The sequence below is a fragment of the Mesorhizobium sp. L2C066B000 genome, assembly GCF_000502335.1.
In the GTDB taxonomy this organism is placed as follows: domain Bacteria; phylum Pseudomonadota; class Alphaproteobacteria; order Rhizobiales; family Rhizobiaceae; genus Mesorhizobium.
Genome location: NZ_AYWZ01000012.1, coordinates 1 through 57,671 on the forward strand (window position 1 = coordinate 1; position 57,671 = coordinate 57,671).

At 63.7% G+C, this 57,671-nt stretch carries 48 protein-coding genes, 2 pseudogenes and 1 riboswitch (1 of these 51 running past the window's edge); of the genes and pseudogenes, 31 read left to right on the top strand and 19 right to left on the bottom strand.

Annotated features, from left to right (window positions below):
• The coding region (locus tag X733_RS144125; protein ID WP_023819463.1) for a S8 family serine peptidase at window positions 1-1,092 on the top strand (1,092 nt) is incomplete at its 5' end.
• Window positions 1,093-1,117: 25 nt separating this feature from the next.
• On the opposite strand, the gene X733_RS144120 is transcribed toward X733_RS144125, so the two are convergent.
• Complete coding sequence (locus tag X733_RS144120) at window positions 1,118-2,464, bottom strand: FAD-binding oxidoreductase (RefSeq protein ID WP_023806207.1); 1,347 nt, start codon at window positions 2,462-2,464, stop codon at window positions 1,118-1,120.
• 165 nt (window positions 2,465-2,629) lie between these two features.
• On the bottom strand, window positions 2,630-3,652 hold the full coding sequence (locus X733_RS144115; protein ID WP_023752445.1) for a substrate-binding domain-containing protein: 1,023 nt from the start codon (window positions 3,650-3,652) through the stop codon (window positions 2,630-2,632).
• A gap of 364 nt (window positions 3,653-4,016) precedes the next feature.
• Between X733_RS144115 and X733_RS144110 the strand changes: the two genes are divergently transcribed.
• The 5 genes from X733_RS144110 to ugpC all read left to right on the top strand — a co-directional run bounded on the left by X733_RS144110 (window position 4,017) and on the right by ugpC (window position 10,626).
• Window positions 4,017-5,372 carry an ABC transporter substrate-binding protein gene (locus X733_RS144110; protein ID WP_023752444.1) on the top strand — a complete coding sequence of 452 codons (1,356 nt, stop codon included), beginning with the start codon at window positions 4,017-4,019 and terminating at the stop codon, window positions 5,370-5,372.
• 235 nt (window positions 5,373-5,607) lie between these two features.
• Window positions 5,608-6,621 (top strand): sugar ABC transporter permease, encoded by a 1,014-nt coding sequence (locus X733_RS144105; RefSeq protein WP_023668891.1) that lies wholly within the window; start codon window positions 5,608-5,610, stop codon window positions 6,619-6,621.
• A 1-nt stretch (window position 6,622) separates the two neighbouring features.
• Window positions 6,623-7,777 (top strand): carbohydrate ABC transporter permease, encoded by a 1,155-nt coding sequence (locus X733_RS144100; RefSeq protein ID WP_023715517.1) that lies wholly within the window; start codon window positions 6,623-6,625, stop codon window positions 7,775-7,777.
• 5 nt (window positions 7,778-7,782) lie between these two features.
• Window positions 7,783-9,447 carry an alpha-glucosidase family protein gene (locus X733_RS144095; RefSeq protein WP_031193734.1) on the top strand — a complete coding sequence of 555 codons (1,665 nt, stop codon included), beginning with the start codon at window positions 7,783-7,785 and terminating at the stop codon, window positions 9,445-9,447.
• A 66-nt stretch (window positions 9,448-9,513) separates the two neighbouring features.
• Window positions 9,514-10,626: a sn-glycerol-3-phosphate ABC transporter ATP-binding protein UgpC gene (gene ugpC / locus X733_RS144090; protein ID WP_023819465.1), complete on the top strand. Its 1,113-nt coding sequence runs from the start codon at window positions 9,514-9,516 to the stop codon at window positions 10,624-10,626.
• A gap of 71 nt (window positions 10,627-10,697) precedes the next feature.
• On the opposite strand, the gene X733_RS144085 is transcribed toward ugpC, so the two are convergent.
• From X733_RS144085 to X733_RS144075, 3 genes are all read right to left on the bottom strand, one after another.
• Window positions 10,698-10,931 (bottom strand): DUF680 domain-containing protein, encoded by a 234-nt coding sequence (locus X733_RS144085; protein ID WP_023819466.1) that lies wholly within the window; start codon window positions 10,929-10,931, stop codon window positions 10,698-10,700.
• A gap of 71 nt (window positions 10,932-11,002) precedes the next feature.
• The gene (locus tag X733_RS144080; RefSeq protein WP_023668886.1) at window positions 11,003-11,206 is read right to left on the bottom strand and encodes a DUF680 domain-containing protein; all 204 of its coding nucleotides are present in this window, start codon (window positions 11,204-11,206) and stop codon (window positions 11,003-11,005) included.
• Window positions 11,207-11,273: 67 nt separating this feature from the next.
• Window positions 11,274-11,480, bottom strand: a complete 207-nt coding sequence (locus X733_RS144075; RefSeq protein WP_023819467.1) for a DUF680 domain-containing protein — start codon at window positions 11,478-11,480, stop codon at window positions 11,274-11,276.
• Between the two features lie 499 nt (window positions 11,481-11,979).
• Window positions 11,980-12,182, top strand: a riboswitch (cobalamin riboswitch).
• Window positions 12,183-12,298: 116 nt separating this feature from the next.
• On the opposite strand from X733_RS144075, the gene X733_RS144070 reads away from it, so the two are divergent.
• The 8 genes from X733_RS144070 (at window position 12,299) to X733_RS144035 (ending at window position 20,138) form a co-directional block, all read left to right on the top strand.
• Entirely contained in the window at window positions 12,299-13,546 is a 1,248-nt protein-coding gene (locus X733_RS144070) for an aromatic ring-hydroxylating dioxygenase subunit alpha (RefSeq protein WP_023819468.1), read from the top strand.
• A gap of 37 nt (window positions 13,547-13,583) precedes the next feature.
• The gene (locus X733_RS144065; RefSeq protein ID WP_023819469.1) at window positions 13,584-14,684 is read left to right on the top strand and encodes a hybrid-cluster NAD(P)-dependent oxidoreductase; all 1,101 of its coding nucleotides are present in this window, start codon (window positions 13,584-13,586) and stop codon (window positions 14,682-14,684) included.
• Between the two features lie 160 nt (window positions 14,685-14,844).
• Window positions 14,845-15,267: a PqqD family protein gene (locus X733_RS144060; protein ID WP_023696905.1), complete on the top strand. Its 423-nt coding sequence runs from the start codon at window positions 14,845-14,847 to the stop codon at window positions 15,265-15,267.
• Window positions 15,268-15,419: 152 nt separating this feature from the next.
• Window positions 15,420-16,469 (top strand): hypothetical protein, encoded by a 1,050-nt coding sequence (locus X733_RS144055; protein WP_023819470.1) that lies wholly within the window; start codon window positions 15,420-15,422, stop codon window positions 16,467-16,469.
• On the top strand, window positions 16,466-17,209 hold the full coding sequence (locus X733_RS144050) for a glycosyltransferase family A protein (protein WP_023668880.1): 744 nt from the start codon (window positions 16,466-16,468) through the stop codon (window positions 17,207-17,209). Before X733_RS144055 ends, X733_RS144050 begins: the two co-directional genes overlap by 4 nt.
• Before the next feature lie 33 nt (window positions 17,210-17,242).
• Window positions 17,243-17,995: a glycosyltransferase gene (locus tag X733_RS144045; protein WP_023668879.1), complete on the top strand. Its 753-nt coding sequence runs from the start codon at window positions 17,243-17,245 to the stop codon at window positions 17,993-17,995.
• Window positions 17,980-18,672, top strand: coding sequence for a glycosyltransferase family A protein (locus X733_RS144040; protein WP_245260271.1), 693 nt, complete (start codon window positions 17,980-17,982; stop codon window positions 18,670-18,672). Before X733_RS144045 ends, X733_RS144040 begins: the two co-directional genes overlap by 16 nt.
• Window positions 18,672-20,138 carry a nucleotidyltransferase family protein gene (locus X733_RS144035; RefSeq protein ID WP_023819471.1) on the top strand — a complete coding sequence of 489 codons (1,467 nt, stop codon included), beginning with the start codon at window positions 18,672-18,674 and terminating at the stop codon, window positions 20,136-20,138. The genes X733_RS144040 and X733_RS144035 overlap by 1 nt, the downstream gene beginning before the upstream one ends.
• Window positions 20,139-20,183: 45 nt before the next feature.
• Here X733_RS144035 and X733_RS144030 read toward each other — a convergent pair whose 3' ends face one another.
• From X733_RS144030 to X733_RS144005, 6 genes and pseudogenes are all read right to left on the bottom strand, one after another.
• Window positions 20,184-20,924 (bottom strand): FAD-binding oxidoreductase, encoded by a 741-nt coding sequence (locus X733_RS144030; protein ID WP_023696909.1) that lies wholly within the window; start codon window positions 20,922-20,924, stop codon window positions 20,184-20,186.
• Complete coding sequence (locus X733_RS144025) at window positions 20,921-21,532, bottom strand: sulfite oxidase-like oxidoreductase (RefSeq protein ID WP_023696910.1); 612 nt, start codon at window positions 21,530-21,532, stop codon at window positions 20,921-20,923. The genes X733_RS144030 and X733_RS144025 overlap by 4 nt, the downstream gene beginning before the upstream one ends.
• A gap of 134 nt (window positions 21,533-21,666) precedes the next feature.
• A pseudogene (locus X733_RS144020) lies at window positions 21,667-21,897 on the bottom strand (PDZ domain-containing protein); the annotation flags it as partial.
• A gap of 15 nt (window positions 21,898-21,912) precedes the next feature.
• Window positions 21,913-22,677 carry an MBL fold metallo-hydrolase gene (locus tag X733_RS144015; RefSeq protein WP_050588696.1) on the bottom strand — a complete coding sequence of 255 codons (765 nt, stop codon included), beginning with the start codon at window positions 22,675-22,677 and terminating at the stop codon, window positions 21,913-21,915.
• Window positions 22,677-23,843: a diphosphate--fructose-6-phosphate 1-phosphotransferase gene (locus X733_RS144010; RefSeq protein WP_023819473.1), complete on the bottom strand. Its 1,167-nt coding sequence runs from the start codon at window positions 23,841-23,843 to the stop codon at window positions 22,677-22,679. Before X733_RS144010 ends, X733_RS144015 begins: the two co-directional genes overlap by 1 nt.
• Before the next feature lie 99 nt (window positions 23,844-23,942).
• The gene (locus X733_RS144005; RefSeq protein ID WP_023668871.1) at window positions 23,943-24,710 is read right to left on the bottom strand and encodes a L,D-transpeptidase; all 768 of its coding nucleotides are present in this window, start codon (window positions 24,708-24,710) and stop codon (window positions 23,943-23,945) included.
• Between the two features lie 229 nt (window positions 24,711-24,939).
• On the opposite strand from X733_RS144005, the gene X733_RS144000 reads away from it, so the two are divergent.
• The 3 genes from X733_RS144000 to xylB all read left to right on the top strand — a co-directional run bounded on the left by X733_RS144000 (window position 24,940) and on the right by xylB (window position 28,449).
• On the top strand, window positions 24,940-25,563 hold the full coding sequence (locus X733_RS144000) for a LysE family translocator (protein ID WP_023715525.1): 624 nt from the start codon (window positions 24,940-24,942) through the stop codon (window positions 25,561-25,563).
• A gap of 24 nt (window positions 25,564-25,587) precedes the next feature.
• Window positions 25,588-26,913 (top strand): tetratricopeptide repeat protein, encoded by a 1,326-nt coding sequence (locus tag X733_RS143995; RefSeq protein ID WP_023752434.1) that lies wholly within the window; start codon window positions 25,588-25,590, stop codon window positions 26,911-26,913.
• Between the two features lie 81 nt (window positions 26,914-26,994).
• Window positions 26,995-28,449 carry a xylulokinase gene (gene xylB, locus X733_RS143990; RefSeq protein WP_023819474.1) on the top strand — a complete coding sequence of 485 codons (1,455 nt, stop codon included), beginning with the start codon at window positions 26,995-26,997 and terminating at the stop codon, window positions 28,447-28,449.
• Window positions 28,450-28,640: 191 nt separating this feature from the next.
• Here xylB and X733_RS143985 read toward each other — a convergent pair whose 3' ends face one another.
• Window positions 28,641-29,003, bottom strand: a complete 363-nt coding sequence (locus tag X733_RS143985) for a nuclear transport factor 2 family protein (RefSeq protein ID WP_023819475.1) — start codon at window positions 29,001-29,003, stop codon at window positions 28,641-28,643.
• A 112-nt stretch (window positions 29,004-29,115) separates the two neighbouring features.
• On the opposite strand from X733_RS143985, the gene xylA reads away from it, so the two are divergent.
• Window positions 29,116-30,441, top strand: a complete 1,326-nt coding sequence (gene xylA, locus X733_RS143980) for a xylose isomerase (RefSeq protein WP_023684279.1) — start codon at window positions 29,116-29,118, stop codon at window positions 30,439-30,441.
• A 206-nt stretch (window positions 30,442-30,647) separates the two neighbouring features.
• Entirely contained in the window at window positions 30,648-30,851 is a 204-nt protein-coding gene (locus X733_RS143975) for a hypothetical protein (protein ID WP_023668865.1), read from the top strand.
• 61 nt (window positions 30,852-30,912) lie between these two features.
• Here X733_RS143975 and X733_RS143970 read toward each other — a convergent pair whose 3' ends face one another.
• Window positions 30,913-31,893: a GlxA family transcriptional regulator gene (locus X733_RS143970; protein WP_023668864.1), complete on the bottom strand. Its 981-nt coding sequence runs from the start codon at window positions 31,891-31,893 to the stop codon at window positions 30,913-30,915.
• A 78-nt stretch (window positions 31,894-31,971) separates the two neighbouring features.
• On the opposite strand from X733_RS143970, the gene X733_RS143965 reads away from it, so the two are divergent.
• From X733_RS143965 to X733_RS143935, 7 genes are all read left to right on the top strand, one after another.
• Window positions 31,972-32,895, top strand: coding sequence for a 3-keto-5-aminohexanoate cleavage protein (locus X733_RS143965; protein ID WP_023668863.1), 924 nt, complete (start codon window positions 31,972-31,974; stop codon window positions 32,893-32,895).
• A gap of 14 nt (window positions 32,896-32,909) precedes the next feature.
• Window positions 32,910-33,533: an HD domain-containing protein gene (locus X733_RS143960; protein ID WP_023702512.1), complete on the top strand. Its 624-nt coding sequence runs from the start codon at window positions 32,910-32,912 to the stop codon at window positions 33,531-33,533.
• A 2-nt stretch (window positions 33,534-33,535) separates the two neighbouring features.
• Window positions 33,536-34,630: a 3-hydroxyacyl-CoA dehydrogenase NAD-binding domain-containing protein gene (locus X733_RS143955; protein ID WP_023702511.1), complete on the top strand. Its 1,095-nt coding sequence runs from the start codon at window positions 33,536-33,538 to the stop codon at window positions 34,628-34,630.
• Window positions 34,631-34,635: 5 nt separating this feature from the next.
• Complete coding sequence (locus X733_RS143950; protein ID WP_023694246.1) at window positions 34,636-35,799, top strand: acyl-CoA dehydrogenase; 1,164 nt, start codon at window positions 34,636-34,638, stop codon at window positions 35,797-35,799.
• Between the two features lie 3 nt (window positions 35,800-35,802).
• A complete protein-coding gene (locus X733_RS143945) occupies window positions 35,803-37,881 on the top strand; it encodes an acetate--CoA ligase family protein (RefSeq protein ID WP_023819476.1) in 2,079 nt (692 codons plus the stop codon).
• Window positions 37,874-38,656: a carnitinyl-CoA dehydratase gene (locus X733_RS143940; RefSeq protein ID WP_023819477.1), complete on the top strand. Its 783-nt coding sequence runs from the start codon at window positions 37,874-37,876 to the stop codon at window positions 38,654-38,656. The genes X733_RS143945 and X733_RS143940 overlap by 8 nt, the downstream gene beginning before the upstream one ends.
• A gap of 214 nt (window positions 38,657-38,870) precedes the next feature.
• Window positions 38,871-39,812, top strand: a complete 942-nt coding sequence (locus tag X733_RS143935) for an alpha/beta hydrolase (protein WP_023696924.1) — start codon at window positions 38,871-38,873, stop codon at window positions 39,810-39,812.
• Between the two features lie 6 nt (window positions 39,813-39,818).
• Here X733_RS143935 and X733_RS143930 read toward each other — a convergent pair whose 3' ends face one another.
• Together X733_RS143930 and X733_RS143925 are read right to left on the bottom strand one after the other, a co-directional pair.
• Window positions 39,819-40,682: a hypothetical protein gene (locus X733_RS143930; protein ID WP_023819478.1), complete on the bottom strand. Its 864-nt coding sequence runs from the start codon at window positions 40,680-40,682 to the stop codon at window positions 39,819-39,821.
• Window positions 40,683-40,688: 6 nt separating this feature from the next.
• Window positions 40,689-42,281, bottom strand: coding sequence for an ABC transporter substrate-binding protein (locus X733_RS143925; protein ID WP_023819479.1), 1,593 nt, complete (start codon window positions 42,279-42,281; stop codon window positions 40,689-40,691).
• A 202-nt stretch (window positions 42,282-42,483) separates the two neighbouring features.
• Between X733_RS143925 and X733_RS143920 the strand changes: the two genes are divergently transcribed.
• The 5 genes from X733_RS143920 (at window position 42,484) to X733_RS0135320 (ending at window position 52,655) form a co-directional block, all read left to right on the top strand.
• Entirely contained in the window at window positions 42,484-44,739 is a 2,256-nt protein-coding gene (locus X733_RS143920) for a hypothetical protein (protein ID WP_031193739.1), read from the top strand.
• A 10-nt stretch (window positions 44,740-44,749) separates the two neighbouring features.
• Window positions 44,750-48,607, top strand: a complete 3,858-nt coding sequence (locus tag X733_RS143915; RefSeq protein WP_023819480.1) for a hypothetical protein — start codon at window positions 44,750-44,752, stop codon at window positions 48,605-48,607.
• 374 nt (window positions 48,608-48,981) lie between these two features.
• Window positions 48,982-49,659 carry a ribulose-phosphate 3-epimerase gene (gene rpe / locus X733_RS143910; RefSeq protein WP_023684266.1) on the top strand — a complete coding sequence of 226 codons (678 nt, stop codon included), beginning with the start codon at window positions 48,982-48,984 and terminating at the stop codon, window positions 49,657-49,659.
• 494 nt (window positions 49,660-50,153) lie between these two features.
• A complete protein-coding gene (locus X733_RS143905; protein WP_023819481.1) occupies window positions 50,154-50,891 on the top strand; it encodes a GntR family transcriptional regulator in 738 nt (245 codons plus the stop codon).
• 252 nt (window positions 50,892-51,143) lie between these two features.
• The gene (locus tag X733_RS0135320; RefSeq protein ID WP_031193740.1) at window positions 51,144-52,655 is read left to right on the top strand and encodes a malonyl-CoA synthase; all 1,512 of its coding nucleotides are present in this window, start codon (window positions 51,144-51,146) and stop codon (window positions 52,653-52,655) included.
• A 72-nt stretch (window positions 52,656-52,727) separates the two neighbouring features.
• On the opposite strand, the pseudogene X733_RS01000000166480 reads toward X733_RS0135320, so the two are convergent.
• The 4 genes and pseudogenes from X733_RS01000000166480 to X733_RS143890 form a co-directional block, all read right to left on the bottom strand.
• Window positions 52,728-54,775, bottom strand: a pseudogene (locus tag X733_RS01000000166480) (ATP-binding cassette domain-containing protein).
• Between the two features lie 72 nt (window positions 54,776-54,847).
• Window positions 54,848-55,960: an NAD(P)/FAD-dependent oxidoreductase gene (locus X733_RS143900; RefSeq protein WP_023819482.1), complete on the bottom strand. Its 1,113-nt coding sequence runs from the start codon at window positions 55,958-55,960 to the stop codon at window positions 54,848-54,850.
• A 9-nt stretch (window positions 55,961-55,969) separates the two neighbouring features.
• On the bottom strand, window positions 55,970-57,145 hold the full coding sequence (gene nagA, locus X733_RS143895) for an N-acetylglucosamine-6-phosphate deacetylase (RefSeq protein WP_023819483.1): 1,176 nt from the start codon (window positions 57,143-57,145) through the stop codon (window positions 55,970-55,972).
• Window positions 57,142-57,671, bottom strand: partial view of an SIS domain-containing protein gene (locus X733_RS143890; RefSeq protein ID WP_023694234.1) — the 3' portion only. It continues 502 nt past the right edge of the window; 530 of the gene's 1,032 nt are visible here — the last part of the coding sequence; the start codon falls outside the window, past its right edge; its stop codon occupies window positions 57,142-57,144. The genes nagA and X733_RS143890 overlap by 4 nt, the downstream gene beginning before the upstream one ends.

A 57,671-nucleotide genomic window follows, 5' to 3' on the forward strand; every position in this document is an offset into this window, starting at 1 on the left:
GTTTCGCCGACCGATCTTGTCGCGACCGCGCCGCGGCGTGCCATCGCCGGCGAGTTCGTGCCCGACGAGGTGCTGGTGACCGTCGACGGCGATGCCGGCGCCGTCCAGCAGATCGCCGCCTCCTTCGGCCTTGAAGTGCGCTCGCAGCGCCAGTCGCGGCTGCTCGGCACCACACTGGTGCGCTTCGGCATTCCCGACGGCCGCCCGGTCGGCGCCGTGCTAGCGCAGCTGGCCGCCGATGGCCGCACCCTGCGGCGCGAGCCAAACCATATCTATTCGCTGCAGCAGGCGGCCGGCATCGTCAACTATGCCTTCGAGCGCATTCAGCTCGACAACAAGCAAGCCAGTGGCGAAAACGTGCGCATCGCCGTCATCGACACCGGCATAGACGACACCAATCCGGCGCTGTCCGGCGTCATTGCCGACCAGTTCGACGCCATGCCCAACGTGCCGGTCGAAAAGCGTGACCACGGTACCTCGGTCGACGGGCTGATCGCCGGCGTCGGCGCGCTCGAAGGCATGGCGCCCGGCGCCAGGATCTATCACGCCCGCGCCTTCGAGGACGGCAGGTCGACCATGGATGTCATCCTGTCGGCGCTCGACTGGGCGGCGGACCAGAATGTCAGCATCATCAATATGAGTTTCGTCGGCCCCAAGAACGATCTGCTCGCCACCGCCTGCCGCAATGCGCGCGGGCTCGGCATCATCCTGGTCGCTGCTGCCGGCAACAACGGGCCGAAAGCGCCCTATGGCTACCCCGCCGCCTATGACGGCGTCATCGCGGTCACCGCCACCGACGCCAAGGACGGGCTGATGCAGCAGGCCAATCGCGGCGCTTATGTCTTCATCTCGGCGCCCGGCGTCGAGATGGTGGCGCCGAGCGGCGCCGGCTCTGACGTCGTCACCGGCACCTCGTTTGCCGCCGCGATCGTGTCCGGCGCTATCGCCAATTTGATCCACGCTTCACCCGAGCGCTCCGCCGACGACATCGAAAAGGCGCTGGCGGCCACCGCCAGGGACCTTGGCCCGAAGGGACGGGACAATGATTTCGGTTATGGGCTGCTGGATACGAAGGCGGCGGCGAACAAGTAAACCGGGCGAATTTCGCGCCACCAATTCAGAGCGCCGGACCGAGCCGGACAGGGCTGCCATCACAGAAGCGCGACAGCCGGAAGCGGCTGAGGTCGTGCCCGGTCAGGTTTCCTTGGATCATGTCGGCAACGACGCGGCCTATACCAGGCCCGATGCCGAAGCCGTGACCGCTCATTCCCGTCGCGACGAAAAGGCCGCCGACTGCCTCAACCCGATCCACGACAGGGACGACGTCCGGCATGGCGTCGATCATGCCGCCCCAGCCTGCCTTCAGGCGAACTGCTTCGAACTGTGGAAAAAGACACCCGAAGTTACGTTCTATCGAACGCAGACCGGCTCGTTCAGGGGGCGGGTTCAGCACTCGCATTTTTTCGAAAGGACTGACGGAATCCGGCGCCCAATCGCGCGGCGTCGACCAGGCGTCAGGGTAGCCTGACGGGGCGAACGGAAAGTAGCGCGTCCCGAACGGATTGTCCCTGAGGGCGGGAAGGTATTTGGTGGCGTGCCGGAATGCGTCGGGCCCCAAATAAAGCAAATGGCTGCCGCCCGCGGCGAGCGTATATCCGCCATCCTGCCTGCGCCGGAACGCGATGTGTTCGTCGGCTGCCGCACCTGCATAGACCTCAGGCATGGGCTCCGTTGCGGCCACGGTTACCCTGACGCTGAGCTGGGGGATGGAGACGCCGTGTCTTCTCAGGAACAGGGATGACCAGGCGCCGCCCGCGACCAGCACGCTGGAGGCCTCGACATACCCCGCCTCGGTCCACACGCCCTTGACCTTGCCGGCCGAGATTTCGAGGGCTCGCGCCGCACAATTCTCGACAATTTTGACGCCTTTTCGCACGGCAAGCCGGGCAAGCGCCGGCACGGCCAACCAAGGCTCCGCCCGCATGTCGGAGGGCGTCGTCATCGCGCCCTTGAATTTGCGTGACATGCCTTTGATGAGCTTCGCGGTTTCATCTGCGTCCAGCAGGCGCGTGTCGAGCGCATGGATCGCTGCGATCTTCATGAACGCTTCGAAGCCGGCCATGTCCTTGTCCGAGTTCGCCAGGTAGGTCACGCCCGTCTGGGTCAGCCCGATGTCTTCGCCGCACTCCTCGGCCAACTGCCGCCACAGGCGAATAGCCTCGATGACGACAGGCAGTTCATCCGCGTCTCGCCCCTGCTTTCGGATCCAGCCCCAATTGCGCGACGACTGTTCGGCCGCAACGCGTCCTTTTTCCAGCAGCGTCACCGCAATGTTCCGCTGCGCCAGGAAAAGCGCCGTCGTCACGCCGATGATGCCGCCACCAATTATGACCACCTCCGACGTTTTCGGCGGTGGGCCAGGATGCCGGATTGGATCCGTTTCGGAGAACGGGAATATGGGCAAGTGGCGCACCCTGAGGACTGGTTGATGGCTCTGGCTTACTGGTTGCCACCCACTCGAAGCCAAATCAAGGACAGGTCCAGGCAGACCGTTGTCCCAACAAAGTCAATCTATCTGCGGGCAACATCCACAAGGGTGAACTTGCCCAGCGGAGCGATGGATTAATCCCTAGACGGGGGCGCCTGCGACCGAACCCCTCACCACCAGATCGACTGGCCAGACCTCGCCTCGCGCCCCTTCTTCCAAGCCGGAAATGCGCGCTGCCAGGCGTTCGGCGATGCGGGCGCCGGCGAGGCGGATCGACGAGCGCGTCGTCGACAGCGGCACGGAAAAATTCTCCGGCTTCAGCCATGGAAAGACGTCGTCATGGGCAATCAACGACAGGTCGCCGGGAATGGTCAGGCCAAGGTCGCGCACCGCGCGCACGACGCCGAGCGACATGATCAGGCTGGAGCAGGCGATCGCCGTCGGCCGCTCGCTCTGTTCGAGCAGGCGCCTGGCGGCGCGGTAGCCGTTCTCCTCGGTCATGGTGAGTGAACAGACATGGCGCTCGCCGAGCGTCAGGCCGCTCGCGGCCAGCGCCCTGCGCATGCCGCGCTCGCGGTGGATGGCGAAGGTCTCGCGGTCGTCGCCATTGATCAGCGCCAGCCGCCGGTGGCCGAGCTGAACCAGCAGCCGGGCGGCGTCGTGGAAGCCGCCCTCATTGTCGATGTCGGTGAAGGGGTAGTCGAAATCGAAGCCTTCGCTGCGGCCATGGACGATGAAGGGAATGCCGAGCGTGTTGACCAGCGCCACCCGCCGGTCGGCCGGGCGCGGCGAGGAGATGTAGACGGCGTCGACCTGGCGGTTGGCGACGATGCGGCGATAGGTGGTTTCCTGGTCGTCGGCATCGGCCGGCGACAGCACCAGGTCGAGCTCGTGCGAGCGGGCATAGTCGCCGAGACCCGACAGGAACTCGACGAAATGTGGGTCGATGTCGACGGAGGCGCCCGTCGGCAGCACATACCCGATCATGCCCGTCTTGCCGGTCGCCAGCCGGCGCGCGCTCGGGTTGGGCCGGTAGCCGTGGCGCTTGGCGGCTTCCACCACACGCCGGCGGGTTTCCTCGTTGACCTCGGGATAGCCGTTGAGCGCACGGCTTACCGTTGTCTGCGACAGGGCCAGCATATGAGAGAGCTGCTTCAGGTTCACTGGGAGGCCTCCAAGCCTCAAAGCGCTTTTAATTTTGAAGCCACGCGGCGCCACAATGGGCGCGGCCGAGCTGGTCGACCATACGCACTGGTCCGGCCAGTTTGAAGCTTAATACGGTGCTGCACCGCCGTAAAATTGTGCTGCAGTGCACTTTACCAAGTCTTGCGGCCCGCAATTAAATCGATTAGCCCACCGCCCTCTTGACTTCCATCCGATTCAATGGCGAGATCAAAAAGACCAAAGCGCTTTGGAAGACTCTTCGAAAGGTTGCGGTTCCTTTCTGAACGAGTCACAGTCCTGCAGCGTCGGCGGGCGGAATGGAGGTTCCGTCCGGGTGTATGTGTCCACACTGGGAGGAATACCGATGAAGAAGATGCTTCTGCTTGGCGCAGCGTTTGCCACACTCGCCTTGTCCCTGCCGGCGCAAGCCGAACTGAAGTTCAAGCCCGGGGAAGACAAGCGCTTCAAGTGGGCCAATTACGAAGAGCTGAAGAAGGTCGATCTCAAGGGCGAGACGCTGACCATCTTCGGGCCCTGGCGCGGCGAGGACGAAGGCCTCATCCGCACTGTTCTCGAATATTTTCAGGAAGCCACCGGCGCCGAGATCAAATACTCCTCGTCGGAAAATTACGAACAGCAGATCGTCATCGATACCCAGGCCGGCAGCCCGCCCAATATCGCCGTACTGCCGCAGCCGGGCCTGATCCAGGATCTGGCGTCCAAGGGCCTTTTGACGCCGCTGGGCGACGACACCGCCAAATGGATCAAGGACAATTACGGCGCCGGCCAGTCATGGGTCGATCTCGGCACCTTCAAGGACAAGGACGGCAAGCCGGGCTTCTTCGCCTTCCCCTACAAGGCCGACGTGAAATCGCTGGTCTGGTATTCGCCCGACAATTTCGAGGAAGCCGGCTACAAGGTTCCCAAGACCCAGGAAGAGCTCGCCGACCTCGAGAAGAAGATCATCGCCGACGGCGGCACGCCGTGGTGCATCGGCCTCGGCTCAGGCGGCGCTACCGGCTGGCCGGCGACCGACTGGGTCGAAGACATCATGCTGCGCACCCAGGCGCCCGACGTGTATGACAAGTGGGTAAAGAACGAGATCCCGTTCAACGATCCGGCGGTGGTCAACGCCATCGACATTTTCGGCAAGATCGCGACCGACGACAAGATGGTCGACGGTGGGGCCAAGGCGGTTGCCGCGACCGACTTCCGCGACAGCCCGAAGGGCCTCTTCTCGGTGCCGCCGAAATGCTACCTGCACCATCAGGCATCGTTCATCCCGACCTTCTTCCCGGAAGGCACAAAGGTTGGACAGGACGCCGACTTCTTCTACTTCCCGCCCTATGCATCCAAGCCCGAGCTGGGCACGCCTGTGCTCGGCGCCGGCACGCTGGCCATGATCACCAAGGATTCGAAGGGTGCACGCGCGTTCATCGAATTCCTGAAAATGCCGCTGGCACATGAAATCTGGATGGCCCAGGGCGGCTTCGTCACGCCGCTCAAGTCGGTCAACAAGGATGCCTATGCCAGCGACGCGCTGAAGAAGCAGGGCGATATCCTCGCCAATGCCTCGACCTTCCGCTTCGACGGTTCGGACCTGATGCCGGGCAAGATCGGCGCCGGCGCCTTCTGGACCGGCATGATCGATCTGGTCGGCGGCAAGTCGGCGCAGGATGTCGCCACCGACATCCAGAAGAGCTGGGACGCTATCAAGTAGTCAGCTGGCAAGCAGTCAGCTGGCAAGTAACCACTGCCAAGTAATCAGCCGCTTTGGCGGCAAATTCAGGACTTCCTCCACAGATTGGGTCCGGGCCGCTATGGCCCGGATCCGACCGGCGCCTTACGCCGGACCGATTTGCGTTCGTTCGTTTCAGAATAACTTAAATCGGCGCAGAGCCACATCGCCAGGGCTGTTCAAGGCCCGGCCGATCATGCGCAGGGAAGAGGGATCCATGGCTGCTCAGATCTTATCGGCCATTTTTGTCATCATCATCGGCGTCGGCGGCTGCGTCGCCTATTTCTGGGGCGCCAACAAGCTGGTCGACCTGATATTCCCGTCGCGCGGCGTGGCCGGGGCTGCGGCCATCGACAATCTGCGCCGGCAAGGACTGGTCCGTCCGTGGCTGTTCGTCGGCCCGGCGATGATCATCCTCACCGTCTACCTGATCTATCCGGTGGTGGCGACGCTCTGGCTGTCCTTCCTCGACCGCGGCGGCCAGCATTTTGTCGGCTTCGCCAACTATGAATGGGCGTTCGGCGACCGCGAGTTCCGCAACTCGATCCTGAATAACATCATCTGGCTGGCGGTGGTGCCCGCCGCCTGCACCTTTCTAGGGTTGATAATCGCCGTGCTCACGGACAAGATCTGGTGGGGCACAATCGCCAAGAGCCTGATCTTCCTGCCGCTGGCGATCTCCTTCGTCGGCGCCAGCGTGATCTGGAAATTCATCTACGAATATCGCGGCGAGGGCCAGACGCAGATCGGCCTGCTCAACGCCATCATCCAGTATTTCGGCGGCCAGCCGCAGGTCTGGATATCGCTGCCGTTCTGGAACAATTTCTTCCTGATGATCATCCTGATCTGGATCCAGACCGGCTTTGCCATGGTCATCCTGTCTTCGGCGTTGCGCGGCATCCCCGAAGAGACGCTTGAAGCCGCGGTCATCGACGGCGCCAATCCGTTCCAGATCTTCTGGAAGATCATGGTGCCGCAGATCTGGGGCACCATCGCCGTGGTCTGGACGACGATCACCATCCTGGTGCTGAAAGTGTTCGACATCGTGCTGACCATGACCAACGGCCAATGGAACAGCCAGGTGCTGGCCAATCTGATGTTCGACTGGATGTTCCGCGGCGGCGGCGATTTCGGCCGCGGCGCCACCATCGCCATCATCATCATGATCGCGGTCATCCCGATCATGGTCTGGAACATCCGCCAGGCGAACAAAGAGACGGGAGGACATTGAGATGGCCGTCGCGACCGGGAAGTCCTTTGCCAGCCGCTTCGGCGTCCACATCGCCGTGCTCGTCTTCGTCGCCATCTGGACCGTGCCGACGCTCGGCATCCTGGTCTCGTCACTGCGCGACAAGGACCAGATCATCGCCTCGGGCTGGTGGAACTCGTTCTCCAGCTCCAGCCAGACCGAAGCCGGCCGCCTGCCGCCGGCCTCGGCGCAGGTCGAGAAGGACGGCAAGTTCGTGCTTGCCGGCAACATCTTCGGCGACGGTGCTGCGCGCAACATCAGCGCCTTCGGCGTCAAGTCGGCGGCACCGACGCAATATCCGGCCGGCACCACTGCCGATCTCGGCGACGGCGTGACCTTGCAGCTCAATGCCGACGGAACGTTCGTCATGAGTTCGCCCAAGGCTTTCGAAGGCGACCGTGGCCAGCGCGTCTATTACGCCTCGTCGGCGCCACCGAAATTCACCACCGACAATTACAAGACCGTGCTGTTTTCGGAGGGTATCGGCCGCTCGTTCATAAACTCGCTGACCGTCACCATCCCGGCGACGGTCATCCCGATCCTGATCGCCGCCTTCGCCGCCTATGCATTGGCGTGGATGCGTTTTCCCGGCCGCGCCTTGCTGATCGCAACAATCATCGGCCTGCTGGTCGTGCCGCTGCAGATGTCCTTGATCCCGCTTTTGAAGATCTACAACGGCGTCGGCATCTTCTTCGGTGTGCCGTCGAAAACCTATCTCGGCATCTGGCTGGCGCATACCGGCTTCGGCCTGCCCTTCGCCATCTATCTCCTGCGCAGCTATATTGCCGGCCTGCCGCGCGAGATCATGGAATCGGCGCGCATAGATGGCGCCAGCGATTTCGAAATCTTCGTCAAGATCGTGCTGCCGCTGTCCTTCCCGGTGCTGGCGTCCTTTGCAATCTTCCAGTTCCTGTGGGTGTGGAACGATTTGTTGGTGGCAATGGTTTTCCTCGGTACCGAAGGGGACCAGATCGTGCTGACCGCGAAGCTCAACGCGCTGCTCGGCTCGCGCGGCGGCGACTGGGAAATCCTGACGACATCGGCCTTCGTCACCATTATCGTGCCGCTGATCGTGTTCTTCTCGCTGCAGCGCTATTTCGTCCGCGGGCTGCTGGCCGGCTCGGTCAAAGGAGGTTGAGACTTATGCAAGCCGCTTTGAAGGCGACCTCGAAGCCCGATCTCGCCGTCGATCGCGACTGGTGGCGGGGCGCGGTGATCTACCAGATCTATCCGCGCTCCTATCAGGACTCCAATGGCGACGGCATCGGCGACCTCAAGGGCATCATCCGCAGGCTGCCCTACATCGCCTCGCTCGGCGTCGACGCCATCTGGATTTCGCCCTTCTTCAAGTCGCCGATGAAGGATTTCGGCTACGACGTCTCGGACTATTGCGACGTCGACCCGATGTTCGGGACGCTCGCCGATTTCGACGCGCTGGTTGCGGAAGCCCATCACCTCGGCCTCAAGGTGATGATCGACGAGGTGCTGTCGCACACTGCCGACAACCATCCATGGTTCAAGGAGAGCCGCGCCAGCCGCGGCAATCCGAAGGCCGACTGGTATGTCTGGGCCGACGCCAGGCCGGACGGCACGCCGCCCAACAACTGGCTGTCGATCTTCGGCGGCTCGGCCTGGCAGTGGGACACCAGCCGCCAGCAATATTACCTGCATAACTTCCTGTCCGAGCAGCCCGATCTCAACTTCCACAATCTGGAAGTCCAGGACGCGCTGCTCGACGTCACCCGCTTCTGGCTGGAGCGCGGCGTTGACGGCTTCCGCCTCGACACTATCAATTTCTACTTCCACAGCCAGGGGCTGGAGAACAATCCGCCGCTGCCGCCCGAAGAGCGCAACGACCAGACAGCACCTGCGGTCAATCCCTACAACTACCAGGACCATATCTACGACAAGAGCCGGCCGGAAAACCTTGCCTTCCTCGAACGGTTCCGGGCGCTGCTCGACGAATATCCGGCGGCCGCCGCGGTCGGCGAAGTCGGCGATTCGCAGCGTGGGCTGGAAGTGGTCGCCGCCTACACCGCCGGCGGCAAACGCGTCCACATGTGCTATTCCTTCGATTTCCTGGCGCCGGAGAAGATCAGCGCCGCCAAGGTGCGCCAGGTGCTGGAAGCCTTCGGCAAGGTCGCCAGCGACGGCTGGTCGTGCTGGGCCTTTTCCAACCACGACGTGATGCGTCCGGCCTCGCGCTGGGCCGCCGACGAGGCCGACCCGGCCGCCTATCTGAAGGTTATCTCGGCGCTGCTGATGTCGCTGCGCGGTTCGGTCTGCCTCTATCAGGGAGAGGAGCTTGGGCTGGGCGAAGCCGAGTTGCAGTTCGAGGATCTGCAGGACCCCTACGGCATTCGCTTCTGGCCCGAATTTAAGGGCCGCGACGGCTGCCGCACGCCGATGGTGTGGGATGCAACCGCCAGCAATGCCGGCTTTTCGACGGCCAAGCCCTGGCTGCCGGTGCCGGGCAAGCACTTGTCGCAAGCGGTCAATGTTCAGCAGGGCGACGCGGCCTCGCTGCTCGAGCACTACCGGCGCTTTCTCGGTTTCCGCCGCCAGCATCCGGCCCTGGCCAAAGGCGACATCGAGTTCATCGAAAGCGAGGGCGACACCGTCGCCTTCACCCGCCGTGAGGGCAATGAGCAGATCGTCTGCGTCTTCAATCTGGCCAGCAAGCCGGCCGAGGTCGATCTCGGTGGTCAGGCGCTGCTGCCATTGGCCGGGCACGGTTTTTCGGGACAATCCGGCACAGGTTCCATCCGCCTCGGCGGCTACGGCGCCTGGTTCGGGCGCATCGACTGAGTTTTTGACGAAACTGGATTTTTTGAGGAAATCCAGGTTCTCTAGGGAAATCACTGGGAGGAAATTATGGCCGATGTCACGCTGAGACAGGTGAAGAAATCATACGGCAATCTGCACATTCTCCACGGCATCGACCTCGACATAAAGTCGGGCGAGTTCATCGTCTTCGTCGGCCCGTCGGGTTGCGGCAAGTCGACCTTGCTGCGGTCCATCGCCGGGCTTGAGGAGATCACCTCCGGCGAGCTGAAGATCGCCGGCGAGGTGGTGAACGACGTGCCGCCTTCCAAGCGCGGCATTGCCATGGTGTTCCAGTCCTATGCGCTCTATCCGCACATGACCGTCTACGACAACATGGCCTTCTCGATGAAGATCGGCAAGGAAAGCAAGGCCGAGATCGACAAGCGGGTGCGGCAGGCCGCCGAAATCCTGCAGCTGACCAAATATCTCGACCGCCTGCCCAAGGCGATGTCGGGCGGCCAGCGCCAGCGTGTCGCCATCGGCCGCGCCATCGTGCGCAATCCGAAAGTGTTCCTGTTCGACGAGCCGCTGTCGAACCTCGACGCCGCACTGCGCGTCGCCACCCGCATCGAGATCGCCAAGCTCAAGGAATCGATGCCTGCCACGACCATGATCTACGTCACCCACGATCAGGTCGAAGCGATGACGCTGGCCGACCGCATCGTCGTGCTGAAGGATGGCCATGTCGAGCAGGTCGGCACGCCGATGGACCTCTACAAGAAGCCCGGCAATCTGTTCGTTGCCCAGTTCATCGGCTCGCCGGCCATGAACATCCTGCCGGCGACAATCGACAGGACGGGCAACCCGACAATCGTCAGCCATGTCGGCGGCCGCAAGGCAACGGTGCCGATTGCAACGCCGGCGTCAGCAAAGGGTGCGGCAGTCAGCTTCGGCGTGCGGCCGGAGGATCTGTCGGCCGCCACCGGCGCGGAATATCTTTTCGAGGGCGTGGTGGACTATGTCGAGCAACTCGGCGAGGTGCAGCTTGTCTATGTCGATATCGGCCGCGCCGACCTGCCGTTGGTGACCAAGCTGCCCGGCAATGTCGAGGTCAAGCGCGGGGCAAAGCTGCGACTGACCGCGGATGCCGGGGACCTGCACATCTTCGACGCCGATGGGCACTCCTTCTCGCTCAAGCCGGTGGAAGTGAAGGCGGCTTGAGATAGCTGCGTCGAACAGGCATGAAAAAGAGCGGCGGGCCAGGCCCGCCGCTCTTTTTTAAGCTTCGGCTGTTAGTTGTTGCCGAACCGATCCCTGTCGCTGCTCTGAGGAACGAACTTCTGTTGGTCGTTCGACGAGTTCAGCAGCTTGTAGACCGCCGAGTTGGTGCCGGTCGACGAAGTGCGGGTGGTGTCGACGGCAGCGGCCGGCTGGTTGGCGCCATTGGAGCCATAATTGTCGCTGCCGGCAAAGGCAGCGCTCGAAACAGCCAGAACGGCTGCGGCGGCGAGAACGATCTTCTTCATTTTAGTCTCCTGAATTTTTCTGATGTCGCCAGGTGCAGCGGATAAGCCCGCCGCGTGCTGGGAACCGGCTTTTAACGGCCGAAAAGGTTACGGTCGGCACCGTGGGCAGGCGCCTGCTCGGCTGGAGCCGACTTCTCAACCGAAGCCGTATGGCCACTATCGGTCGACGTAATCGCAGGCTGGTTGGCGCCGTTCGAACCGTAGTTGTCGCTGCCGGCGAAAGCGCTGCCGGAGATGGCCAAAACGGCGGCGGCAGCAAGGATGATCTTTTTCATTTCAAACACTCCTGAATTTTTTTGAGATCCCAAGAACGGCGGGATAGCCGCCCTTCTTTGGTCGGGATCAGCGATTGCCGTAGAGGTCGCGGTCGGCGCCCTGAACGACAGGCTGCTTGTCAGCGTGCGCCGGCTTCTGAATGGAAGCCGTATACGAGCTGTCGACCGAGACGGCTGGCTGGTTCGCACCATTGGAACCGTAATTGTCACTACCGGCGAAGGCGCTGCCGGTGATCGCCAAAACGGCTGCGGCAGTGAAGATGATCTTTTTCATTTTTAGGACTCCAGTTTGTCTGTCCGTCTAGCGGCGTGTCTTGGGAGGAATTCGCGTCGTTCGGACAGCCCCGATGTGGGAAAGCCATAGGCTGGTTTCCAATCACGAAGTTGTTCCATGTGGACCACGGTCCTGCACCTTGAAATTGTGCCAGGAAGTTCCTCTATGGTCATCTATCGCATTGTTTTCAGTCGCTTATGTCGAACCGAGTGGTTCGCTCCGATGTCGGTTTCCGGGCCGTCGTTCACACCGTCCTGCACGCATTGTCAACAGAAACGAACCGTTCGGTTCGATTAGAGATTGCTAATAGTAACTTTTCGATACCGTTGAGCCCTTTTTGCCCCGGATCGAACTGGACCCGCAGCGATTCGAAACGGCGATGATGGCGTCGCAAGAAACGTCTCAGCTCTTTGACCGGCGGCGGGGGGCGTATGCCGCGCGTGTCGCGCCGCATGGATATGATGTCGCTTTCATGCCGACGTCGCGATCGCTGCCGTGATTAGATGATCGCATCTCGGGTGCCGCTTCGTGACGACGCAGCGGAGAATTGGGAAGCCGGTCAGAATCCGGCGCTGCCCCCGCAACGGTGGTGGAGTTGAAGTCGCAACGGGAGACCACTGGGCAAGAGCCTGGGAAGGTGTCGCGATGGTCCGCAAGGACAACTCCAGAGCCCGGAAACCAGCCCGAGATGCCTAGACTCGACTGATCGCGGTGGGCGGTCAAGAGGTGGATAGTGCATGTCCGGAGCCGCGCCGGCCTGCGTCCGATCCTTCCTCCATCACCACCAAGTTCAGTCCTTAAACCACGAGGACAGAACTATGGATACGCGCAACGACATGCTGAGGCTCCTGAACGGCCGCAAGCAAGGCTTTTCGCTGGAACAGCCCTTCTACACCGACCCGGACTATTTCAAGCTCGACATGGAGCTCATCTGGTATCGCGACTGGCTGTTCATCGGCCATGATTGCGAACTGCCGAAGCCCGGCAGCTATATCACCGTGCAGATCGGCGATTATCCGGTGGTGCTGGTCCGCGACCAGAAGGGCAACATCAACGCCTTTCACAATTCCTGCCGCCATCGCGGCAGCCGTGTCTGCAACACTGAGAAGGGCATGGCGGCAAAGCTTGTCTGCCCTTATCACCAGTGGACCTACGAGCTTGACGGCCGGCTGCTGTTTGCCCGCCAGATGGCCGACGGTTTCGACAAGAGCCAGTTCGGCCTGAAGCCCGTCGCCTGCGAGAGCGTCGGCGGCTACATCTTCATCTGCCTGGCGAAAGAACCTGCCGACTTTGCCCCGATGCGCGCCATGATAGAGCCCTACCTCAAGCCGCACCGGCTGAATGAAGCCAAGGTCGCCTTCGAGAGCACCATCATCGAGAAGGGCAACTGGAAGCTGGTCTGGGAAAACAACCGCGAATGCTATCACTGCGCCGGCAATCATCCGGAGCTGTGCAAGACATTCCCCGAAGCGCCGACGGTGACCGGCGTGCAGGGCGCCGACAGCGATCCGGAGATGCTGGCGCACTGGGCGAAATGCGAGGCGGCGGGCCTGCCGAGCAAGTTCCGCATCGATCCGGCCGGGCAACACCGCGCCACCCGCGCGCCGCTGCTGCGCGATGCCGTCAGCTACACGATGTCGGGAAAGCGCGCGGTGACGAAGAACCTGTCCGACACTGTTGCCGCCGACCGCATCGGCACCTTGATGCACTACCACTATCCGACGACTTGGAACCACATACTGATCGACCATGCGGTCACCTTCCGGGTGCTGCCGATCAGCGCCACGCAAACCGCGGTGACGACCAAGTGGCTGGTGCACAAGGATGCGGTCGAGGGGGTCGACTACAACCTTGAGGAGCTCACCCATGTCTGGACCGAGACCAACGACCAGGACCGCCGCATCGTCGAGGAAAACGCCTTCGGCATCCTGTCTCCGGCCTATGAGCCCGGCCCCTATTCGGAGCTGCACGAGGGCGGCGTGATCCAGTTCGTCGAATGGTACGCGGCCTTCATCGGCCCGCGCCTTGCCGAAGGCGGCCGGCCGGCGCTGCGCAGCGTCGCGTGAGCTGGAGCAGGCGAGGAAGGACCGGAGGATGAATGCGATGACGGATCTTGGGCTCTATCGCCATCTTGACCAGATGGCACCGTGGAACGACAGGCTGCAGGTGCTGGAAGTGATCGGCGTCAGCGACGAGGCGCCCGACGTCAAGACCTTCACCTTCCGCTCCGACAATCAGACCTGGTTCCGCTACAAGCCGGGCCAGTTCCTGACGCTGGAACTGCCGACACCGGACGGGCCGCTGATGCGCACCTATACGCTGTCGTCGTCACCATCGCGGCCGTTTTCGATCGCGGTGACAGTGAAGGCGCAACCGGGCAGCATCGGCACACGCTGGATGTTCGACCAACTGGTGCCCGGCTCGCACGTCAAGGCCTATGGACCGGCGGGCGACTTCTCGTTGCACAGCCACCCGGCGGCCAAATACCTGTTCATTTCGGCTGGCTCCGGCGTGACACCGATGATGTCGATGCTGCGCTGGCTGAACGACTGCGCGCCATGGACCGATGTCGGTTTCGTCAACTGCGCGCGGCGTGCCGAAGAGATCATCTTCCGCAAGGAACTCGAACTGCTCGGCGGCCATATGCCCGGCCTGTCGCTCGGCTTCATGATCGAGGAACGTTCCAGCCGCGAAGGCTGGTACGGCCATATGGGGCGCATCGATGCGATCCGGCTGCCCTTGCTGGCTCCGGATTTCCGCGAGCGCGAAATCTTCTGCTGCGGCCCCGATCCGTTCATGCGCGCCGTGCGCGGCATGCTGGATGCCGCCGGCTTCGACATGACGAAATACCATCAGGAGAGCTTTGCCGCGCCTGTGGTGGAGGAAATTCCGGCGCCGTTTGCCTCCCCGGTCGAGGACGGCATCGCTGCACCTGTCGAAGCCGTGACGCCGATCCGCTTCTCGCTTTCGGAGGTCGACGCCGGCTGCGTCGCCGGCCAGACCGTGCTGCAGACCGCGCGCAGCTCGGGCGTGCGGATTCCCGCCGCCTGCGAGTTCGGCCTGTGCGGCACCTGCAAGGTGAAGAAGGTCTCCGGCGAAGTCGAGATGAGCCACAATGGCGGCATCCTCGACCACGAGATCGATGACGGTTTTATCCTTGCCTGCTGCTCGAAACCATTGTCGGCGCTCGAAATCGAGGCTTGAGCCGGTCGACTTCGCCGCAACGGTCGCCGACGCAGGCGTTGTATTCGCGGGTCTTTGTCTTGCCAACCAACGGCCAAGTGATTTAGACGCACTTAGGAAGGGCTTGGCAGACCGTGAAGCCGGCGCATCCCTTCAGGGCGCATGGGAGGGGGACACAGCGATGCAACAGCGGGTCTACGCGGTCGCAAGCAAGGACATCGTTTTCGAATCATTCGATGGCGAAGCCGTCGTTCTCGATCTTTCGAACGGCAAGTATTTCGGCTTTTCCGATTCCGGCAGCCGGGTCTGGCAGGCTTTGTCGTCCGGCGTCGCCACTGAAGCGCTGGTCGGAGCTGCCGCGGGCGCCGCAAAAATAAGCCTGGCCGACCTCGAAAGCTTCGTTGCCCGACTGCTCGATTTCGGGCTGCTTGCGCCAGCCGAAACACCGGCACAACCGCTTTCGGGCGAGCTGTCGTCTGCGCTTGCTGCCAGCAATGAGCCGCTCAAGGTCGATGTCCATGACGACCTTGCCGATCTCATCATTGTCGACCCGATCCATGAGGTCGAGGAACCTCTCGGCTGGCCGGCGGTGAAACAGGCATAATCGTTTCCCTAAAGCGCGTCGCGTTTGAACGGACTCAGGCGACGCGGTTTAGATCTTTGATTTTATGCATGTCGTCGTCTCAAAACCGGGGCCACCCCGAGCGACATGCATCAGGCGACCCGGCGCAATTCTGGACGCTGAACAACCAACACATGCCTTTGATCACGCTGCAAACCCTGCCGGATTATGCCCGCCATGTGCTGGCGGCCGCGGAAAGCGCCGCCGCCTTCTATCCCGTTGCCGCCAGCGTGCGGTTGCCGGGACTGGACCTGAGTGTCCACCTCGACCATGGCACGCTGGCGGAAGCCATGAGCCATGCCTTCATACCGGCCCCGGAAAATCCGTCTGCATCTGACGGCTGCCGCATTTTCGTCGCCCACCCGGCCATCGATGGCGTCCCCGCCCCGGCCACCTGGGGCCGAGGCGATTACAACCATCATGCCTTTGCCAACCGGCTGGAAGAGGCCGGATTGCGCGGCAGCTACTATCATGACCTCGACTTCTGGCAGTTCCATGATCCGCAACGCCATGTCGGGGCGCAGCTGATGATGTCGGCCGACGCCTTTCCGCCATGGGAACAGGCGGCGCCGCTGCGCGCCTTCCTGCATTGGGAATATGCGGCGCGCGGCATGCGGCTTACCCATGCCGGCACGCTGGGCATGGATGGCAAGGGCGTGTTGCTGGCGGGCTCCGGGGGAGCCGGAAAATCGGGAACAGTCGTCGCCGGCCTGCTCAATGGGCTCGATAGCGTCGGCGACGACTATGTGCTGATCGACCGGACCGAGGGCGTGACGGCCTATCCGCTGTTTGCCACGCTCAAGCAGGATCCGGAGGGCTTCAAGCGGCTGAAGCTGGAGGGTCGGCTAAAGTCGTACCAACCGCTGAACTGGCAAGGCAAGCATGCCTTTCGCATCGACGAGATCGCGCCTCGACCACCTCCTGCAAGTCTGGACATTATTGCTTTGATAGTGCCCCATATCAGGGGAGGTGCGAGAAGCTCGGTCATGCCCATATCGCGCAAGGATGCCATGATCGCCTTGGCCCCGTCAGGAATCGTGCAGATGCCGGGCGAGCGGGAAGCGGGCTTTCGCTTTTTCGGCGAGCTTACCCGCGATCTGCCATGCTACCGGCTGTCGCTGGGGACCGAGCCGCGCGAGATCGCCGGCACGATTGCGGATTTCGTCCTTCGGGGCGCTGCATGAAGTTGAGCATCATTGTGCCGGTGTACAATCGGGAGATCTATGTCGTTTCGACGTTGCGGTCCCTGCTCAGGCAACGCGACGATGCCGATCTCGATATCATCGTTGTCGACGACGGCTCGACGGACAGCTCCGTTGAAGCAGTCCGCGCCATCATGCGGGAAGCGTCGTGCATCCGCCTGTTCCAGCAGGCAAACCAGGGCGTGGCCAACGCGCGCAACACAGGGCTGAGGCAGTTGCTGCCGCAAACCGAACTGGTGTCGTTCCTGGATTCGGACGACGTCTCGCCGGCTGGACGATTCAAGGCTGGCCTACCCCTGTTCGCGGCCGACCCTGCGCTCGAGCTGACCTACTCGCTGATGACGCGCGTCGATCTCATGGACGACGAAACCCTGCAGCCGGCACGGGGCGGCGCAGGTCCCACCGTGCGCGGCGTCAGCCTTAGCGCCGGGATACTCCGCAGGGCACTCATCGACCGTACAGGTGCTTTCGACGAGGAGTTCCGGCAGGGCGAAGACGCCGACTATCTGCTGCGCATTTTCGAAACCAGCCCAAAGCACATTTTTCCCGACACCGTCGCGGTATACTACCGGCGCCACCCCGGCAATTTGACCAAGCAAAGGGATGTGGCGGTGCGCGAATATCTGCGTGTGATTCAGAAATCCTTGCGGCGGCGCAAGGCCGATCCGTCGCGGCGCCCGGTCGAGGGGCTTTTCGAGATCAAGCGCCCGGCAGAGTGGTGAAAGAATGAATAGATCACAGCCTGGAATGCGTGCGTGAAGCTGAGCGTGATCATGCCGGTCTACAACCGCGAACGCCATGTCGGCTCGGCGCTGCGCTCGCTGCTGAGGCAGCGCGATGCCGCCGATCTCGACATCATCGTTATCGATGACGGTTCGACCGACAGTTCGGTGGCGGTCGTGCGCTCGCTGATCGCGGAGGCGCCGTGCATTCGCCTTTTCCAGCAGCAGAATGCCGGGGTGACGCGGGCACGCAACGCGGGCTTGCGGCAATTGCTGCCGCAGACCGGGCTGGTATCGTTTCTCGATTCCGACGACATTTCCCCGCCGGGCCGCTTCAAGGCGGATCTGACCTGTTTCGACGCAGACCCCACCCTCGAGCTCACCTATTCGCGCATGACGCTGGTCGACGACATAGATGACGATACGCTGGAGCCGACAGCCGACAGCCACTCGATGACGGTTCGCGGCATTCACCTGTCTCCCGCTATCTTCGTCCGGCGGTTGGTCGAACGCATCGGCAGCTTCGACGAGGATTTCCACCAGGCCGAGGACACCGACTATCTGCTGCGCACTTTCGAAAGCGGTCCGAAATTCACGATGCCCGACACTGTTGCGCTCTATTACCGGCGCCATCCCGGCAACATGACCAGGCAGGCCGATGTTCCTTTTCGCGAATTCATGCGCGCCGTCTACAAGTCGATGAAACGGCGCGAGGCCGACCGCTCCTTGCACCCTGTCGACGGCATCTTCGATTTCAAGGAACTTGCGAATTGGCGTTTCCTGTGATGGCCAGCTACGGCGTCGTCATTCCGGCCTTCAACGCGACCGCCACCATCGCCGAGACGCTGCGATCGGTCGCGGCCCAGACGGTCCAGCCCGACGCCATAATCGTCGTCGATGACGGCTCGACCGACGATACGGTCGCGGTGGTCAATTCGCTGGGCATGCCGGTGCAGGTGTTGCGCCAGGACAATGCCGGACCAGGCAGCGCCACCACCAGGGGCATCGCCGCGCTGGCGACGCCCTTCGTCGCCACGCTCGATGCGGACGATCTGTGGCTGCCGACCAAGATCGAAAGGCAGCTGGAGCATTTCGAGCGGTTTCCCGCGACGGCAGGAGTCTTTGCCCACTGGCGGACGTTTCGCGATGACAAGCCCGATGTGCAACAGGACGTGGCCGTGGCGGGCTGGTCGCGCACGACGATGATGATCCGCCGGGAGGTAGCCGAGGCCGTCGGTCCGATCATCGACCCGCAAGGCGGTCGCGGCGACATGGTCGACTGGATCGCCCGTGTCCGCGAGGCGGGCTTTGCGCTTGCCATGCTCGACGATGTCCTAACCTTGCGCCGCATCCGGCCCGACAGCATGTCCTATGGACGCGACCCCGTGCGCGACCGCGGTTATGTCGAAGTCGTAAGGCTGGCCATGCAAAGGCGAGCAGCGAAAAAGGCGAGCGCCGACTGATGGCCAATGCCATGCGCCGTATCGGCCGTCGGTTTCCGGACTATGGTTGGTCATGGCCCACTGGCGGCCTCGACCAGTTGCTGAAGGCCGCATTGCTCCCCGATGAAGAGGCGGCCGGGGCCTATGCGGCGCGCTGGCTCGACGAGAACGATATCGACCATGCTGCTTTCCGCGAGCATCGGCTGCTGGCCGCGATCTCCGACAGGTTCGGCCGCAAGCTCGCTGGGCATCCGGCCTATCCACGTCTTGTCGGCCTGCAAAAGATGCTGTGGACCAAATCGCGACTGGCTGCGCGCGAGGCCGAGCCGGCGCTACAGGCCATGATCGACGCCGGCTGCGCGGTGATGCTTATCAAAGGCGCCAGCCGCATCGCCGTCAACGCGTCGGCGCAGCGCGGCCGGGTGGCGCATGACATCGACATACTGGTGCGCTCGCAGGCCATGATTGCCGCCTTCGATGTGCTTAGCGAACGCGACTGGCAGATCGCCACCGGCGTCAGTCCGCAATATCTGCGCACCAGGCTGGCGTCCTTGCGTTCGATGAATTTTTTCAAGGGCAGTTTCGGCGACATCGACCTGCACCAGCTCGCTTATGACGGGTCGCAGCAGAGCGCGGAAGATGATCTGGCGATCTGGCAGCGGGCGCTGTCAGCCGATTTCAATGGCGTCCGCGTGCTTGTGCCCTCTCCGGCCGACCGCATGGCGCTCGCCATCGCACATGGCGGCCTCGATGCCCACACCCACAGCGACTGGCTGGTCGACTGTGCGGTCGCCATCGAGAGTGGCGCAGTCGACTGGGGCGTGTTCGCCGACATCGTCGCCAAGCGGGGCCTCGCCGTCGCCGCGGCGGTGGCGCTCTCCTATCTCTGCCTGGAGATCGGCATTGCGGTGCCGGAGGCCGAACTTGCAAAGACGATTGAGTTGGCCGACCGCGCCGGCCTGTCGCGCTGGTCCTCGGTGCTGCAGGCCAAGCCGCGCACCGATTTCGGCGGCCTCGTTTGGCTGTCGCGCGGCTTTGCCAAGCAGTTGCGCCTCAAACGCAAAAAGGGCCGCCTGCAGCAGCCGACGCCCGCCGTCTGGCGCGGCAGGCCGACATTGCGCAAGGCAAGAGCGACGTCGGCGCCGTTTGCACTTTCCCAGCCCCTGCCGCGTCCGGACAGGACTGGAGCGATGGTGCTGGACGTCACCGTCAGGATCGTCGTTCCACCAATCCGCCGCCGCATTGAGATGGAAATCAATGCCGGCGGCGGCCATGTCGCCCGCCTGCGTTCCATGGTGATCAGCCGCGCCGGCGGCGGACGTGTGCTGCGCTTTCGCGGCAAGGTAACGGTGGACGACACCGGCCGGCCTCTGGTGATCGAGGCACGGCCATCGCGCCAGTTCCGCAACTGGGACAATGAGGCCGAAGTCGCCGCCTATGGCGCGCTGCCGTTCCAATTGCTGTCGGCAAGGTTTTCACCCACCTGAGAGCGGGTGGCTGTTTCCATGAAACGGTGAACCACTGTGGCCCTCTCAGACGCCATAGCGCTCGGTGCGGATGATTTCCGCTGATATACCGGCGTCGATCAGCGCCTGGGCAGCCGCCGAGACGAAGGCGTTCGACCCGCAGACGAAGGCGAGCGCCGGCGGCCGCGGCAGCCGCGTGAGCGCCTGCATGACCATTGCCGTGTCGATGCGCCTCGAATAGTCGGACGGGCGCCGTACGGCCTCGCGCGTCAGCGTCAGCACCAGCTCGAACCCGTCGCGGCGGTCACCGAGACCGATCAGCTCGTCGCGGAAGATCACCTCGTCCCAGACCCGCACCGAAAACATCAGCGCCACCGGCACCGCCGATTTGCGCAAGGTTCGATGCCGCACCATCGCCATCAGCGGCACCACGCCGGAGCCGCCGCCGACCAGAAGCAGCGGCCCGCCATCCCCATCGGACCAGACGAAATGGCCGCCGAGCGGCCCGCGCAGTTCGATCTCGTCACCGACCGCGGCGATGTCGTGGAAGAAGGGCGAGACTTCACCGTCGTCGAGCTTCTCGATCGCCAGCTCGATCGTGGCGCCGCTCTCCGGCGCCGAGGCGATGGAATAGGAGCGGCGCGCCTGGTAGCCGTCAGGCGCCGTCAGCCTGACGTCGACATGCTGTCCGGCGCGATAGGCGAATGGCCGTGACAGCGCGAAAAAGAAACTGGTGACGCGTGGCGTCCGCTTTTCGATCCGGGTGATTTTCGCCGTCTGCCAGGGAGATTGCGGCGCTTCGCTCATGGATCGCCGCTATAGCGCTGCTCGCGCCACGGGTCGCCATAGATGTGATAGCCGCGCAATTCCCAGAAGCCCGGCTCGTCGCGCTCGGTGAACTGCAGCCCGTTCAGCCATTTAGCCGATTTCCAGAAATAGAGATGCGGCACCAGGAGCCGCGCCGGGCCGCCATGGTCGGCAGTGATTGGCTTGCCTTCATAAAGCAGCGCCACCATCGCCTTCCCCGCGGTGAGATCCTTGGCCGGCACGTTGGTGGTATAGCCGTCATAGCCATGCGCCAGCAGGAAGCCGGTCGGCGCTTCGATGCCTGCATCGGCAAGGATGTCGTCGACCAGCACGCCTTGCCAGGCGGTATCGAACTTGGTCCAGGCGGTAACGCAATGGATGTCGCGCGTCATCTTGGTCAAGGGCAGCGCGTTGAACTCGGCCCAGTTCCATTTCTTGATCCGGCGCGGCCCGTGCTTGAGCGTGAACGACCAGTCCTCGGTGCGCACGCGCGGCGTCGGCCCCGCCGACAGCACCGGAAAGCCCTGTTCGAGATACTGACCGGGCGGAATGCGCGCATCGGTCTCCGTCGGAGGCTTTCGACCGGAGGAAAAACCGCGAGTGACCATCGGACTGTCCGTTTTTAGCAGGCCATTGCCGGCCTGCCGTAATGTTCTCGAAGATGTCGCGGCGGGCAACAGGAATTTTGGCGGGGCCGTGCGGCAGGCCTGCCGATCGTTCAGCGAGCCCGCCGCATCATGACTCAACCGGCGGCGAAGGGTACGGCGACGAAGATTTGCGCGTCGCCCCGGTCGACCAAAAGCAGCACCGACTTCCGGCCCGATCTGCCGGCCTCGGCGATCGCCTGGTTGGCTTGCCGCGCATCCCGCACGGGCGACCGGTCGACGGCGACGATGACGTCGCCCGGCTGCAGGCCGGCATTGGCAGCTGCCTTGTCCGGATTGACGCGCTCGACCACGGCGCCACGCTGGTTCCAATCCCAATGTCGTCAGAGGCCTCCGGTGCGCCTGAGATAGGCTGTGGCGATCTCGCGCATCCGGTTGCCGTCGAAGCTCGGCCCATGGCCGCCATGGCCGAGGCGAACAGGCAGGTCAAGGAGCCGCTGCATGGTACGGCGATAATCAGGCCGGGAGGAATCCGGCAGGTCGTCGATCAGCGTGGAATCGTAGATGGCGTCGCCGGCAAAGAACAGGCCGTCTGCCTCGTCGAACAAAGCGATCGAATCCGGCGAATGTCCGGGCAGATGCAGGACGCGGAACTGCCGGTCGCCGAGGTCGACGATGTCGCCCTCGTCCAGCGTGCGCGTCAGCGGCGCCAGCGGAATCTTGTAGTCGGCCGCCGTCCAGCCCGGCGCCGGCAATTTCGAAACGGCGCCGTCGAGATTACAAAACATGTAGGCGTAGGTCACCTGATCGTTCATGGTCTCGAAATGCTCGGCACTGTGCCGCGGCCCGGCGCGCAGCGGAAACTCGTGCAGCGAGCCGACATGGTCGAGATGGATGTGGGTGGCGACAACGATGAGCGGCTTGCCCTCGGGCGTGTCGATCTCAGGCGCCAGCGGGCAGATGCCCATGCCGGTGTCGACCAGCAGGTCGGCGTCGCGTCCCCTGAAATGCCAGATGTTGGCGCGCACGAAATCATGCACGAACGGCTCGGTCAGCATCGTCGTGCGGTCGTCGATGATCGTCTTGCCGAACCAGTCGCCGACAACGCGCTCGCCACCAAAACGGGTGCCGCCAAAACGGCCGCCCATCAGACGAAGGGCTTTCCCACCTTGTATTTTTCCGGCACCAGCCGCTTCAGGTAAGCCATGCCCGCTTCCGACAGCTGGTTGACATCGGGCTTCATGAAATCGTCGGGCATATGGCGCGTCTTGCCGGCGACGTTCTTCAGCGGCACCTTCTTCAGCACGGTTCTCGTGCCGTCATATTGCAGCGCCACCGAGCCACCGCCTTCGCCGGCAACGGCAACCGCGAAGGCGCCGGCGTCGAAAGCCTCCCGCGCGTCGACGGCGCTGATCGCGCCGACATAGCCGCGCGGCATGTAGCCAAGCGCATCGACGCGGGCGCGCTTGCCCGGCAGGCCTTCGGCGAGCGCACGTTCCAGAGCTGACGGCAGGTCGCTGCCCGACAGTTTGACGTTGCCATGCGCGTCGCGCTCGAGCTTGTCCGGCGGCACCAGGCTTTCGACCAGCGCCTTGCCGTCGGCGGTGCTGACTCCTTCGGAGACGGCGACGATGCAACGCTTGTGGCGGTCGAGCGTGGCGCGCACGTCGTCGATGAAACCGGCGGCGGAGAACGGCCGTTCCGGCACGTAGACCAGATGCGGGCCGCTGTCGGGATCGAGCTGCCAGGCTGCAGCCGCCGCGGTGAGGAAGCCGGCATGCCGACCCATTACGATGCCGACATAGATGCCGGGCAATGCGCGGAAATCGAGATCGACGGACAGGAAGGCGCCGGCGACGAATTCGGCCGCCGAGATGAAGCCCGGCGTGTGGTCGTTTTCCTCGAGGTCGTTGTCGATGGTTTTTGGCGCATGGACGAAAGCAATGCTGCCGCCGGCGGCGTCGGTCAGAATCTGCTGCGTGCCCGACGTGTCGTTGCCACCGATGTAGATGAAAGCGTCGGCGCCGGCCTTCTTCAGGCCCTTGAGGATGACCTCGCAATAGGCGGCATCCGGTTTGTCGCGCGTCGAGCCGAGGGCTGCACTCGGCGTGCCGGCGATCAGCCGCAGCCGGTCCTCTGGGATGGCGGAGAGGTCGACATAGTTGCCGTCACGAATGCCGCGCACGCCGTGGAGCGAGCCCAGCACCTTGGCGCCGGGATGGCGCTTGCGGACTTCCAGCGTGGCCCCGACAACCGTCTGGTTGATGACGGCGGTCGGGCCGCCGCCCTGTGCGATGACAAACGTTCCAGCCATGCTCGATCTCTCCCGGCGCTGTGGTTTTCAAGGCACCTTGGCCTAGCTTGCCGCATCGCGCAACGGGAGTTTCCAGCGGCGCCAAACCGCCGCACAGGATCAGACGACCACGACCGGGTTCTTCTTGGAAACGCGGCTGTAGAGGTCGATGATATCCTGGTTGATCAGGCGCACGCAGCCCGACGACATCGCCTGGCCAATGCTCGCCCATTCCGGCGAACCGTGTATGCGGTAGCCGGTGTCCTTGCCGTCCTGGTAGATGTAGAGGGCGCGTGCGCCGAGCGGGTTGGTGAGGCCACCGGGCTGGCCGTTTTGCCATTTCACCAGTTCCGGCTTGCGCTGGATCATCTCCGGCGGCGGCGTCCAGGTCGGCCATTCCTTGCCGTACTGGATGTTGGCGCGGCCGGACCAGCGGAAGCCGTCCTTGCCGATGCCGACGCCGTAGCGGATGGCGTCGCCGCCCTCCTGCACCAGATAGAGCTTTCGCTCCTGCAGATGGACGACAATCGTGCCGGGCGCCTCGCCGGTCTCGTTGACGACGATCTGGCGGCGGAACTCCGGCTTGACCTTCTGATAGGGCACCGCCGGCACTTCGAAGCCGCCATCGTTTAGCGAAGCGTACATGACATCGGGGCCGGTGACGTTCTTGTCGACGCTGATCGCCGGACGGATCGGCCGCACCGAGCCGGTGACCGTGTCATCCAGCTGGAATTGCGGCAGCTCGAGCGTCGAAGTGCTGCAGCCGGCCATGCCGAGCAGCGTCATGGCGCCGGCCCCTGACAGGACGAAGCGGCGGGAATAGAGATGTTCGGTCTCGTTTGCGTCGCCATTTGCTGGCGGCGTCACATTCTGCGGCAACTCACGCATGCACCCAAACCCTACGCTGTCGGCGGGAAACACGGTCCGGCCGGATAGCAGGCAGTTTCGCCAAACATGGTTGAAAAAGGGTGAAGGCCCAACGACCGGCATTAAACTTGTGCCGCCAATAGCCGCAGCGGTCGGGCGAAATGGTCCGCCGTGCATTTTTGGGAGAGGGCTCTTTACATTCCTCCGCACACGAGGATTTATCCTTTTCTTTGCGCTCAAGGAGACAAAGATGTCGTTCGAAAACTGGGCCGCCTTCGCCGCCGCCTCCACCGTTCTGCTCATCATTCCCGGCCCGACCATTCTTCTGGTCGTGTCCTATGCGCTGGGCCAGGGCTGGCGCACCGCCTTGCCGATGTCCGTCGGCGTGGCGCTGGGCGACTTCACCGCCATGACCCTGTCGATGCTGGGCATCGGCGCGCTGCTGGCCGCGTCGGCGACCGTGTTCACCATTCTGAAGCTGATCGGCGCCTGCTATCTGATCTATCTCGGGGTAAAACTATTTCGCGCCGGCGGCGCGCTCAAAGCCGAACCACGCACAGATGCCGTCTCGGCCGCCAAGATGATGGCGCACGCCTGGCTGGTCACCGCACTCAACCCGAAGAGCATCACCTTCTTCGTCGCCTTCCTGCCGCAGTTCCTCAACCGGGAAGCCGATTTCTGGGCACAGATGCTGATCTTCGAAGCGACCTTCCTGGCGCTCGCCTTCGCCAATGCCTTCGGCTACGCGCTGATTGCGGCGCGCGCCCGCAACGTCGTACGCAACCCCAAGGCGATCCGCATCTTCAACCGCACCGGCGGCACGCTGCTGGTCGGCGCCGGGATCGCCACGGTGGCGATGCGCTCGGGCAATTAGGAACTGCGGAGCATCAGGGCCGATATGGCAGTAAGAGATCCATTCGGCCTAATGTTTTCGGGCGCGACCGAGGCCGGGTTTTCACCCTACAGCCAGGCCGTTCATGAATTGCAATGCTTCGTCGGCGACCCGGTCGGCTCCGTTGACCGCGCCATATCGGCGGATCCCGGTTTCGTCATGGCGCATGTCTTCAAGGGGTATCTGTTCGGCCTCGCCACCGAACGCGAGGCAATGGCGGTCACCCAGGCATGCCATGCTGCGGCACTGCCGCTTGCCGCGACGCCGCGCGAACAGGCGCATGTGGCGGCCCTTGGCCACCTTGCCGAGGGACGCTGGCATGACGCCGCGCGCCTGCTCGAAGATATCGCCATCGACAACCCGCTCGACGTGGTGGCGTTGCAGGTCGGCCACCAGATCGACTTCTTCACCGGCAATGCCCGCATGCTGCGCGACCGTATCGGCCGCGCGCTACCGTCCTGGCAGAGCGGCATGCCAGGTTATCACGCCATTCTCGGTATGCAGGCCTTCGGTCTCGAGGAGATGGGCGACTATATCAGAGCCGAAAGTTTTGGCCGACAGGCGATCGAGATCGAGCCGCGAGACGGCTGGGCGCAGCACGCGGTCGCCCATGTCATGGAGATGCAGAGCCGGCAACGGGACGGCATCGCCTGGATGCGCGCCAATCCCGAGGCGTGGACCAAAGAGAGCTTCCTGCAGGTGCATAATTGGTGGCATCTGGCGCTGTTCCACTACGATCTCGGCGAGACCGACGAGGTGCTCAAACTCTATGACGGGCCGATCTATGGCGAGCGTTCGACGCTGGCGCTGAACATGGTCGATGCATCCGCGATCCTGTGGCGGCTTTATCTCGGCGGTGTCGATGTCGGCGACCGCTGGGCAGCGCTCGCTGCCAACTGGGCGCCGAAGGCTGGAGCCGGCAACTACGCCTTCAACGATGCGCATGCGATGATGGCATTCGTCGGCGCCGGGCTCGAAGCGTCGGCCAAGATCTTGCTCGAAGCCCAGCACGAGGCGATGCGCGGCAGCGACGACAATGCCGCCTTTACCCGGGATGTCGGCCAGCCACTGACGGAAGGCATTAAGGCATTCGGCGAGGGCAATTACAGCGAAGCGGTGCGCCTGATTCGACCGATCCGCGCCATTGCCCATCGCTTTGGCGGCAGCCACGCCCAGCGCGATGTGATTGATCTCACGTTGATCGAGGCGGCGTTGCGCGCCGGCGACACAGCGCTTGCCCGGGCGTTGACGGCCGAGCGCGCACTGGCCCGGCCGGACAGTCCGCTGTCGGCGCTGTTTTCGCAACGCGCCGCCAATTTGTCAGAGAATTGACCCGCGGCGGATCTTGTTTTAAAAACTGGCAAGCCAGATTTTTTCGAGACCCGAAAAAATTAATGGCAATGGGAGGAATGCATGTATCTCGGCCTCGATCTCGGCACGTCGGGCGTCAAGGCGCTGTTGATCGATGCCGGGCAGAAGATCATCGGCTCCGGCCATGCTTCGCTTGACGTATCGCGGCCGCATCCCGGCTGGTCCGAACAAAACCCCACGGACTGGATCCGCGCCTGCGAGACGGCCATTGCCGAGCTGAAAGCCTCGCACCCGAAAGAGCTTGCCGCGGTCAAGGGCATCGGCCTTTCCGGCCATATGCATGGCGCCACCTTGCTCGATGCCGGCGACCAGGTGCTGCGCCCCTGCATTCTGTGGAATGATACGCGCAGCCACGCTGAGGCCGCGGCGCTCGATGCCGACCCGCGCTTTCGCCAACTCACCGGGAATATCGTCTTCCCCGGCTTCACGGCGCCGAAACTCGCCTGGGTGAAGAACAATGAGCCCTCCGTCTTCGCCAAAGTGGCGAAGGTGCTTTTGCCGAAGGATTTCCTGCGGCTGTGGCTGACCGGCGAGCATATCTCAGAAATGTCCGACTCGGCCGGCACCTCCTGGCTCGATGTCGGCAAACGGCGCTGGTCCCCCGAGTTGCTTGCGGCGACATCGCTCGACGAAAGGCAGATGCCGTCGCTGGTCGAAGGCACGGAGAAGGCCGGAGCCTTGCGCGCCGAACTGGCCGCCAGCTGGGGCATAGCATCGGGCACCCCGGTTGCCGGCGGCGCCGGCGACAATGCTGCTTCGGCCTGCGGCATGGGCACGGTCGGCGCCGGCCACGCTTTTGTGTCGCTGGGCACATCTGGCGTGCTGTTTGCCGCCAACGCTTCCTACCTGCCCAATCCGGCAAGTGCGGTCCACACCTTCTGTCATGCCCTGCCCAACACCTGGCACCAGATGGGGGTCATCCTGTCTGCGACCGACTCGCTGAACTGGCTGTCGGAGATTTCAGGCAAGAAGGCCGGCGAATTGACCGCCGAACTTGGCGATGTGCTGAAAGCGCCGAGCGGGGTGTCGTTCCTGCCCTATCTCTCGGGCGAGCGCACGCCGCACAATGATTCCGCCGGTCGTGGGTCCTTCACCGGACTGGCGCATGAGTCGAGCCGCGCGGTGCTGACGCAAGCCGTGCTCGAGGGCGTTGCCTTCGCATTCCGGGACAGTCTCGAAGCCCTGAAGACCGCCGGCACGGATTTGACCCGGGTAACCGCGATCGGCGGCGGCTCGCGCTCGCGCTACTGGCTGAAGGCGATCGCCACGGCGCTGCAGGTGCCCGTGGACATTCCGGCCGACGGCGATTTCGGTGCTGCCTTTGGCGCCGCCCGGCTCGGGCTGATTGCGGCGACAGGGGCTGATCCGCTCGCGGTGTGCACGGCGCCGAGGACGGATGCGACGATCGAACCGGAGGCTGCACTTGGCGGCGCGTATGCCGATGCGTACCAGCGCTACCGGGCGCTGTACCCGGCGATCAAAGGCGTGACCGCGTGAGTCGGCGCGAAGCACCCCCCTCTGCCCTGCCGGGCATCTCCCCCGCAAGGGGGGAGATCGGCAGCGTCGGCGGGTATGCCAGTCTTGTAAGGTGGGTGATTAGCGAAGGCGTGGATGCCAGCCAATCTCCCCCCTTGCGGGGGAGATGCCCGGCAGGGCAGAGGGGGGTGTCTCGCGCCACCCTTAATCGATCACTGCGCCGGCACCTTGTCGAGAAACCCGGTGACGCTCTTCAGGCGCCCATTTTCGATAACACCGATATCGGTGCCTTCGATAACCGACGGCACGCCTTCCGGCCCAAGATTCCACGAGAAGCGGATGCGGTGGCCAAACCCGTCCGGCTGGCCCTTCAGCGAGAACCGGAAGCCGGCGAAGCGCTGCTGTACGCCGTCGATCAGCTTGGCAACGCCGGCATGGCCGTCGCCCTGCATGAGCGGATCGCGGTAGCTGACGTCTTCGGTGAAGGTGGCCTTGAGCAGTTCGGCGCGGCGATCCGCATCGGCCTCGTTCCAGGCGGTGATGTAGTTCTGGGCGATCGTGTTGAGGTCGGTCATGGTCTGTCTCCTTCGTTGAGTGGCTTTGACACGAGGCTTTTCACCCCGAGCGAGAGCGAAACCAATTACGCCTGAGGTAATCAGGCGCGATTATTCGGAGAGGACGAAAAAGATGAGCAGCGGATTTTTCGGCGACATCAAAGCGATCAAGTATGAGGGGCCGGATTCGACCAATCCGCTGGCCTACCGCTTCTACAATCCCGACGAGGTGGTGGCCGGCAAACGGCTGGAAGACCATCTGCGCTTCGCCGTCGCCTACTGGCATTCTTTCGCCTGGCCGGGCGGCGATCCCTTTGGCGGCCAGACCTTCGACCGGCCCTGGTTTCCCAAGGCTGGCGGCGTCGACACGATGGAACTGGCCAAACTGAAAGCCGACGTCGCCTTCGAGATGTTCTCGCTGCTCGGCGCGCCCTATTTCTGCTTCCACGACGCCGACGTGCGGCCGGAAGGCAAGGATTTCTCCGAAAGTGCCGCGCGGCTCGACGAGATCGCCGACTATTTTGCCGCCAAGATGAAGAAGACCGGCGTCAAACTGCTCTGGGGCACGGCCAACCTGTTCTCCAACCGCCGCTTCATGTCGGGCGCCGCCACCAATCCCGATCCGGATGTCTTCGCCTATGCGGCGGCGACGGTGAAAAGCTGCATCGACGTCACGAAGCGGCTGAAGGGCGAGAATTATGTACTGTGGGGCGGGCGCGAGGGCTATGAAACGCTGCTCAACACCGATCTTGCCCGCGAGCAGGAGCAGGCTGGGCGCTTCCTCAGTCTCGTCGTCGACTACAAGCACAAGATTGGCTTCAAAGGCACGATCCTGATCGAGCCGAAGCCGCAGGAGCCGACCAAGCATCAGTACGACTACGACGTTGCCACGGTCTACGGCTTCCTCAAGCGCTTCGGGCTGGAGAAGGAAGTGAAGCTGAACATCGAGCAGGGCCACGCGATTCTTGCCGGCCATTCCTTCGAGCACGAGCTGGCGCTGGCCAATGCGCTCGGCGTCTTCGGCTCGATCGACATGAACCGCAACGACTACCAGTCGGGCTGGGACACCGACCAGTTCCCCAACAATGTGCCCGAGATGGCGCTGGCCTATTACCAGGTGTTGCAGGCCGGCGGCTTCAAGACCGGCGGCACCAATTTCGACGCCAAGCTGCGCCGCCAGTCGCTCGACCCGCAGGACCTGCTGATCGGCCATATCGGCGGCATGGATTCCTGCGCACGAGGCCTCAAGGCAGCCGCCAAGATGGTCGAGGACAAGGCGCTGTCGGGTCCGCTGGCCGAGCGCTATGCCGGTTGGAACACGGCCGAGGGCAAGGCGATGCTGTCGGGCAAGCGCTCGCTGGAAGACATCGCCGAGCGCGTGGTGAAGAAGAAGATCGAGCCGCAGCCACGCTCCGGCCGCCAGGAGTTGCTGGAAAACATCGTCAACCGCTACGTCTGAGGGCCGGAAAGCCGATTCGTTGTGCTCAAGGGTGGCTGGATAACATTCCGGCCGCCCCGGAATGGGGTTTGCGCAAGACCCTATCCGACGACAAGGGTTTGCCCTTTGGCGCCCCTCAATGACCTCGCTCTTGCCTTCAAACTGCCGTCACGTATCTCGTATAAGGATGCGGTTGTGGCGGGTGAAAAGGAAGGAGGCGAACCGATATGCAGCATGAACGCGAAATCGACGCCCTGCTCTCATCCGGCGAGACCGGATCGATCATCGACCGGCTGATGGCGCTGCCGCGGCCGACCGACAGCGTGAAAAACGAATGGGATCGTGCTGTCAGCAGCCGATTTGAAGTCCGTCTGGCGAGGCAGATGCGCTCGCAGATGGACGCCGGCAGCGATCGACAGAACGCAGCCTGATCTCCCTTTGTCTGTGCATCTCGTAATCCCAAAACCGCGACACACTTTTGGGCGACATGCATCAACCTCGGCGCAGCCTGACCGGGGCTTCGCCGAACGCTCTTGAAAACGCTCTGGAAAATGCCGCAGCGGACGAGAACCCCGTCCGCCCGGCAATATCCGCCATGGCGATCCGCGTGTCGACCACCAGCCGCCGCGCCGCGCCCAGCCGCAGCCTGAGATAATATGCGCCCGGCGTCTCGCCGATCGACTTGCGAAAAATGCTCTCCAATGTCCGCGCCGTCACCCCGGCGCGTTTTGCCACCGCGTCGATGGTCAGCGGCTGGTCGACATGCGATTCCATCAGCCGGATAGCCTGCGCCAGACGCGGGTCGTAGCCGTCGAGCCGGCCGAGCGAGACCAGCGGCTGCGCGTCGGTCGCGGCGCGCGCCTGGTCGTAGATGAAGACGCTGGCGACATCGAGCGCGACGGCCATGCCGAGCCGGGTGCGGATCAGATGCAGCATCAGGTCGAAGGTCGGCGACGCCCCGCCCGAGGTGAACACCGGTCCGTCGATGACGTAGCGGTCCGGACGCACGTCGACGCCGGGAAAGGCGGAGGAAAAATCCTCCATGTCTTCCCAATGGGTGGTGGCGCTGCGGCCTTCGAGGAGGCCGGCGCGCGCCACCAGCCATGTGCCGGCCTCGACGCCGCCGCAGGCGCGAGCCGCGCGGGCCGCTCGCCGTAATCCGGAAAGCAGAGCCGATGTCGCGTAATTCTGGGTGCCGAAGCCGGCGACGACGACAAGCACGTCGGTCGGCTCGGCCGCATCGAAGCGGCCCCTGACCGCCACCGGCAGGCCGCAGGTGGTGACCGGCGCCTCGCCGGTGACCGAGACCAGTTTGAAATCGAACAGCGTCTCGCCTGAGATGCGGTTGGCGGCGCGCAGCGGGTCGACGGTCGACGCCACGCACATGATGGACGAGCCTGAAAACACCAGCAGCGTCACCTTGAGCGGCGATCGCTCAGCGCGAAAGATGGTCGGCTTTTCGCTTTTGATCACGAGAGCTTCGTAAATTGCAAAACAGTTTCCGGCAAGTCGGTCATTGTTAGGGTCTGTTTCTATGGGGAGGAGATGTCCATGCCGCTCGCGATGAACCGTGAGGTTTTCATTACCTGTGCCGTGACCGGGTCCGGCGGCTCGCAGGACCGCTCCCCGCATGTGCCACGCTCGCCCAAGCAGATCGCCGATTCGGCGATCGATGCGGCCAAGGCCGGTGCCGCCATCGTCCACTGCCATGTCCGCGACCCCGAGACCGGCAAGCCGCGCCGCGATGTCCATCTCTACCGCGAAGTGACGGACCGCATCCGCGCGGCAGAAGTCGATGTGATCCTGAACCTGACCGCCGGGATGGGCGGCGACATGGTGTTCGGCTCACCGGAAGCGCCGCTGCCGCTCAATGAAAAAGGCACCGACATGGGCGGCGCCACCAACCGCATGGAACATGTGCGCCAGTGCCTGCCGGAAATCTGCACGCTGGATTGCGGCACCATGAACTTCGCCGAGGCCGATTATGTCATGACCAATACGCCCGGCATGCTGCGCGCAATGGGCGGCATGATGACGGCGCTCGGCGTCAAGCCGGAGATCGAAGCCTTCGATACCGGCCACCTCTGGTTCGCCAAGCAGCTGGTCGAAGAAAAGGTCTTGAATCCCGACGCGCTGGTGCAGCTCTGCATGGGTGTGCCGTGGGGGGCGCCGGACGACCTCAACACCTTCATGGCCATGGTTAACAACGTGCCGTCGACCTGGAACTGGTCGGCCTTCGCCATCGGCCGCAACCAGATGGCCTATGCAGCCGCTGCAGTGCTCGCCGGCGGCAATGTCCGCGTCGGTCTCGAAGACAATCTCTGGCTCGACAAGGGCGTGCTGGCCACCAATGCGCAGCTCGTCGAGCGCGCGGCCAGCATCGTTACCAATCTCGGCGCCAGGATTTTGGGGCCGGAGGAAGTGCGCAGGAAGCTCAACCTCACCAAGCGGGCGCCGATCGCAGCGGCTGCTTAAGACGGGAGCGGATCATGGCTACCGTCAAATTCACTGCGATGAAGGATGGCGACAGGCAAGACTATGAGTTCCTGACCGCCCATGAGATCGACTATGCCGCCAGGACCGGCGAGCGGCTGCTCGACGCACTGGTGCAACTCGACGAAGGCCTGTCGGGCTACAAGATCACCAGGCTCGGCCATTCGCTGCAAGCGGCGACGCGGGCCTGGCGCGACGGCGCCGACACCGACTGGATCGCCTGCGCGCTGCTGCACGACATCGGCGACATCTACGCACCGTACAATCACGACGAATACGCCGCCTCGATCCTGAAACCTTTCGTGCGCGAGCAATGCACCTGGGTGGTGGAAAAGCATGGCGACTTCCAGCGGCTCTATTACGCGCATCATCTCGGCGGCAACCGCCATGCTCGCGACCGCTTCGCCGGCCATGCCTATTTCGACGATTGCGACCAGTTTTGCGAACGCTGGGACCAGTCGAGCTTCGACCCGGACTACGACACGCTGCCGATCGAATTCTTCCGGCCCTTCGTGCTCGAAGTCTTCGCCCGCAAGGCCTACGACCCCTCCGTGATCCGCGTTGGCGAGCGCGTGCCTCTCATCGACCCTCAAACCGCCAAGACAAAAACCGGAGCCTGACCATGAGCATCATCAACAAGGCAGCCGCCATTGGCGGCGGTGTCATCGGCGCCGGTTGGGTGGCGCGGTTGCTGCTCAACGGCATCGATGTGTCGATCTTCGATCCGGACCTGGAAGCGTCGCGCAAGGTCTCGGAAGTGATGAAGGGCGCGCGCCGCGCCTACAGGCAGATGGTTCCCGGCGGCCTGCCCAAGGAAGGCAGACTGACCTTTGCCAAGACCATCGCCGAGGCGGTGGCCGATGCCGATTTCATCCAGGAGAGCGTGCCGGAGCGGCTCGACCTCAAACACCGCGTACTGGCCGAGATCGATCTCTACGCGCCGGCCAACGCCATTGTCGGCTCGTCCACCTCGGGCATCAAGCCGACCGACATGCAGGTGGCGATGAAGAAGCATCCGGAGCGTCTGGTTGTCGGACATCCCTTCAACCCGGTCTACCTGCTGCCGCTGGTCGAGATCGTCGGCGGCGAGCAGACGTTCCCCGAAGCGATCGAGGTTGCCAAGGAAATCTATGCCTCGATCGGCATGAAGCCGGTGGTGATCCGCAAGGAGATCGAGGCCTTTGTCGGCGACCGCCTGCTGGAGGCGGCCTGGCGCGAGGCGCTGTGGCTGATCAAGGACGGCATCTGCACGGTCGAGGAACTCGACGACATCATGCGCTATGGCTTCGGCCTGCGCTGGGCGCAGATGGGCATGTTCCAGGTCTACCGCGTCGCCGGCGGCGAGGCAGGCATGCGCCACTTTATGGCGCAGTTCGGGCCGTGCCTGAAATGGCCGTGGACCAAGCTGATGGACGTGCCGGAGTTCAACGACGAGCTGGTCGATCTGATCGCCACCCAGTCGGACGACCAGGCGCATGGCCTGTCGATCCGTGAGCTGGAAAAGATCCGCGACGACAATCTGGTCGCGATCATGGATGCTCTGTCGAAACAGAACAAAGGCAAGGGCTGGGGCGCCGGCGCCTTGCACAAGGACTATACCAAGCAGTTGGCCAAGCTGGCGGCGAAGAAGCCGGCCGCATCCAGGGCCGCAGAAAAGGCCAAGGCATCGAAGCCGGTGAAGAAGGCGGAAAAGCCGAAGAAAAAGAAGAAGGGCTGAGGACCATGGATTTCGGTCTTTCGGAGGAACAGAAGCTCATTGTCGAGACGACGCGCGCGTTCGTCGAGAATGAGCTTTACCCGCATGAACGCGAGGTCGAGCGCACCGGCGTGCTGCGCCGCGAGTTGATCGAGGAGATCAAGGTCAAGGCAATCGAAGCCGGGCTCTATGCGGCCAACATGCCGGCCGATGTCGGTGGCGCCGGCCTCGATACGGTGACCTGGCTGCTCTACGAGAAGGAACTCGGCCGCGCCAACTATGCGCTGCACTGGACCTGCGTCGCGCGCCCCTCCAACATCCTGCTCGCCGGCACGCCCGAGCAGCGCGAAAAGTACCTGTTCCCGTGCATCCGCGGCGAGAAGTGGGACTGCCTGGCGATGACCGAGCCCGGCGCCGGCTCCGACCTGCGAGGCATGAAGGCGACCGCGGTGCAGGACGGCCACGACTGGGTCCTTAACGGCACCAAGCATTTCATCTCCCATGCCGATCTTGCCGATTTCGCGATTTGTTTCATGGCTTCGGGCGAGGAAGAAACGCCGCGCGGCAAGCGCAAGAAGATCACCGCCTTCTTCGTCGACAAGGGCACCAAGGGGTTCACCGTGCGCGACGGCTACCGCAACGTCTCGCATCGCGGCTACACCAACGCCATCCTCGAATTCGACGATTGCCGCCTGCCGGCAAGCCAGGTGCTGGGTGAGGTCCACAAGGGCTTCGACGTCGCCAATTCCTGGCTCGGCGCCACGCGCCTGCAGGTCGGCGCCACCTGTCTCGGCCGCGCCGAGCGGGCGCTCGGCCACGCCATCGAATACTCGGCGCAACGCCAGCAGTTCGGCCAGCAGATCGGCAAGTTCCAGGGCGTGTCGTTCAAACTCGCCGACATGGCGACCGAATTGAAGGCGGCGGACCTGATGGTGTTCGAAGCCGGCTGGAAGTACGATCAGGGCACCGTCACCGATCAGGACATGGCCATGGCGAAGCTGAAGGCTACCGAAATGCTCGCCTTCGTTGCCGACGAAGCCATCCAGATCCATGGTGGCATGGGGCTGATGGATGACCTGCCGCTGGAGCGCATCTGGCGCGACGCCCGCGTCGAGCGCATCTGGGAAGGCACGTCGGAAATCCAGCGCCACATCATTTCGCGGGCGCTGCTGCGCCCGTTCGGGGCATAACCCATGCACAAGCTTGAGCGTCTGTTGCGCCCAAAATCCATCGCGGTGTTCGGCGGGGCCCAGGCCGCCGCCGTCGTCGCCCAATCGATCAAGATGGGCTTTGTCGGCGAAATCTGGCCGGTGCATCCGAACAAGGACGAGGTCGCCGGCCGCAAGGCCTATCGCTCGGTCGCCGAATTGCCCGGGGCGCCCGACGCCGCCTTTGTCGGCGTAAACCGGCATCTCACCATCGAGGTGATCAAGGCGCTGGCCAAGCGTGGCGCCGGCGGCGCCGTCTGTTTTGCCGCGGGCTTTCTTGAGACCGAGGCCTATGACGATGACGGCGAGCGGCTGCAGGCCGAACTGGTGGCTGCCGCGGGCCAGATGCCGATCATCGGGCCGAACTGCTACGGCCTGATCAACTATGCCGATGGCGCGCTGCTATGGCCCGACCAGCATGGCGGCATCAGGCTGCCCGAAGGCGCCAAGGGCGTCGCCATCATCACCCAGTCCTCCAACATCGCCATCAACATGACGATGCAGAAGCGCGGCCTGCCGATCGCCTTCCTGATGACCGCCGGCAACCAGGCGCAGACCGGCCTCTCCGAAATGGCGCTCGGCCTGATCGAGGACGAGCGCGTCACCTCGCTCGGCCTGCACATCGAAGCCTTCGATTCGGTAGCCGGCTTCGAGAAGCTGGCGGCGCGGGCGCGCGAACTGAAGAAGCCGATCATCGCCATGAAGGTCGGCCGGTCCGAACAGGCCAGGCAGGCGACCGTCTCGCACACAGCTTCGCTCGCCGGTTCGGATGCCGCTTCGGGCGCTTTCCTGCGGCGGCTCGGCATTGCGCGCGTCGATTCCATCCCCGCCTTTATCGAGGCGCTGAAGCTTCTGCACGTCACAGGACCACTGCCCGGCTATAGACTGTCATCGATGAGTTGCTCGGGCGGCGAAGCCTCTGTCATGGCCGACAGCGCCGAAGGCCGCTGGGTCAATTTCCCGGAGCTCACCAGCAAACACCGCGCCCATGTCAAATCGACGCTCGGGCCGCTGGTCGCGGTCGCCAACCCGTTGGACTATCACACCTTCATCTGGAACAATGAACCGGCGATGACCGCCACCTTCACCGCCATGGTGTCGGGCGGTTTCGACCTCAACATGCTGGTGCTCGATTTCCCGCGCCCCGACCGCTGCTCGGTCACCGACTGGTGGGCGACGCTGCGCGCCTTCGAGGCGGCGCTGAAGACCAACAAGGCGCATGGCGCGATTGTCTCGTCGCTGCCGGAGAACCTGCCGGAGGAATACACCGCCGAGCTGATGGCGCGCGGCATGGTGCCGTTGTTCGGCATTTCCGAGGCCATGGACGCCGCAGGCGCGGCAGCCTTCATCGGCTGGGCCTGGGCCGAGCCGCAGGCGCAGCCGATCGACACCACGGCTGCAGGTGCGGCCGGAGGCGACCATGTCACGCCTGATGAGGCCGAGGCCAAGGCGCGGCTGATCGAGGCCGGCTTGCCTGTGCCGAAGGCAGAACGTGCCGCCAATGCTGTCGAGGCCGTCATCTCATCGATGGCGCTCGGCTTCCCGGTGGCGCTGAAGGCGCTCGGAGTCACCCACAAATCGGAAGTCGGCGCGGTCAGGCTGAACCTCAAGGACGCCGAATCCGTGAGCACGGCGGCGCATGATCTGCTGCCGCTCGGCACCGGCCTCTATGTCGAGCGCATGGTGCGCGACGGCGTTGCCGAACTGATCGTCGGCTTCACCCGCGACCCGATGTTCGGCGCCGTCATGACGCTGGGCACCGGAGGCGTGCTGGTCGAGCTGTTGCGCGACAGCGTCACGCTGATGCTGCCGGCGACGCGCGACGACATCGAGGCGGCCCTGCGTGGCCTTAAACTGTTTCCGCTGCTCGACGGCTATCGTGGCCGGCCCAAGGCCGATGTCGGGGCTGCCATCGACGCCATCGCGGGCATTGCCGGCTTCGTGCAGACGAATGCCGGAGAGATCGAGGAACTCGACATCAACCCGCTGATCGTCTGCGCCGAGGGCAAGGGCGCCTGGATCGCCGACGCGCTGCTGGTGCTGGGAGAGAAGAAGAATGTCTGACGTCATTTCCACCCGCCGCGAGGGCACCATCCTCGAGGTCACGCTCGACCGGCCCAAGGCCAACGCCATCGACCTGAAAACGTCGCGGCTGATGGGCGAGACCTTCAAGGCGTTCCGCGACGATCCGGAACTGCGCGTCGCCATCGTCAAGACCGCCGGCGACAAGTTCTTCTGCGCCGGCTGGGATTTGAAGGCAGCCGCCGGTGGCGACGCGGTCGACGGCGACTATGGCGTCGGCGGCTTTGCCGGCCTGCAGGAGCTGCGCGACATGAACAAGCCGGTCATCGCCTGCGTCAACGGCATGGCGGTCGGCGGCGGCTTCGAGCTAGCGCTGTCCTGCGACCTCATTTTCGCTTCCGACCATTCCTCCTTCGCGCTACCCGAGATCCGCGCCGGGACCTTGGCCGACGCCGCGACGATCAAGCTGCCCAAGCGCATTCCCTATCATGTCGCCATGGACCTTCTGCTCACCGGCCGCTGGATGGATGTGGCGGAAGCGCATCGCTGGGGGCTGGTCAACGAAGTGCTTCCCAAGGACAAGCTCGAGGAGCGCGTCTGGGAGATCGCAAGGCTGCTCGCCAGCGGCCCGCCGCTGGTGTTCGCCGCGATCAAGGAGACGGCGCGGGTGGCGGAGGCGCTGACCTTCCAGGACGCGATGAACCGCGTGACGCGCCGGCAATTGGCGACGGTCGATGCGCTTTATGGCTCGGAGGACAATATGGAAGGGTTCCGGGCTTTTGCGGAAAAGCGCGACCCGGTTTGGAAGGGGAAGTAATTTTTCAGATGATGGCACGAGGCACCCCCCTCTGCCCTGCCGGGCATCTCCCCCTCAAGGGGGGAGATCGGCAGTTCGGACTTCACCGCTCATCCACCAACGTTGGTGATTGGCCAAAGCCTTCGCCACATCTGATCTCCCCCCTTGAGGGGGAGATGGCCGGCAGGCCAGAGGGGGGTGTCCGGGCTCGATCTATCCAGTCGGCGCAGCCAGCATGACCGACTACAAAACCCTCATCGATGCCGAGACCTGGGCCTTCATCGAGCGGACCAATTCCTATTACCCGCCCGATACGATCGACTACACCATCGCCCAGCAGCGTGCGATTTATGACCGGATGTGCCGCGAGTTCTTTGCCGGCTATCCCAATGGTGTGACGGCGGAAACGACTTTCATTGCCAACCGATCACACGACATCCCGATCCGCATCTATCGCAGCGCTACCCCGAACACGGCGGCGATGGTGCTCTACATCCATGGCGGGGGTTTCATCCTCGGCGGCCTAGACAGCCATGACGATGTCTGCGCCGAGCTCTGCGCCCGCACCGGTTACGAGGTGGGTTCCATCGATTACCGGCTGGCGCCGGAGCATTTGCACCCGGCCGCTTTCGACGATGCTTTACGTGCCTTCGAATGGGCAGCCAAAACCTACGACCGCCCTATTCTGCTGTGCGGCGACAGCGCCGGCGGCAATCTCTGCGCGGCTGTTGCTCACGCAACGCGTGGCCATGCCAAAAAGCCGATCGGCCAGGTGCTGATCTATCCGGGCCTCGGCGGCGACCGTTCGAAGGGCTCGTATGTCGCGCACGCCGAAGCACCGATGTTGACCATGCGCGATCTCGAATTCTACAAGCACATCCGCACCGGCGGCGCTGACGGTACTGGTGACATCACCTTGTCGCCGCTCGCCGACACCGATTTCACCAAACTGCCGCCAACCGTGCTGATCACCGCGCAATGCGACCCGCTGTCGTCCGACGGCGAGGCCTACCGCGACCGCATCCTTACCGCAGGCGGACACGCCAGCTGGTCCGAGGAGCCGGGGCTGGTGCATGGCTATCTCCGGGCCAGGCACACGGTCGGCCGGGCCCGCGCCAGCTTCAACCGTATCGTCGAAGCGGTGTCGGTGCTGGGCAAGGGCGACTGGATCTGGTGATCCGGCTCAACCGCGGACAAAGGCGATCAGTTCCTCAGCCATGCGATCGTTGAATTCCCGACGAAAGCGGTTTTTCTTCAGCCATTCAGGGTTTGAGCCGACGGTCTTGTTGGCATCCACGACAACGCCTTTGCCATCGACAATGAAATAGTCGATGGCGCCGAAGTCCAGGTTGAGCCGCTGCCGCACCGCCAGCACTTCCGGTGGCACGGCGCCGCCCACCTCATTGCTCAGGATTTTTGAGCCGGCGCACAACACATCGTCGTAGACCTGCCGCATGTTGATCTCGGCGCCGAGCAGGAACATGTAGCGGTGCTTGACGATGGGCAGGTCGAGGGTATCGAAGGCGAATTTCTCGACCATCAGGCGATTGTTACGCCATACATCCCGCGGAACCTCGCCGATCGTCTGGTAGACTTGATAGGGCGGGCACAGGCGGTCCTTGTAGCCGGGTTCAAAGAGCTTGCGGATGACATGCGCGCTCCTGGTCAGGCCGTTGCGATGCTGCCACCAGCGCTGCTCTGGCCGACCCCTGGAGTTGAGGACGGTCTTGACGACAACCGGCCCCTTGTGACTGTCGCCTGCCTCCAGCTTCAGCGTCGAATAAAGGTACCGGTGGATGGACAGCGCGCGACCATTGATGGTGCGGTCGTAGAGGTGGCCGAGCCCGCGGTACGTTGGCGGGACGACTGTCAGGTCGACATGCAGAAAGGCCGCCGGCGCCCTATCCTGGCCGGCTGGCCGGTCGAGCAGGCGCACTTTCAATCCGGCCTGTTCCAGGTAAGGCAGCAGCTGCGCGATGCTGTAGCTCCGCACCAAGCGGAAATTGCGCAGGCTCTCCACATAGACATCGAGATCGGCCGCTGACACCGAACGCTATTCCCTGATATCGACGCCCGAGAAATCATGGTGATCAAAGGGGTCCATGACATAGCCCGTCACCTGTTCGCGCATCGGCATCGAGACCACGGAGTGGGCGATAGCGACCCACGGCATCTGCTCCCTGAAGATCGCTTGCGCCTGCGAATAGAGTTTTGCGCGGGCAGCGGGATCGACGATCCCGGCTGCCTGCTTGAGCAGATCGTCGAAGGCCGGAAAACACCAGTTGGCACGATTGGTGGTGCCGACGCCGGCACAGCCAAGCGGCACCGACAGGAAGTTGTCGGGGTCGCCATTGTCGCCGGTGAAGCCGAACAGCATGGCGCCGTCGCGGTCGCGTGACTTCGAGCGGGCAAGGTATTCAGTCCACTCATACGTCACGACTTCCACGTTGACACCGATCTTTGCCAGGTCGGACTGGATCATTTCGGCCATACGCTGCGCATTCGGGTTATACGGACGCTGCACCGGCATCGCCCAGATCTTCATGTGCAGGTCTTTTACGCCGGCATCGGCGAGCCCCTGCCTGGCGGCAGCGGGGTCGAAGACATGATCGGGGCTCGTCTTGTCATAGGCCCAGGAGGTTGGCGGCAGCGGATTGCGTGCGACTTCGCCGGTGCCGCGGAATACGACGTCGACCAGCGCCTGCGTGTCGATGGCAATGGCGATCGCCTTCCTCACCCTTGGATCGTCGAAGGGCTTCTGCAAGGTGTTGAAGGCGAGGTATCCCGTATTTAGGCCCTCCTGCCGCATGACCTTGATGCCGGGTGTCGCCTTGATCGCCTCCAGGTCGGCCGGATTTGGATAGGGCATGAGATCGCATTCGCCGGCGCGCAGCTTTTCCATGCGAATGCTGGCATCGGTGGCAATGGCGAAGACGAGATCGTCGATCTTCGGCTTGCCGCGCCAGTAGTCCGGATTGGCCTTGTAGCGGATGACTGCATCCTGCTGGTAGTCGACAAGCTGGAATGGACCCGTCCCGACCGGCTTCAGCGCCAGGTCGAGCAGCCGCTTCTCGGCGACGAGCTTGTCGGCATATTCCTTGGAAACGAGCGAAGCGAAATCCATCGCCAGGTCGGCAAGCATCGGCGAATGCGGCGCCTTCAGCGTCATCACCACAGTATGGTCGTCAAGCTTGCGCCAACCGGCGACAAGATCCGGCATGCCGATGCCGTCGAAGTAAATGTACTGGCGTTTGGCGTAATTGTTGAACGGGTTCTGCGCGTTGGCCTGCCGGTCGAAGGTAAACAGCACATCATCGGCGTTGAAGTCGCGGCTCGGCGTAAAACCCTCGACGCTGTGGAACTTCACGCCGTGCCGCAGGTGGAATGTGTAGGTGAGGCCGTCGTCGGAAATCTCCCAGCTTTCGGCAAGGCCGGGGCGCACCTTGGTGGTGCCGGGATCGAACTCGACCATGCGGTTGTAGAGAGCGGTGGCCGAGGCGTCGCGGGATCCGGAGGCGAGTGCGGGATCGAACGTATCGGGGCTAACCTCGGTGCAGTAGACCAAGGTCTTGGCTACGGATTGATGGACCGGCAACGCACATGGAAAAAGCGCCGCCAGCAAGAGAACGAAGTGCCTGCGTGTCATGATCCCCCCAGGGTTGGGAAGACGCTAGCAGAAGCCGGCACTGACGGTAAGTAAGCCGGCCGGTCTTTCGCGCGCCAAGACTGTTTTCCACCTTGAGTTGACACAAGGAATTAGCCGCGCCTCTGTGAAATGGCGGACAGACCCGGCCGCCGTTTTGCATGAACCTTTCCGCTTCAGCCTGCGACTGACGACCAGGCGCCGCATGGTGCGGGCCGGAAAGGATGCCCCCATGACTAGGACCCCAGAGGCTCCACGGTCTCCGGGACCAACGCAAGCTCAGCGCGACCACCGCCTTCGGGATGGAGTCGATGCGCTGGGCTTTCGGCTGATTCCGTTGACCCTGCGCAGGAGCAGGCGTATCGTGAAGATGAGGAAAGCAGACAATTCGATCAGGGACGAACGTGCCGGAACGCCGCGCCTTGCCCTGTTTCGCGCGGCCGGACCGGATGTTCCTCCCGAAAACTTCGGGGGGAGTTTTATGTCCTGCGATCGCGGCGCGTCCATGTCGTCTCCAAGCGGCGGTTTGCGCCGTTCGCTCCATCTGGCCGGCGGTTTGCTTGCCCTGGCGCTGAGCGCCGCGCTCTGGTTGGGCACAGCCGCCCAAGCGCAGGAAACCCAGATCATCTATCCCGGCTCGATGGCGGTCACTGGATTTTCCGGCACCGTCATTCCCAATTTCGACTCTGCCGATTCCGAAAGGGGGGGGCTGCCGCCCGGCGTCGACCCGGTCGACGAAACCTTCATCGACACGACGCGCGCCACCTTGCGCGTCTTCGACGTTTCGGCGCTCGGCGGACCGGCTTCCGGCCAGCTCGTCTACACGCCGCCGCCTTTCGAGGTGACGGCCGAACAGATCGGCCAGGTATTCGCCATCACCTATGATGACGGTGTGCGCGACGGCGTTCCCTCGGGCGTCCCCAACCTCTATGCCGGCGCTACCTCGCTGCACGGCATCCGTATCGTCACCCCGGACGAAGATGCCGACGGTCGGCCCGAGCGACAGCGCCGCGGAACCGCAGGCGCCGTCTTCATGGACGGCCAGTTCGGCACCGAAAGCGGTGGCGGTCCGGGCACGATCTGGAAGATCGACGGCATCACCGGCGCGGTCTCCAAATTCGCCGACATTGACACCAACAGCGGTTCCGGCATCGGCGACATCAGCTTCGACAGCAATCACCGCGAGTTCTTCGCCAGCGATCTCGACACCGGCCTCATCCACCGCCTCGATGCCAACGGCACGCTGATCGACACATTCGATCACGGCGTTGCCGGGCGGCCGGCGCATGGGCTGGCTCCCGTCGCCGATGACGGTGCGGTGATGGACATACAGGGTGCTGCCTTCGACTCGGAAGACCCCGACACATGGGGCTACACGCAGGACGAACGCCGCGTCTGGTCCGTCGCCTATCATGGCGGCCGGCTCTATTATTCGGTCGGCGAAAAGGCCGAGATCTGGTCGGTTGGCATTGCCCGCGATGGCAGCTTTGCCGGTGATCCGCGCTGGGAGCTGACGGTCAAGGCCGACAAGGACTACGCCGTCACCGACATCGCCTTCGACAACCAGGGCTTCATGTATCTGGCGCAGCGCGGCCCGGTCGAGAATCGCTACGATTACAGCCAGTTCGCCGATTCCGGCAAGGGCGAGGTCATCCGCTACTGGCGCGAAAACCCGGACGATCCGGCGACGGAATCGGTCTGGGTGGAAGAGCCGCAGGAATATGCAGTCGGCTTCCCGCAAGGCAACCGGCAGTCGGCCGGTGGGCTCGACCTGCAATATGGCTATGACGCCGACGGCAATCTCGACACCGGCGTGTGCACCGACACGCTGGTCAACACCGGCGACAAGCTGCGCGACAACCCGACACTTGCCGACCAGCTCGCCGCCGGCGGGCCGCTTGCCGTGCACGGCGTGCAGATCACGCCGACGCCGTTGGTCAAGCCGGCCAACGTGCCGCCTTTCGGCTCGTGGTTCGTCGACTTCGACGGCTATTTCGAAGACCCAGAAGTGGAAGGCCATGTCGGCGACGTCGAGGTCTGGCACCCCTGCGACGGCCGTGCCGGCTATTATGAAGAGATCCCAGGCGGTTATCTGCCGCCGTTCTATCCGCCGGGCTTCCCACCGCCCGGCGATCTGCCTCCGTGCATCGATGTCGAGGATGTTCAGTTCTACTGCACGCCTCGCGGCCTCCAGGCCGACCTCTATCTCCATGACCATGCCGGCTTTGGCGGCGATTCGATCAAGGTCCAGTCCATGACACCAGGCGTCGGGGTGACATCACCCCAGTCGCATGCTCCCGGTAAGCCTTACACGGTCGACATCACCGGCCATTCTCCGGGCGACAGAGTCGATGTTGGACTTTGCTTCTACAGGCAGTCCGACAAGGACAAGGGTGGCTACTACCCTTGCTGCAAGATGACTTTGCCGCTCAGAACCCCAGCCGTCAGCTGCGAACGTTGAGGAGGGGAAGATGAAAAATCTCGCACTTTCCCCGACCGCGAACAGCAGTCAATCCAACGTCATGGAGACCATCATGAAACCCCTGTCATATGCCAGGCGCGGCGCGCGCTGGCTGATGGCGGCCGGTATCGCGGTCGCCATGTTCACCCCTGTGGCAAGCCACGCCGAAGATGCAGTCCCGATCACTCCGGAACTGCGGCTCGACCTCGACAATTCAAAAATCGTCAATCCGAGGCCGGAACGGATCGTGCCGTTCTTCACCAAAACAGGCACACAGAGGAGCTGCGACTACGTCGTCTACTCCCTGAGCTTTGGCCTGCGCGGCGACTCGCAAGGCTTTGCCGACCCAAGCTTTTCGGCCAGGCTGAAGAAACTCCAACTCGACTTCAAGGATCAGCTTCCGCACGGTCTTGCGATCGTCAACGTCAACGTGTCCGGCGACGGCACGGATGCGTCTGGCGGACCGCTGCCGGGTGCGACAATCAGCACCTCGGCTAATACGAACGATACGGCAACGGTTTCCGATTTCCGGATTTCCACCACCGATCTCGACGGCGCTGGGGCTGGCAATGAACGCGTCATCAATTTCAAGATCACCGCCAAGATCGACCATGCGGCGTTTCCTTCGCCGACCATCGTCGACAACCAGGGCATGATCAAGGTGACGCCGGGCGTCGGCACGGGGGCCATCATCCCGTCGCAGGATCCGGGCAAGCCCGACGACGGCGACTACAAGACCGGGGCCAAGACCTCGATCAAGATCGACCTCACCAACTGTGACAAGCGGCCTCCGCCTCCCGACCGGGAATGTTTCAAGGTGGAGCGCGGCACGGTCGATTGCGTGCAAGGCGGCGGCGCGTTCATCTACCACATGCCTGTCGGCCCGGAGATGGGCGGAAAATGGGTGCAGGTATCGACGACGACCCCAGGCATCACCATCATCCCCGACACGCAATTGGTGCCGGCGGGCGGCGGTGTGCTGAACTGGAAGATCGTCGGTGCATCGCCCGGCGACGTCATCCACCTCATCGTCACCGGCATCGAGACCTATGCCGGCCCGAAGGAGGGTTGGGGACTATGCTGCACGCAGACCATCGACATCGTCATCCCGCGTGACTTGAGATGTCCCCCCAAGGACAAGGAACCGGACCTCAAGGTCGAGAAACGCGCCGACGTGACGCGTTGCACAATGGGGGGCGGCTGCGACTTCACCATCAAGGTCACCAATGTCGGCGACGGGCCGTATCACGGCAAGATCGTGCTCGACGAGGTGACGCTGCCGGCCGGCTCGACTCTGGATTCAGGGCCCAATCCGCCCTGGGTATGCATGCCCGGCGTGACCCCGATGACGTGCACCTATCCGGTGACCACGCTCAATCCGGGGGCCTCCATCAACCTCAAGCTCGGCTTCAAGCCGGCGGGTGGTTGGCAAGGCAGCGCGCTGCGCAACTGCGCCACCTATAATTACGGCGCCAGCGGCAAGCCGCTGTTCGGCAGCCAGCAGAACGATCGCGGCTGTGCCTCGATCCCGATCTGCCGGCGTGGCGACCGCGACCGCGATTGCCGGCCCCCGGTCGACAAGAAGGTCGACCTGATCCTGAAGAAGCGTGCCCGCATCCCGGTCTGCACACCCGACGGCATCTGCTACTTCGTGATCGACATCATCAACAATGGCAGCGTCCCCTATAATGGGCCGCTGACGGTTATCGACAATTACCCGGGCGGCGCGCCGGCCTCTTCGACCTTCGGCCCGTCTCCGCCCTGGACATGCGGACCGAACGGTCCCGGCCAGTTCCGCTGCGACAATGCAGGCATCGTGCTGATGCCGGGCGCCTCGACGCCGATCGTCGTCAGGGCGGTCATGCCGGCCGGCTACCAGTCGGATTCGGTCGAGAACTGCGCGGCGCTGAAGCCCGTCCCCGGTGAGGTCGACCTCACCAACAACAAGGCCTGCGCCAAGGAACGCTTCCGTCATCCCAATGGCGGCAAGCCGACCCTACGCATCACCAAGGTCTGCAATGGCTCGCTCGCCGGTGCGGCGGTGGTTTCCTGCCGCATCACCGTCATCAGCCTTGGCACCTCTGCCCCCACCGGTCCGGTGCGGGTCAACGATGCTGCCACGCTGATATCGGGTGGCGCGCCGGTCCAGATCCAGACCGTCACACCCGACGGTGCGGAATGGGCCTGCGGAGCGGTTCCGGCCAATGCGCTGTCGTGCCAGATTCCCGGCGCCGTGATGACTCCCGGAACATCGAGGCACTTCGACGTGACGGTCTCGGCCAATGGCGCGTTCGAGAACTGCGCACGCGGCTCGTATGGCCCGGCCCCTGGAGACGATATCGTCTACCCTATCGGCCAGGCCTGCGCCAAGGGCGGCGGCACGTCCACCATCAGCGTCAAGAAGACCGGCGATGCCGAGTGCCAGCCCGGGCAACCCTGCTCGTTCGAGATCACCATCACCAATGATGGCCAGACCGCCTTCTCCGGTCCGGTCCGCATCGGCGATGCGATCGGGGTGGACGGGCTGGGGCGGCTGCAAGGCGTCGCGATCACCTCGATCGAGCCGCCCTTCGGCTGCTCGCCCGAACCGACGACCTTGCCGTTGACCTGCATTGCCAACCTGACGCTCGGCGCCGGGGAAAGCCATGTGCACAAGGTCACCGTGGTCCTTCCCGACGCTCCCCTGGCCAATCTGCGGGGCAACGTCAGCGGCCGGAACTGCGTCGGGGTCTTGTCTCCCGACACCAGGGTGCAAGGCGGCGGCGACGTACTGCCCGGCGACCTGACCAATATCCAGGGCGATCGCGGCAAGGCCTATGCCTGCCATCCCTTCACCATCAAGCGCGAGGTGAAGACGGAATGCTCGCCGGGGTTCGTCATGAACGATGCCGGTCGGTGCGTGTGTCCGGAAGGCACGACGTTCCGCAACGGCCAGTGCTCGCCCGACGGCGGCGTCATCATCCAGCCAAAGGATCCAAGGCCCTGCGTGCTGCTCAAGGGCCAGATCCGCACCGAGGATGGACGCTGTGTCTGCCCCCGCGGAACCGAGCTTGAGAACGGCGCTTGCATCAAGACCGACAAGCCTGGCTGCACCATCCCCGGTTCGGTCCCGACGTCGGACGGCAATGGCTGCTACTGCCCGGAAGGTACGCATCTCGACCGACAGGCAAATGCCTGCGTGCGCGACAAGCAGAAGCCTCAGGAGTGCAGCATACGCGGCCAGGTTCATGATGCCGATGGCGATTGTGTCTGCCCGCGTGGGACAGAGGTGCGCAATGGAGCCTGCCGGCCGATCCGGCCAAAGCCTGAACAGTGCTCGATCCGTGGTCAGATCCAAAACGCCAATGGCGATTGCGTCTGCCCGGACGGCACAGAAGTCAGGGGCAAGGTCTGCCGGCCGATCCGGCCGAAGCCCGAGCAGTGCTCGATCCGCGGCCAGGTCCACGACGCCAATGGCAATTGTGTCTGCCCGCGGGGTACCGAGGTGCAAGGCAATGCCTGCCGGCAGAAGAAGCCTGTGCTGGAACAGTGCGACATACGCGGCCAGGTGCACAACAAGCGCGGCGAGTGTGTTTGCCCGCGCGGCACCCAGGTGATCGACGGCGCATGCCGCAAGCCGAGGCCGCAGGTGGGAGACTGCGCCCCGGGCTCGCAGATGGTCGGCGGCCAGTGCGTGCCGATCATCAGGCGGCGCTGCCCCGAAGGCACCGTTGGTCGGTTCCCGAACTGCAGAGCCATCCGGCAGCAGCCGTCGCTCGACCCGACCCTGTTGCTCAATCCAGGTGTCCTTCAGCAGTTCATACCGAAGCGCACGCCGCAGACGCAGGTACAGCCGCAAAGGGATCCGGCGGCCAACTTCAAGCCATAGGATCTGACACGAGTCAAAATTCAGAACCCCGCCGGAGCGATTCGGCGGGTTTTTTTCGTCAGCGCGATCGGGGTCCGCCGCATCTCGTCGTTGAAATGCCGGTGCAATCTTCCTCGGACGCCAGCAAGCCGCTGTCGCCCGACGGTCCCTCGATAAAGCCGTCCAGCGACGTCAGCATGGAAGAGACGGTCTTTCCCTCTGAGCTCTCCTTTCTGTTTCGCCAATTGGGCCATAACCGGAAGCGAGGCCGAGCAGGTAAGGCATCAGCCGGGCCGCTCCTAGCACAACAAATACCGACTTTCCCTTTTCGGGATCATGGTCTAGGCAGACGTTTGGATCGCGCCCGCAAACAGGGCGCCCAAAGGGGCCGCATCATGAGCAGGAAGACCCTGATCGCGCCATCGGTGCTGGCGTCGGATTTCTCGAAGCTCGGCGACGAGGTCGAGGCGGTGGCGGCGGCCGGCGCCGACTGGATCCATCTCGACGTGATGGACGGGCATTTCGTGCCCAACATCACCTTCGGCCCGCCGGTGATCAAGGCCATCCGCAACCGCACCAAGGCCTTCTTCGACTGCCATCTGATGATTGCGCCGGCCGATCCTTATCTGGCCGCCTTTGCCGATGCCGGCTGCGACGGCATGACCGTGCATGCCGAGGCCGGACCGCATCTCGACCGCTCGCTTCAGACCATCAAGGGTCTCGGCAAGAAGGCCGGCGTATCGCTTAATCCGGCGACGCCGGAAAGTGCGATCGAATATGTGCTCGACCGGCTTGACCTGATCCTGATCATGACCGTCAATCCGGGTTTCGGCGGGCAGGCCTTCATCCCGGCCATGGTCGACAAGGTCAAGCGGGTGAAAGCGCTGATCGGAAACCGGCCGATTCGCATCGAGATCGACGGCGGCGTGTCGCCGGAAACCGCCCCTCTGGTCACATCAGCCGGCGCCGATGTGCTGGTGGCGGGCGCCGCCATCTTCAAGGGCGGCAGCGTCGAAGCCTACCGGGCCAATATAGAAGCCATCCGAACCGCGGCCGACCGGGCTGCCGGCTGACATCAGTTCCAGGGCAAGTTCCCGGCTGGTCGGTTCTCCTCGGCCTGATCTCCCTGCCTGATCCTTCGATCTCCCAAAAAGCCGTCAACGGGTGGCAGCCGCAAGGGCATCGCGGCAAGCGACAGGATCGCGGCATCCGGCACTAGTTTTGGCCCATAAATCTAGTGGATAACTGCCGAAGGGATCTGCATGCGGGGAGAGGTCAATCCGGCGGCATGACGCGCGTTAAGAAAAAATTATCCGTATTCGGGATCTCGAAGCTGTTTCTCGAGGGCACCTGCCATGCTGGCAGACAAACTTTCTTCAGAAGAACAAGTTTTCCACGATTTTAGTTACTTCCGGCGGATAAGATGCGGTCAACCTTCCTCTTTAAGTCGAATATCGTGATCTTTCGCTTGAGGGGCGGATGCCTTAGGAGTTACAGTAAATTTACAGGGGAAATCGTTTGCTTCGCGAACGGGCTAGCGGAGCATGGGAGAGCTACAGGAGTCGTATTGACCTACGGATCTGCCGATGTGAGCGAAGGCGCGGGACCCAAGAGCACACTCGCTAGTACGGTCTATCAACAGCTTCGCGACGATCTCCTGCGCGGCGTGTTTGAAAGTGAAAGCAAGCTTCGTGTCGAATGGGTGGTTTCCCGTTACGGCGCCGGCGCCTCACCGGTTCGCGAGGCCCTCAACCGACTTGCTTCGGAAGGCCTGCTCGGCCGCCACGACCAGCGCGGTTTCTTCATCATGCCGGTCAGTGCCCCGGAACTCGAGGAATTGACGCGCACCCGCTGCTGGCTGGAAGAGCGGGCGCTGCGTGAATCCATTGCCAACCGCACCGGCGAATGGGAAGAGCAGCTCGTGCTGGCCTTGCATCGCCTGGCGCGTGCCCCGCGCCGCTTGCCGGAGGATCCGTCCTCGAACAATCCGGAATGGGAAAAGCTGCACCGCGCCTTCCATCGGGCACTGATCGCAGGCTGCCGCTCGCATTGGCTGACCGGCTTTTGCGACCAGCTTTCGGATCAGGCCTCCCGTTACCGGCTGATCTCCCAGGACGGCAGCGAGCGCGACGAAATCAGTGAACATCGGCTGATTGCGGAGCGCACGGTGGATGGCGATGCCGATGGCGCCGTTGAAGCCCTCCTCAGCCACTACCGTCTGACGGCAGCCATGTGCATGGAGCGCTTCAACGACAGCGGCGATCCAAGCGTGAGCGCCACCAAGGCGCTGCGCAGCCGCAGATAGAAGCGCTTCCGGTCCGCTATCCAAAATCCGCCAGCTATCCAAGTCCGCTTGCCTTCATCTGATCGGCGGCAAACCCGATTTCACGTTTTTGCCGGACGGAGGCGAAATCGTTTCCTTTGTTCCAAGGCCATGCGCTGGAGCCGGATGATTTCAGGCCGAATCGACCTGAAATCATCCGGCTAAATCAAAGGGTAGAGCATGTCCTCCGAAAACCGCTTCACACTTTTCGGCATCATGCTCTAGGGAAGGCGCATGACCAATCACCTGTTCGACGCGTTCCGCAGCCGGATTTCAGCCTCCGAGCGCATCCTGATGGCGACCGATGACGGACGCGCGATCGCCTATGGCGACATGTTGGCGCAATCGGCACAGCTGGCACATGCGCTGAGGCATTTCGGCGTCGAGCCGGGCGACCGCGTTGCCGTGCAGGTCGAAAAAACCCCCGAATGCATTTTCCTTTACCTCGCCTGCCTGCGGGCCGGCGCGGTCTTCCTGCCGCTCAACACCGCCTACACGCTGGCCGAACTCGGCTATTTCTTCGGGGATGCCGAGCCGCGGCTGGTCGTCTGCGACCCGGCCCGCGCCGGCGCTATCGCGCCGTTGGCGCAGGCGTCGGGTGCTGCCACCGTCACGCTTGGCAGCAATGGTGAGGGCTCGCTGACCGCACTGGCGGCACAACAGCCCACGGATTTCGACGCCGTGGCGCGCGGGCCGGACGATCTGGCCGCAATCCTTTACACATCCGGCACCACCGGACGCTCCAAGGGCGCCATGCTCAGCCATGAAAACCTGGCCTCCAATGCGCGCGTGCTGGTCGAGCAATGGCGTTTCACCGGGGATGACGTGCTGATCCATGCCCTGCCGATCTTCCACACGCATGGCCTGTTCGTCGCCACCAACGTCACCCTGATGGCCGGCGCCTCGATGCTGTTCGAGCAGAAGTTCGACGGCGCCCGCATCGTCTCGCTCTTGCCGCGCGCGACAGTGCTGATGGGCGTGCCGACCTTCTATACCAGGCTCCTGCAGCAGGACGGGCTGGATGCCCAGGCGGCGAAGAACATCCGCCTGTTCGTTTCCGGCTCGGCGCCGCTGCTCGCCGAAACGCACAAGGCCTGGCGCGAGCGCACCGGCCACGCCATTCTCGAGCGCTACGGCATGACCGAGACCAACATGAACACGTCGAACCCCTATGAGGGCGAGCGTCGGGCCGGCACGGTCGGCTTCCCGCTGCCCGGCGTTTCGCTGCGCATCGCCGACCCTGACAGCGGCGATGCGCTTGGCCAGGGTGAAGTCGGCATGATCGAGGTCAAAGGTCCGAATGTCTTTTCCGGCTATTGGCGCATGCCGGAAAAAACCAAGGCGGAGTTTCGCAAGGACGGCTTCTTCATCACCGGCGACCTCGGCATCATCGACGCGGACGGCTACGTCCACATCGTCGGCCGCGGCAAGGATCTCATTATCTCCGGCGGCTACAACATCTATCCCAAGGAGATCGAGAGCGAGATCGACGCCGTTGCCGGCGTCTTGGAAAGTGCCGTCATCGGAATTGCCCATCCCGATTTCGGCGAAGGCGTCACCGCTGTCGTGGTGCGGGCGCCGGCATCGCAGATCACCGGGGCCGAGATCGTTGGCGCCATTGCCGGCCAGCTGGCCAAATACAAGCACCCGAAGCAGGTGATCTTCGTCGATGAGCTGCCGCGCAACACGATGGGCAAGGTGCAGAAGAACCTGCTGCGCGAGACCTACAAGGGTCTCTACGGCTAATCCATAGCCGGCTAATGTCTTTGCCCAAGCGCTTCGCCTGGGCGTCTGTTCGCGGTTCGGCAGTGGCGCCTTTTACCTGCGGGGCCTTTTCACCCGAGTGCTGGAGCCCCACAGAGCCCGGTTCAGCAGGCTGCGTTTGCGCTTGCGCGGGATGAGGTCGACGTCGCTGACGAGCTTGGCGCCGCCCTCCCGCCGCTCCAGGGTGATCTTGCGGCTGTGGAAGGCTTCGAGCTCCGCACGATGCGCCACGCTGATGATGGTGACGTCAGGCAGTTCGCGGATCACCGTCAACATCATCGTGTCCTGGCTCTTCTCGTCGAGCGCCGAAGTCGCTTCATCCAGCACCACGATATCGGGGCGATGCAGCAGCAGGCGCGCGAAGGCGAGGCGTTGCTTTTCGCCGCCCGACAGCGTCTGGTCCCATGGCGCCTCTTCCTTGATCCTGCCGGTGAGATAGCCAAGCCCCACCTTGTCGAGGGCAGCCTTGATTTGCTTGATGGTCCACTTGTCCGCCGCCGCGGGATAGGCGACCGCGCGGCGAAGCGTTCCGGAAGGGATGTAGGGGCGTTGCGGCAGCATGAACAGGCGCCTGTCGGTGTGGAAATTGACGCTGCCGCCGCCCCATGGCCACAGGCCCGCGACGGCCCGCACCAGCGTCGACTTGCCTGAACCGGATTCGCCTGAAACCAGCACCCGCTCGCCCGGCTCGATCACGACCTCGGTTTCCTTGACCACGGAGGTGCCGTCGTCGAGTGTCACGGAAAGATTGTCGAGGCTGAGGATGGCGCCGTCTTCGGCTTCGCCTCGGTTGATGCGTCCGAGCGCATCGCTCTGCTCGGCGCGCTCGAGCCCGTCTAGCGACATCATCAGCGAGGCAATGCGCCGCGCGGAGGCGTTCCAGTCGGCGAGGCGCGGATAGTTGTCGACCAGCCAGCCGAACGCGCCTTGCACGATGCCAAAGGCAGACGCCGCCTGCATCACCTCGCCAAGCGTCATCGAGCCTTCGAGGAATTTTGGCGCGCACAAAAGGATCGGCACGACCGGCGCAAACAGGCTCGATCCCTGCGACACCGCCGCCGTGCGCATGTGCTGTCCGGTCAGCAGAGCCCATTGCCTCAGCACGTGGCCGAAATTTCTGTCGATGCCGCTGCGCTCCTCGTCCTCGCCTCCCAGCAAGGCGATGCTCTCGCCGTTTTCGCGCACGCGCGTCAGCGTGTAACGCAGTTCGGCCTCCGCCTGGTTCTTCCGCTCGGAGAGCTGGACGAAATCGCGGCCGATGACCACCATCGAGGTCGAGGTGATGGCGGCATAGATGATCGCGGTGATGACCAGAAAGCCGGGAATGGTGATGCTCTCGCCGCCGATCGGCAGGGTGAGCGCGCCGCCGATGGTCCACAGCACGACGATAAAGGTCGAGGCCGACAGGAACGCGTTGAGGACGCCGGCGGTGAAATCGACCGGCGACTCGGCGGCGATGCGCAGGTCCTCGGTCATGCGGGCCTCGGGGTTCTGGTGGTCGCCGCCCACGAGGTTCAGCTGGTAGTAGCGGCCGTTTGCCAGCCAGCGCGCGANGTGGTCAGCCAGGAACGCCAGCGGCGCTGGATCGTCATGCGCAGGTAGACCTGCGCGACGACAAGGCTGCCGCTGCAGATCACCAGCGGCACGAATACGGCGCTGAGGAGATAGACCGTGCGGGCGTTGCGCTGCTCGAGGGCATCGAACATCGAGCGGTTCCAGACATTGATGCCATACTGGAAACCGATGTTGATGCAGATCAGCAGCAGCACTCCGATCGTCAAAGGCCAGGCGAGCTTGTCGCCATGCCTCCCCCAATAGCCGCGCCCGCTGATCCAGAAACGCCGCAGCAGATATTTCTTGCGCGCCTGCTCGGCCTGCTCAGGCGTCAGCTTGGGATCGGGTTCGACGGCATCCGGCGGCGGCGCAGCCTCGCCAACGGGCTCGGAGGCGGCTTCTACTGTCGATGCTTTTTTCTCGCGCGGCGTGTCCTCGCGCGGTCCATCTCCGCGCGTTTGCGGTGACGGCTTTTCCCGGCGCGACTTCGGGGCATCGCGCGCTTCGATGCCGTCGGCCGGTTCCGATTTGGGTTTTGCCTCGGACATATGCCCCGACAACGACCTTCATATCAAAAGGTTTCATGGTATGCGCCTGCCCGACGTTTCAGGAAACGTCCGTCATTGCGGATATAAAAGCCCAACGACATGTTCTGCCATGGCGAGGCTGGCGGTAAGGCCAGGGCTCTCGATGCCGAACAGATTGACGATCTGACCGCCCCCGTGATCAGCCGGTCCCTGGATGACGAAGTCGGCGGCCGGCTGGCCCGGACCGGACAGTTTCGGCCTGACGCCGGCATAGGCCGGTTGCAGGGCGCCGTCCGCCAGGCCGGACCAGTAGCGCCTGATTTCGTCGTAGAAGGCAGCGCCTCGTCCGGGATCGACGGTATAGTCGACGCGATCGATCCATTCGACATCCGGGCCAAAGCGCGCGCTCCCCGACATGTCGAGGGTCAGGTGCACGCCGAGGCCGCCATGGACCGGCACCGGATAGATCAGCCGCGAAAAGGGCGAGCGGCCGGAAAGCGCGAAATAATTGCCGCGCGCCAGCCACAGCGGCGGAACACGGTCTTGCGGGAGGCCTTCGATGCGGCCGGCGAGCGCCTGCGCGTCGAGGCCGGCGGCGTTGATGAAGGCGCCGGTCTTCAAGGTGAAACCCTCGCCATCGGCGTCGCGCGTGTCGATCCGGATGCCGTCGGCTTCGATGCTCGCGCCTGAGACAACGGTGAGCAAGGCGAAAGATGCGCCGGCCGCTTCCGCGTCTCCACGCAATGACAGCATCAGCGCCTGGCTGTCGACGATGCCGGTCGACGGCGACAGCAGCGCGCCGGCGCAGCTCAGCGCCGGTTCCAGGCTTTCGGCCTCTGCGCGCGTCAAAAGCTTGAGGTCACCGACTCCGCATTGCGCCGCGTTGATCTGGATCGCCTGCAGTTTGTCCAACTGGTCGGGTTCGACGGCAACGATCAGTTTGCCGGTGCGATGATGGGCGACGTCGTGCTCGCGGCAATAGGCATAGAGACGCTCGCGGCCGTTGACGCAGAGACGGGCCTTCAGGCTGCCCGGCGTATAATGAAGCCCCGCATGGATGACTTCCGAATTGCGCGAACTGGTGCCGGTGCCGATGGCTGCGGCCTTCTCGACCACCAGCACCTCGCGGCCCGACAGCGCCAGCGCGCGGGCAATGGCGAGGCCGACAACACCGGCTCCGGCGACAACGCAGTCGACATCATGCATGGGTGGACTTTAGCGCGGACTGTCCGCGCCTGCAAAAACCTTGTCGCCGCCGATCCAGACGCCGTTGACGTCGAGGGCGTCCGACAGAGCGACGATATCGGCAGCCGTGCCATTGGCGAAGCGGCCGAGCCGGTGGGCCTGGCCGACCGCCTGCGCCGGATAGAGCGAGGCCATGCGCAACGCTTCCGACAGGTCCAGCCCGACGATCCTGTGCATGTAGCGGACGGCCGAGATCATATCGAGATCGGCGCCGGCCAGCGTGCCGTCGGCCAGCCGCAGACTGCCATCCTTGCGATAGATGATGCGGCCGTTGAGGGTGAACGACGTCATGTCGGTGCCGATCGTCGCCATGGCGTCGGTGACCAGCACGATCCTGCCCGGCCCCTGCTTGGCGCGCAGCGCGATTGCCATGGTGGCGGGATCGACATGGATGCCGTCGGCGATGATCCCGGCCGACAGACTGCCTATGTCGATGGCCGCACCCGCCAGCCCCGGCTCACGGTTGCCGATCTGGCTCATGGCGTTGAACAGATGTGTGACCACGCTGGCGCCGGCATCGGCAAAGGCTCTGGCCGTGGCGTAGCCGGTGTCGGAATGGCCGAGGCTGACAATCACACCGGCCTTGGCCAAGGCCGCAACGCGGGCAGGCTCGACGGATTCAGGCGCTATCGTCGTCAGCAGCACCGGCAGGTTTTTGCGTGCCGCGACCAGCGCCGCTTCATCCGCATCCGTCATCGGCCGGATCAGCGCCGGTTCATGCGCGCCCTTGCGGGCGACGGAGAGATGCGGCCCTTCGAGATGCAGGCCGAGAAATCCCAGCAGTTTTTGCCGTGCCGCCCCGGTGCCGGCGGCAATGGCGGCGGCGATGATGTCAGGCGTATCTGTGATCAGCGTCGGCAGCAGTGCGGTCGTGCCGAACGGCGCATGCGCCCGGCAGATTGTTGCCAGCGAGGCGACATCGGGATGGTCGTTGAGCATGACGCCGCCGCCGCCATTGACCTGCAGGTCGACAAAACCCGGCACCAGCATGCCGCCCCCGGCGTCGATGCGGGCAACGCCCGACGGAATGGCGCCGACGGGATGAATGCCTTCGACCACCTTGCCGTGCACGACAAGGGCGGCGTTGTCATGCCAGTCGTCGCCATCGAAAATTCGGGCGCCAGTCAGGGCAAAACGGTCGCTCATACGGTTTCCGTCACCTTGCGCAGATTGCGCGGTACATCCGGATCGAGGCCGCGATGGCGGGCGAAGGCTTCGACGAAGCCGTAGAAGGAGACGATCAGCGTCAGCGGGTCGGTCAAGGGATGACCGGTGGCGACATGCGGCAGCCGCGCCGCGCTCTTGGCTTTGTCCGAGGTTACAAAAACTGCTGCACCCTTGCCGGCAAGGTTGTCGGCAGCCTCTGCCACGGACGGCTCGGAGGCATCGCGGGCGGCGAGCGCCAGCACCGGGAAGCCTGGCCCGACCAGCGCCAGCGGGCCGTGCATGACTTCGGCTGCACTGTAGGCCTCGGCATGCATGCCGCAGGTCTCTTTGAATTTCAGCGCCGCCTCGTCGGCCATCGCTGCCGACGGGCCACGGCCGAGGATGAACAGCGATTGCGGCGTCTCCAACGCGCCGGCCAGCGCCATCCAGTCGCAGGCGATCGCCTTGCTGAAATGCTCGGGCAGGCGGGCAAGGGCGGCCAGCAGTCTGTCGTCGCCGGTGCAAT

Bases quoted from the DNA above. Each gene is read 5' to 3' on its own strand.
- xylA (WP_023684279.1), top strand. From the start codon at position 29,116: ATGAGCAGCGGATTTTTCGGCGACATCAAAGCGATCAAGTATGAGGGG.
- X733_RS144080 (WP_023668886.1), bottom strand. From the start codon at position 11,206: ATGAAAAAGATCATCCTTGCTGCCGCCGCCGTTTTGGCCATCTCCGGC.
- X733_RS144060 (WP_023696905.1), top strand. From the start codon at position 14,845: ATGCAACAGCGGGTCTACGCGGTCGCAAGCAAGGACATCGTTTTCGAA.
- X733_RS144105 (WP_023668891.1), top strand. From the start codon at position 5,608: ATGGCTGCTCAGATCTTATCGGCCATTTTTGTCATCATCATCGGCGTC.
- X733_RS144015 (WP_050588696.1), bottom strand. From the start codon at position 22,677: ATGGGCGGCCGTTTTGGCGGCACCCGTTTTGGTGGCGAGCGCGTTGTC.
- X733_RS144055 (WP_023819470.1), top strand. From the start codon at position 15,420: ATGCCTTTGATCACGCTGCAAACCCTGCCGGATTATGCCCGCCATGTG.
- X733_RS143985 (WP_023819475.1), bottom strand. From the start codon at position 29,003: ATGACCGACCTCAACACGATCGCCCAGAACTACATCACCGCCTGGAAC.
- X733_RS144110 (WP_023752444.1), top strand. From the start codon at position 4,017: ATGAAGAAGATGCTTCTGCTTGGCGCAGCGTTTGCCACACTCGCCTTG.
- X733_RS143945 (WP_023819476.1), top strand. From the start codon at position 35,803: ATGCACAAGCTTGAGCGTCTGTTGCGCCCAAAATCCATCGCGGTGTTC.
- X733_RS143975 (WP_023668865.1), top strand. From the start codon at position 30,648: ATGCAGCATGAACGCGAAATCGACGCCCTGCTCTCATCCGGCGAGACC.
- X733_RS144035 (WP_023819471.1), top strand. From the start codon at position 18,672: ATGGCCAATGCCATGCGCCGTATCGGCCGTCGGTTTCCGGACTATGGT.
- X733_RS144065 (WP_023819469.1), top strand. From the start codon at position 13,584: ATGACGGATCTTGGGCTCTATCGCCATCTTGACCAGATGGCACCGTGG.
- X733_RS144000 (WP_023715525.1), top strand. From the start codon at position 24,940: ATGTCGTTCGAAAACTGGGCCGCCTTCGCCGCCGCCTCCACCGTTCTG.
- ugpC (WP_023819465.1), top strand. From the start codon at position 9,514: ATGGCCGATGTCACGCTGAGACAGGTGAAGAAATCATACGGCAATCTG.
- X733_RS144025 (WP_023696910.1), bottom strand. From the start codon at position 21,532: ATGGTCACTCGCGGTTTTTCCTCCGGTCGAAAGCCTCCGACGGAGACC.
- xylB (WP_023819474.1), top strand. From the start codon at position 26,995: ATGTATCTCGGCCTCGATCTCGGCACGTCGGGCGTCAAGGCGCTGTTG.
- X733_RS143940 (WP_023819477.1), top strand. From the start codon at position 37,874: ATGTCTGACGTCATTTCCACCCGCCGCGAGGGCACCATCCTCGAGGTC.
- rpe (WP_023684266.1), top strand. From the start codon at position 48,982: ATGAGCAGGAAGACCCTGATCGCGCCATCGGTGCTGGCGTCGGATTTC.
- X733_RS0135320 (WP_031193740.1), top strand. From the start codon at position 51,144: ATGACCAATCACCTGTTCGACGCGTTCCGCAGCCGGATTTCAGCCTCC.
- X733_RS143920 (WP_031193739.1), top strand. From the start codon at position 42,484: ATGGTGCGGGCCGGAAAGGATGCCCCCATGACTAGGACCCCAGAGGCT.
- X733_RS144100 (WP_023715517.1), top strand. From the start codon at position 6,623: ATGGCCGTCGCGACCGGGAAGTCCTTTGCCAGCCGCTTCGGCGTCCAC.
- X733_RS143950 (WP_023694246.1), top strand. From the start codon at position 34,636: ATGGATTTCGGTCTTTCGGAGGAACAGAAGCTCATTGTCGAGACGACG.
- X733_RS144050 (WP_023668880.1), top strand. From the start codon at position 16,466: ATGAAGTTGAGCATCATTGTGCCGGTGTACAATCGGGAGATCTATGTC.
- X733_RS143955 (WP_023702511.1), top strand. From the start codon at position 33,536: ATGAGCATCATCAACAAGGCAGCCGCCATTGGCGGCGGTGTCATCGGC.
- X733_RS144010 (WP_023819473.1), bottom strand. From the start codon at position 23,843: ATGGCTGGAACGTTTGTCATCGCACAGGGCGGCGGCCCGACCGCCGTC.
- X733_RS143925 (WP_023819479.1), bottom strand. From the start codon at position 42,281: ATGACACGCAGGCACTTCGTTCTCTTGCTGGCGGCGCTTTTTCCATGT.
- X733_RS144075 (WP_023819467.1), bottom strand. From the start codon at position 11,480: ATGAAAAAGATCATCTTCACTGCCGCAGCCGTTTTGGCGATCACCGGC.
- X733_RS143995 (WP_023752434.1), top strand. From the start codon at position 25,588: ATGGCAGTAAGAGATCCATTCGGCCTAATGTTTTCGGGCGCGACCGAG.
- X733_RS143935 (WP_023696924.1), top strand. From the start codon at position 38,871: ATGACCGACTACAAAACCCTCATCGATGCCGAGACCTGGGCCTTCATC.
- X733_RS144005 (WP_023668871.1), bottom strand. From the start codon at position 24,710: ATGCGTGAGTTGCCGCAGAATGTGACGCCGCCAGCAAATGGCGACGCA.
- X733_RS144030 (WP_023696909.1), bottom strand. From the start codon at position 20,924: ATGAGCGAAGCGCCGCAATCTCCCTGGCAGACGGCGAAAATCACCCGG.
- X733_RS144085 (WP_023819466.1), bottom strand. From the start codon at position 10,931: ATGAAGAAGATCGTTCTCGCCGCCGCAGCCGTTCTGGCTGTTTCGAGC.
- X733_RS143915 (WP_023819480.1), top strand. From the start codon at position 44,750: ATGAAAAATCTCGCACTTTCCCCGACCGCGAACAGCAGTCAATCCAAC.
- X733_RS143960 (WP_023702512.1), top strand. From the start codon at position 32,910: ATGGCTACCGTCAAATTCACTGCGATGAAGGATGGCGACAGGCAAGAC.
- X733_RS144095 (WP_031193734.1), top strand. From the start codon at position 7,783: ATGCAAGCCGCTTTGAAGGCGACCTCGAAGCCCGATCTCGCCGTCGAT.
- X733_RS143900 (WP_023819482.1), bottom strand. From the start codon at position 55,960: ATGCATGATGTCGACTGCGTTGTCGCCGGAGCCGGTGTTGTCGGCCTC.
- X733_RS144070 (WP_023819468.1), top strand. From the start codon at position 12,299: ATGGATACGCGCAACGACATGCTGAGGCTCCTGAACGGCCGCAAGCAA.
- nagA (WP_023819483.1), bottom strand. From the start codon at position 57,145: ATGAGCGACCGTTTTGCCCTGACTGGCGCCCGAATTTTCGATGGCGAC.
- X733_RS143965 (WP_023668863.1), top strand. From the start codon at position 31,972: ATGCCGCTCGCGATGAACCGTGAGGTTTTCATTACCTGTGCCGTGACC.